The 57671-nt window shown below is 49.8% G+C and carries 53 protein-coding genes, 1 other RNA gene and 1 pseudogene (2 of these 55 cut by a window edge); 23 read left to right on the top strand and 32 right to left on the bottom strand.

What is annotated here, in order from left to right; translation table 11 throughout:
• Positions 1–625 carry the 3' portion of a carbamate kinase gene (gene arcC, locus A9180_RS17180; protein ID WP_064529810.1) on the top strand. The gene continues 308 nt to the left of window position 1, outside the view, so the window shows 625 of its 933 coding nt (coding positions 309–933); its start codon lies beyond the left edge, outside the window; its stop codon occupies positions 623–625.
• 157 nt (positions 626–782) lie between these two features.
• Here arcC and yqeB read toward each other — a convergent pair whose 3' ends face one another.
• Together yqeB and yqeC are read right to left on the bottom strand one after the other, a co-directional pair.
• The gene (gene yqeB / locus A9180_RS17175) at positions 783–2408 is read right to left on the bottom strand and encodes a selenium-dependent molybdenum cofactor biosynthesis protein YqeB (protein ID WP_064529809.1); all 1626 of its coding nucleotides are present in this window, start codon (positions 2406–2408) and stop codon (positions 783–785) included.
• Positions 2409–2455: 47 nt separating this feature from the next.
• Positions 2456–3226: a selenium cofactor biosynthesis protein YqeC gene (gene yqeC / locus A9180_RS17170; protein ID WP_064529808.1), complete on the bottom strand. Its 771-nt coding sequence runs from the start codon at positions 3224–3226 to the stop codon at positions 2456–2458.
• Positions 3227–3327: 101 nt separating this feature from the next.
• Between yqeC and mocA the strand changes: the two genes are divergently transcribed.
• The 8 genes from mocA to ghxQ all read left to right on the top strand — a co-directional run bounded on the left by mocA (position 3328) and on the right by ghxQ (position 16656).
• Positions 3328–3906, top strand: a complete 579-nt coding sequence (gene mocA / locus A9180_RS17165; RefSeq protein ID WP_064529807.1) for a molybdenum cofactor cytidylyltransferase — start codon at positions 3328–3330, stop codon at positions 3904–3906.
• Positions 3907–4227: 321 nt separating this feature from the next.
• Positions 4228–7326, top strand: coding sequence for a putative selenate reductase subunit YgfK (gene ygfK, locus A9180_RS17160; protein ID WP_064529806.1), 3099 nt, complete (start codon positions 4228–4230; stop codon positions 7324–7326).
• 2 nt (positions 7327–7328) lie between these two features.
• Positions 7329–8657 carry a putative aminohydrolase SsnA gene (gene ssnA / locus A9180_RS17155; RefSeq protein ID WP_064529805.1) on the top strand — a complete coding sequence of 443 codons (1329 nt, stop codon included), beginning with the start codon at positions 7329–7331 and terminating at the stop codon, positions 8655–8657.
• A gap of 50 nt (positions 8658–8707) precedes the next feature.
• Positions 8708–9487: a molybdopterin-dependent oxidoreductase FAD-binding subunit gene (ygfM, locus tag A9180_RS17150; protein WP_064529804.1), complete on the top strand. Its 780-nt coding sequence runs from the start codon at positions 8708–8710 to the stop codon at positions 9485–9487.
• Positions 9484–12354: a molybdopterin-dependent oxidoreductase Mo/Fe-S-binding subunit gene (locus tag A9180_RS17145; RefSeq protein ID WP_064529803.1), complete on the top strand. Its 2871-nt coding sequence runs from the start codon at positions 9484–9486 to the stop codon at positions 12352–12354. Before ygfM ends, A9180_RS17145 begins: the two co-directional genes overlap by 4 nt.
• A 164-nt stretch (positions 12355–12518) precedes the next feature.
• Complete coding sequence (xanQ, locus tag A9180_RS17140; protein WP_064529802.1) at positions 12519–13919, top strand: xanthine/proton symporter XanQ; 1401 nt, start codon at positions 12519–12521, stop codon at positions 13917–13919.
• 17 nt (positions 13920–13936) lie between these two features.
• On the top strand, positions 13937–15253 hold the full coding sequence (gene guaD, locus A9180_RS17135; RefSeq protein ID WP_064529801.1) for a guanine deaminase: 1317 nt from the start codon (positions 13937–13939) through the stop codon (positions 15251–15253).
• 35 nt (positions 15254–15288) lie between these two features.
• A complete protein-coding gene (ghxQ, locus tag A9180_RS17130; protein WP_064529800.1) occupies positions 15289–16656 on the top strand; it encodes a guanine/hypoxanthine transporter GhxQ in 1368 nt (455 codons plus the stop codon).
• A gap of 35 nt (positions 16657–16691) precedes the next feature.
• On the opposite strand, the gene A9180_RS17125 is transcribed toward ghxQ, so the two are convergent.
• Both A9180_RS17125 and ygfT read right to left on the bottom strand, forming a co-directional pair.
• Positions 16692–17180, bottom strand: a complete 489-nt coding sequence (locus tag A9180_RS17125) for a 4Fe-4S dicluster domain-containing protein (protein WP_064529799.1) — start codon at positions 17178–17180, stop codon at positions 16692–16694.
• A complete protein-coding gene (ygfT, locus tag A9180_RS17120) occupies positions 17180–19099 on the bottom strand; it encodes a formate-dependent uric acid utilization protein YgfT (RefSeq protein ID WP_064529798.1) in 1920 nt (639 codons plus the stop codon). Before ygfT ends, A9180_RS17125 begins: the two co-directional genes overlap by 1 nt.
• A 436-nt stretch (positions 19100–19535) precedes the next feature.
• Between ygfT and uacT the strand changes: the two genes are divergently transcribed.
• From uacT to idi, 3 genes are all read left to right on the top strand, one after another.
• Positions 19536–20984 carry a urate/proton symporter UacT gene (gene uacT / locus A9180_RS17110; RefSeq protein ID WP_064529797.1) on the top strand — a complete coding sequence of 483 codons (1449 nt, stop codon included), beginning with the start codon at positions 19536–19538 and terminating at the stop codon, positions 20982–20984.
• A gap of 1 nt (position 20985) precedes the next feature.
• Positions 20986–21111: a hypothetical protein gene (locus A9180_RS17105; RefSeq protein ID WP_064529875.1), complete on the top strand. Its 126-nt coding sequence runs from the start codon at positions 20986–20988 to the stop codon at positions 21109–21111.
• 122 nt (positions 21112–21233) lie between these two features.
• On the top strand, positions 21234–21782 hold the full coding sequence (idi, locus tag A9180_RS17100; protein WP_064529796.1) for an isopentenyl-diphosphate Delta-isomerase: 549 nt from the start codon (positions 21234–21236) through the stop codon (positions 21780–21782).
• Positions 21783–21825: 43 nt separating this feature from the next.
• Here idi and lysS read toward each other — a convergent pair whose 3' ends face one another.
• The 5 genes from lysS to xerD form a co-directional block, all read right to left on the bottom strand.
• A complete protein-coding gene (gene lysS / locus A9180_RS17095) occupies positions 21826–23343 on the bottom strand; it encodes a lysine--tRNA ligase (protein WP_064529795.1) in 1518 nt (505 codons plus the stop codon).
• 9 nt (positions 23344–23352) lie between these two features.
• Positions 23353–24451 (bottom strand): peptide chain release factor 2 gene (gene prfB, locus A9180_RS17090; protein WP_001701073.1). Its coding sequence is split into 2 segments (ribosomal slippage): positions 23353–24375 and positions 24377–24451, totalling 1098 coding nucleotides; the frame shifts between segments, so codons are not numbered across the junction.
• A 90-nt stretch (positions 24452–24541) separates the two neighbouring features.
• The gene (gene recJ / locus A9180_RS17085; RefSeq protein WP_064529794.1) at positions 24542–26275 is read right to left on the bottom strand and encodes a single-stranded-DNA-specific exonuclease RecJ; all 1734 of its coding nucleotides are present in this window, start codon (positions 26273–26275) and stop codon (positions 24542–24544) included.
• Between the two features lie 5 nt (positions 26276–26280).
• Positions 26281–26991, bottom strand: a complete 711-nt coding sequence (dsbC, locus tag A9180_RS17080) for a bifunctional protein-disulfide isomerase/oxidoreductase DsbC (protein WP_064529793.1) — start codon at positions 26989–26991, stop codon at positions 26281–26283.
• Positions 26992–27015: 24 nt separating this feature from the next.
• A complete protein-coding gene (gene xerD / locus A9180_RS17075; RefSeq protein ID WP_064529792.1) occupies positions 27016–27912 on the bottom strand; it encodes a site-specific tyrosine recombinase XerD in 897 nt (298 codons plus the stop codon).
• A gap of 111 nt (positions 27913–28023) precedes the next feature.
• Here xerD and fldB point away from each other — a divergent pair, with 111 nt between their 5' ends.
• A complete protein-coding gene (gene fldB / locus A9180_RS17070; RefSeq protein ID WP_064529791.1) occupies positions 28024–28545 on the top strand; it encodes a flavodoxin FldB in 522 nt (173 codons plus the stop codon).
• 39 nt (positions 28546–28584) lie between these two features.
• On the opposite strand, the gene A9180_RS17065 is transcribed toward fldB, so the two are convergent.
• Positions 28585–28992 (bottom strand): protein YgfX, encoded by a 408-nt coding sequence (locus A9180_RS17065; protein WP_064529790.1) that lies wholly within the window; start codon positions 28990–28992, stop codon positions 28585–28587.
• A complete protein-coding gene (gene sdhE, locus A9180_RS17060) occupies positions 28973–29239 on the bottom strand; it encodes an FAD assembly factor SdhE (RefSeq protein WP_000354046.1) in 267 nt (88 codons plus the stop codon). The genes A9180_RS17065 and sdhE overlap by 20 nt, the downstream gene beginning before the upstream one ends.
• A 251-nt stretch (positions 29240–29490) precedes the next feature.
• On the opposite strand from sdhE, the gene ygfZ reads away from it, so the two are divergent.
• Entirely contained in the window at positions 29491–30471 is a 981-nt protein-coding gene (ygfZ, locus tag A9180_RS17055; protein ID WP_064529789.1) for a tRNA-modifying protein YgfZ, read from the top strand.
• A gap of 418 nt (positions 30472–30889) precedes the next feature.
• Here ygfZ and trhA read toward each other — a convergent pair whose 3' ends face one another.
• Positions 30890–31549, bottom strand: a complete 660-nt coding sequence (trhA, locus tag A9180_RS17050) for a PAQR family membrane homeostasis protein TrhA (protein ID WP_064529788.1) — start codon at positions 31547–31549, stop codon at positions 30890–30892.
• 163 nt (positions 31550–31712) lie between these two features.
• On the bottom strand, positions 31713–32024 hold the full coding sequence (gene yqfB / locus A9180_RS17045; protein WP_064529787.1) for a N(4)-acetylcytidine aminohydrolase: 312 nt from the start codon (positions 32022–32024) through the stop codon (positions 31713–31715).
• A 44-nt stretch (positions 32025–32068) separates the two neighbouring features.
• Between yqfB and bglA the strand changes: the two genes are divergently transcribed.
• On the top strand, positions 32069–33502 hold the full coding sequence (gene bglA, locus A9180_RS17040; RefSeq protein ID WP_064529874.1) for a 6-phospho-beta-glucosidase BglA: 1434 nt from the start codon (positions 32069–32071) through the stop codon (positions 33500–33502).
• A gap of 47 nt (positions 33503–33549) precedes the next feature.
• Here the strand turns inward: bglA and A9180_RS17035 are convergent, their stop codons facing one another.
• From A9180_RS17035 to gcvT, 4 genes are all read right to left on the bottom strand, one after another.
• Complete coding sequence (locus tag A9180_RS17035) at positions 33550–34443, bottom strand: transporter (protein ID WP_064529786.1); 894 nt, start codon at positions 34441–34443, stop codon at positions 33550–33552.
• A gap of 458 nt (positions 34444–34901) precedes the next feature.
• Positions 34902–37775, bottom strand: a complete 2874-nt coding sequence (gene gcvP, locus A9180_RS17030) for an aminomethyl-transferring glycine dehydrogenase (RefSeq protein WP_064529785.1) — start codon at positions 37773–37775, stop codon at positions 34902–34904.
• 118 nt (positions 37776–37893) lie between these two features.
• The gene (gcvH, locus tag A9180_RS17025) at positions 37894–38283 is read right to left on the bottom strand and encodes a glycine cleavage system protein GcvH (protein ID WP_001295377.1); all 390 of its coding nucleotides are present in this window, start codon (positions 38281–38283) and stop codon (positions 37894–37896) included.
• A gap of 23 nt (positions 38284–38306) precedes the next feature.
• Positions 38307–39401, bottom strand: coding sequence for a glycine cleavage system aminomethyltransferase GcvT (gene gcvT / locus A9180_RS17020; protein ID WP_064529784.1), 1095 nt, complete (start codon positions 39399–39401; stop codon positions 38307–38309).
• 288 nt (positions 39402–39689) lie between these two features.
• On the opposite strand from gcvT, the gene A9180_RS24360 reads away from it, so the two are divergent.
• On the top strand, positions 39690–39773 hold the full coding sequence (locus A9180_RS24360) for a hypothetical protein (RefSeq protein ID WP_123057965.1): 84 nt from the start codon (positions 39690–39692) through the stop codon (positions 39771–39773).
• A 73-nt stretch (positions 39774–39846) separates the two neighbouring features.
• On the opposite strand, the gene ubiI is transcribed toward A9180_RS24360, so the two are convergent.
• The 4 genes from ubiI to ygfB are packed head-to-tail and all read right to left on the bottom strand — an operon-like array spanning position 39847 to position 44176.
• A complete protein-coding gene (gene ubiI / locus A9180_RS17015; RefSeq protein ID WP_064529783.1) occupies positions 39847–41049 on the bottom strand; it encodes an FAD-dependent 2-octaprenylphenol hydroxylase in 1203 nt (400 codons plus the stop codon).
• A 22-nt stretch (positions 41050–41071) separates the two neighbouring features.
• On the bottom strand, positions 41072–42250 hold the full coding sequence (gene ubiH / locus A9180_RS17010; RefSeq protein WP_064529782.1) for a 2-octaprenyl-6-methoxyphenyl hydroxylase: 1179 nt from the start codon (positions 42248–42250) through the stop codon (positions 41072–41074).
• Positions 42247–43572: a Xaa-Pro aminopeptidase gene (gene pepP, locus A9180_RS17005; RefSeq protein ID WP_064529781.1), complete on the bottom strand. Its 1326-nt coding sequence runs from the start codon at positions 43570–43572 to the stop codon at positions 42247–42249. The genes ubiH and pepP overlap by 4 nt, the downstream gene beginning before the upstream one ends.
• Positions 43573–43597: 25 nt before the next feature.
• The gene (gene ygfB, locus A9180_RS17000; RefSeq protein ID WP_074399612.1) at positions 43598–44176 is read right to left on the bottom strand and encodes a UPF0149 family protein YgfB; all 579 of its coding nucleotides are present in this window, start codon (positions 44174–44176) and stop codon (positions 43598–43600) included.
• A gap of 167 nt (positions 44177–44343) precedes the next feature.
• Between ygfB and zapA the strand changes: the two genes are divergently transcribed.
• The 3 genes from zapA (at position 44344) to A9180_RS16985 (ending at position 45521) form a co-directional block, all read left to right on the top strand.
• A complete protein-coding gene (zapA, locus tag A9180_RS16995; protein ID WP_001276008.1) occupies positions 44344–44673 on the top strand; it encodes a cell division protein ZapA in 330 nt (109 codons plus the stop codon).
• Positions 44674–44714: 41 nt separating this feature from the next.
• Positions 44715–44898, top strand: a non-coding RNA gene (ssrS, locus tag A9180_RS16990) — 6S RNA.
• 20 nt (positions 44899–44918) lie between these two features.
• Positions 44919–45521, top strand: coding sequence for a 5-formyltetrahydrofolate cyclo-ligase (locus tag A9180_RS16985; protein WP_064529779.1), 603 nt, complete (start codon positions 44919–44921; stop codon positions 45519–45521).
• 24 nt (positions 45522–45545) lie between these two features.
• Here the strand turns inward: A9180_RS16985 and fucO are convergent.
• The 11 genes and pseudogenes from fucO to A9180_RS23405 all read right to left on the bottom strand — a co-directional run bounded on the left by fucO (position 45546) and on the right by A9180_RS23405 (position 55738).
• A pseudogene (gene fucO, locus A9180_RS16980) lies at positions 45546–46692 on the bottom strand (lactaldehyde reductase).
• A 56-nt stretch (positions 46693–46748) separates the two neighbouring features.
• Positions 46749–47015, bottom strand: a complete 267-nt coding sequence (locus A9180_RS16975) for an HPr family phosphocarrier protein (protein WP_064529778.1) — start codon at positions 47013–47015, stop codon at positions 46749–46751.
• Between the two features lie 33 nt (positions 47016–47048).
• Positions 47049–47702 (bottom strand): class II aldolase/adducin family protein, encoded by a 654-nt coding sequence (locus tag A9180_RS16970; protein ID WP_064529777.1) that lies wholly within the window; start codon positions 47700–47702, stop codon positions 47049–47051.
• Positions 47703–47722: 20 nt separating this feature from the next.
• Entirely contained in the window at positions 47723–49780 is a 2058-nt protein-coding gene (locus A9180_RS16965; RefSeq protein ID WP_064529873.1) for a BglG family transcription antiterminator, read from the bottom strand.
• Positions 49781–49821: 41 nt separating this feature from the next.
• Entirely contained in the window at positions 49822–51189 is a 1368-nt protein-coding gene (locus A9180_RS16960) for a PTS galactitol transporter subunit IIC (protein WP_064529776.1), read from the bottom strand.
• A 31-nt stretch (positions 51190–51220) separates the two neighbouring features.
• Positions 51221–51499: a PTS sugar transporter subunit IIB gene (locus tag A9180_RS16955; RefSeq protein ID WP_064529775.1), complete on the bottom strand. Its 279-nt coding sequence runs from the start codon at positions 51497–51499 to the stop codon at positions 51221–51223.
• 20 nt (positions 51500–51519) lie between these two features.
• On the bottom strand, positions 51520–51810 hold the full coding sequence (locus tag A9180_RS24790; RefSeq protein ID WP_262364632.1) for a PTS sugar transporter subunit IIA: 291 nt from the start codon (positions 51808–51810) through the stop codon (positions 51520–51522).
• A gap of 531 nt (positions 51811–52341) precedes the next feature.
• A complete protein-coding gene (locus tag A9180_RS24355; RefSeq protein WP_100635201.1) occupies positions 52342–52401 on the bottom strand; it encodes a type I toxin-antitoxin system Ibs family toxin in 60 nt (19 codons plus the stop codon).
• A 238-nt stretch (positions 52402–52639) separates the two neighbouring features.
• Positions 52640–53872 (bottom strand): phosphoglycerate dehydrogenase, encoded by a 1233-nt coding sequence (gene serA, locus A9180_RS16945; protein ID WP_064529774.1) that lies wholly within the window; start codon positions 53870–53872, stop codon positions 52640–52642.
• 254 nt (positions 53873–54126) lie between these two features.
• Entirely contained in the window at positions 54127–54786 is a 660-nt protein-coding gene (gene rpiA / locus A9180_RS16940) for a ribose-5-phosphate isomerase RpiA (protein WP_024191163.1), read from the bottom strand.
• Between the two features lie 55 nt (positions 54787–54841).
• Entirely contained in the window at positions 54842–55738 is an 897-nt protein-coding gene (locus tag A9180_RS23405; protein WP_074399611.1) for a LysR family transcriptional regulator, read from the bottom strand.
• A gap of 100 nt (positions 55739–55838) precedes the next feature.
• Between A9180_RS23405 and A9180_RS16930 the strand changes: the two genes are divergently transcribed.
• From A9180_RS16930 to argP, 4 genes are all read left to right on the top strand, one after another.
• Complete coding sequence (locus tag A9180_RS16930) at positions 55839–56465, top strand: FMN-dependent NADH-azoreductase (RefSeq protein WP_064529773.1); 627 nt, start codon at positions 55839–55841, stop codon at positions 56463–56465.
• A gap of 16 nt (positions 56466–56481) precedes the next feature.
• Positions 56482–56742, top strand: a complete 261-nt coding sequence (locus tag A9180_RS16925; protein WP_064529772.1) for a DUF1471 domain-containing protein — start codon at positions 56482–56484, stop codon at positions 56740–56742.
• A gap of 215 nt (positions 56743–56957) precedes the next feature.
• On the top strand, positions 56958–57359 hold the full coding sequence (locus A9180_RS24020; protein WP_262364631.1) for a ferric reductase: 402 nt from the start codon (positions 56958–56960) through the stop codon (positions 57357–57359).
• Between the two features lie 69 nt (positions 57360–57428).
• Positions 57429–57671, top strand: partial view of a DNA-binding transcriptional regulator ArgP gene (gene argP / locus A9180_RS16915; RefSeq protein WP_000828349.1) — the beginning only. It continues 651 nt past the right edge of the window; only the first 243 of its 894 coding nucleotides appear in the window; its start codon is at positions 57429–57431; the stop codon falls past the right edge of the window.

Below are 57671 nucleotides of genomic sequence, written 5' to 3'. Positions count from 1 at the left end.
TAAACCCGTTGCAACGCTGGTTACTCAGGTCGAAGTCGACGCTAACGACCCGGCCTTCCTCAACCCAACCAAACCAATCGGTTCGTTCTTTACCGAGCAGGAAGCAGAACAACTGACAAAACAGGGCTATACCCTGAAAGAAGATGCAGGTCGCGGCTATCGTCGTGTCGTTGCTTCGCCTAAGCCGGTAGATATTGTTGAAAAAGAGACAGTTAAAGCGCTGGTAGATGCAGGCCAGGTTGTGATCACCGTTGGCGGTGGTGGTATTCCTGTGATTCGTGAAGGTAACCATCTGCGCGGCGCCAGTGCAGTTATCGATAAAGACTGGGCCAGCGCCCGTTTAGCAGAAATGATTGATGCCGATATGCTGATTATTCTTACTGCGGTAGAAAAAGTGGCGATTAACTTCGGTAAAGAGAATGAACAATGGCTTGACCGTCTGTCACTGGCCGATGCAGAACGCTTTATCGAAGAAGGGCATTTTGCGAAAGGTTCTATGCTACCGAAAGTTGAAGCCGCCGCCTCGTTTGCCCGCTCTCGCGCTGGTCGTGAAGCACTGATTACCGTACTGAGCAAAGCGAAAGAAGGGATTGAAGGCAAAACCGGAACGGTGATTTGCCAGTAATTTAAAGGCCGGATGTCGACACCATCCGGCCTACAAAATACCGAAAATTCAATAGATTGTAATGCACCTGTAGGCCTGATAAGCATAGCGCATCAGGCAATTTAGCGTTTGTCATCAGTCTCTGGCCGGATGGGTAATACCATCCGGCCGTTTTCATTTAAGCCACTTCCAGCACTTCTTCCGTCGCTTTAACGCCCTGATGCATCAACATCATTAACGCCTCAAGTACGCCACCACCTATCGCCCGGGCTTTATCAGAAACGCTGGTGAAATCAGCCGTTTCACCACGAGGATCGATATCACCGATTTTAAAACCACCGACCACCGCCAGCCCGTCGTTAAGTAAACCACGCACCATTCCCGTCAGCGGAGCTTTAATTTCATGCTCGCCAATCCAGGCAATCACATCGCCCTCTTTCACCAGAAAGCCTAATTTCACGTTGGAACGCATGATACCTGCCGCCGGAGCGCGAATAACTCGCCGGGTGGTATGCCCCATAATATTGCCAGGAACGCCAGTATTCTCCTGTGCACAACCGGAGTAAATAACCTGTCCCAACCAATGCCCACGATTTGTTTCAATCACCGCATGACAATCTTTACCTGCGGTAAAGCCCGGCCCAAGCGCGATCGTCACTGGAGCCATATCTGCACGCGTACCCAAATTCTGTTTCGCCAGAATCGCGTCCACCACGCAAAGTGGTTTCAGCTCATCAAGCAGTGAACAGTCGGGGTCCACCATCACGGGAATAAACCCGCGCTCAGTCAGTTTCATCGCCTCTACAGAGCTGGTTGCCAGTCGGGCTGTGACGCCCTCAACCGTCATTTCGCCGTCGAACACGGCCTGGGCAAACGCCACGGTACAGCGAATCACCGTCGGTTTTTCCACTTCCAGCATGATCACTTTGAACCCCGCATGATACAGACGCAGCGCCACACCACTGGCGATATCCCCCGCACCGCGAATCACCACCAGCTGGTGTCCGGAAGGATGAGAAGGTTTCATCATCAGCCCTCCCGGCGCGTTATTTTTCACCTGTAATATTTCTGCCAGCACGCTGATGGCGATTTCCTGCGGTGTTTCCGCACCAATGTTGTAGCCCACCGGCGCATGTAAACGGGCAATATGTTCTTCAGCCACGCCTTTCTCACGCAACTGACGCAGGAAAAGCTGAACTTTGCGGCGACTGGCCAGTAACCCCAGCCATGCAATGGGCTGTTCAATGAGTTTGTCGAGGGCTTCACGATCCTGATTATTCGTGGCGATCAGGACAAAATTATCAGGCCGAATATCCAGTGCTTCCACTGCCGCGCCAAACGAATCGGCATGAACAAGCGCAGTTGATGGTGGGAATAGTTCAGGATTGAGGCTTTCGCGATAAATATCGGCAACGGCGATATCAAATCCTAATAGCGCCGCACTCTGGGCTATCGCCCGGTTGACATGCCCCGCGCCAATCAACACCAGACGAGGACGCATACCATGGACGCTGATAAACACTGACATTGCGCCTCCGCAATCTGACCCGACAGCATCCGCGCCGTTACGAGCCATACGCCCATGGAATAAGCGCGGCTTACGTTCCTGCAATGCCTGAAGCGACTCTTCAATCACCTTCCGCTCAACCATTCCGCCACCAATTGTACCGACGATAGAACCATCGGCGCGCACTAACATTTGTGCAGAATGGCGGGGAGTTGAGCCTCTGCTATCAACAATTTGCGCCATTGCAAACGGACAATTTTGCTCTTCTAGTTTTGCAGCCTCTGTGAAAATATTCATACCAACCTCAATGGATATCCTTTCAGTACCCCGGAATACCCGGGCCGCTAATTCACAAATCTGCGCGCGATTGCAGGATGTTCTTGTATATCGCCCAGCCAGATTGCCTCTACGTCGTGTTGTTGCAGCGGTTGAAGGAGCTCGCTTTGCGCAATCGCATTCTCACATTGAGAAAAACGGTTAATGAACCAGACTCGCCGACAGCCTTGCGGTACGTTTTTAAACGCGCCCTGAGAGTGGCGAACCAGCGCAACGAGATCGCTCAGTTGCAAGGCCGTATCAGGTGTTACCCCGGTAATATCAGCAAACTGCGACCAGCGATGGACATTTTCCGTGCTCACTTTAGCGCCCAAAATATGCCCTCCCATCACAGCAATCACGCAGCAACTGCTTTTGGGTATGCAAGGTTCATGCTCACCAGGCGCTTTTAATGGCATTCCACGTGAGCCGTCTGCCTCAATGAGAATTACGTCACATTCTGGTCGTTGCGCCAGTGCATCAATCGCTTCTGCCGTAAATCCCTGCGCTTTTCCCTGGTTCGCTTTCCAGTTGTAAAAGCAAAATGAAATGGGGGAAGTAAGAGACGCATGAGGAAGCATGGCGGGATTACGACAGAAAACCACGGGCCAGTGAGAATCTGGCATAAACATGTGTGTGGTCGTAGTGATTAACACGCGCCTACCGATGGACTGAAATAACTGCGCCAGCCAAAAAAGCAGACTGGTTTTCCCCCCGGCGCCAACAACAGAAATCACTGAGGGACGTTTCTGTGCGCCTAAATCAATGAATAACGCCGATGGGTCAATTATACTTTTCACGCGTTTTTATGACCTCTCTGGGGTAAATTATCCCCCTACTTAATCCATCAGGGAGTAACGCATTTTCAGGCGTTATTAACCCATATAATAATGGAACCACTATGTCAGCCATCGACTGTATAATTACCGCGGCCGGATTGTCATCAAGAATGGGGCAATGGAAAATGATGTTACCCTGGCAGCAGGGAACAATTCTTGACGCGAGTATCAAAAATGCGTTGCAGTTTTGTAGCCGAATTATTTTGGTCACTGGTTATCGCGGCAATGAACTGCATAATCGCTATGCAAGCCATAGCAACATTACTATTATTTTCAATCCAGATTATGCGCTGGGGTTACTGACTTCGGTAAAGGCCGCAGCACCCGCGGTACAAACAGAACATTGTTTTCTCTCTCATGGTGACATGCCAACCCTCAACAGAGATATATTCCTAAAAATCTGGAAGTTACGAAACAACGGAGCCATACTCCCGCTCCATAACGGTACACCTGGGCACCCAATTTTAGTGTCAAAATCCTGCCTGATGCAGGCGGTCAAACAACCTAATGTTACCCATATGCGCCAGGCATTACTCATGGGGGAACATTATTTCGTCGAAATGGAAAATGAAGAAATAATTTTAGATATTGATACCCCAGATGACTTTATTAATGTGCAAAAAAAGCATGCTAAATTTTAGAAAATCCAGTTAAACGATTGCGTTCAAATATTAAATCCACGCAGTGCATCTTTATCATAATGATACAGAATCACTGATTTTGAGAAATGAGAAAAAGTGATAAAACTCCTGACAACAATAAAACCAGGGAGTGATTTTAATTCTCATTTAACACCTGTGAGATCATTCACAAAAAGCCATTAAGTTTCGAGCCGCCTCACATTTTTTTATATTGCCCGGCAAACCTGGTAAGAGTGGTGCGATTGTTGCTCTATCCCCTAAACCACCGGATTTCTCAATACCGGTCACTCAATGATATCTGTGTAAGCTAAGGAGAGGGTTATGGGGGATATTATGCGTCCCATTCCGTTTGAGGAACTTTTGACGCGCATATTTGATGAATACCAACAACAACGCTCAATCTTTGGTATTCCCGAGCAACAGTTTTACTCACCCGCAAAAGGTAAATCTGTCAGTGTTTTCGGTGAAACCTGTGCGACACCTGTCGGCCCCGCCGCAGGTCCGCATACGCAACTCGCACAAAACATCGTCACTTCCTGGCTGACTGGTGGACGCTTCATCGAACTAAAAACCGTCCAAATTCTTGACCGACTGGAGCTGGAAAAGCCCTGTATCGACGCCGAAGACGAGTGTTTTAACACCGAATGGTCCACCGAATTTACCCTGCTTAAAGCGTGGGATGAATACCTCAAAGCCTGGTTCGCCCTGCATCTTCTCGAAGCAATGTTCCAGCCTTCTGATTCTGGTAAATCGTTCATCTTTAATATGAGCGTCGGTTACAACCTCGAAGGCATAAAACAACCACCCATGCAGCAGTTCATCGATAATATGATGGATGCGTCTGCACATCCGAAGTTTGCACAATACCGCGATACTCTTCATAAACTACTCCAGAATGACGCATTTTTAGCCCGCCACGGTTTGCAGGAAAAACGTGAAAGTTTGCAGGCCTTATCGGCACGTATCCCCACCAGCATGGTACAAGGCGTAACTCTCTCCACGATGCACGGCTGCCCTCCACATGAAATCGAAGCCATTTGCCGTTACATGCTGGAAGAAAAAGAGCTGAATACCTTCGTGAAACTCAACCCGACTTTATTGGGTTACGCGCGAGTGCGCGAGATTCTCGATAGCTGTGGTTTCGATTACATTGGCTTAAAAGAAGAGTCATTTGATCACGACCTCAAGCTAACCCAGGCGCTGGAAATGCTGGAACGCCTGATGGCGCTGGCGAAAGAAAAATCACTCGGCTTTGGCGTCAAACTGACTAACACCCTCGGCACCATCAACAATAAAGGCGCACTGCCTGGCGAAGAGATGTATATGTCCGGGCGTGCGCTGTTCCCGCTCTCCATCAATGTCGCAGCCGTTCTTTCCCGCGCCTTTGACGGCAAACTGCCCATCTCTTATTCCGGTGGTGCCAGCCAGTTAACTATCCGCGATATTTTCGATACGGGTATTCGCCCCATCACCATGGCAACCGACCTGCTGAAACCTGGCGGCTATCTGCGCTTAAGTGCCTGCATGCGCGAGCTGGAAGACTCAGACGCCTGGGGGCTTAACCGTGTTGACGTCGAACGGCTGAACAGGCTGGCAGCAGATGCGCTAACCATGGAATACACCCAGAAACACTGGAAGCCAGAAGAGCGTATTGAAGTGGCGGAAGACCTGCCGCTGACCGACTGCTACGTTGCACCCTGTGTTACTGCCTGCGCCATCAAGCAAGATATTCCGGAATACATTCGTCTGCTTGGCGAACACCGCTATGCTGACGCACTGGAACTTATCTACCAACGCAACGCCCTGCCCGCTATTACCGGTCATATTTGCGATCACCAGTGCCAGTACAACTGTACTCGTCTGGATTACGACAGTGCGCTGAATATCCGCGAACTGAAAAAAGTCGCCCTGGAAAAAGGCTGGGATGAATATAAGCAACGCTGGCACAAACCAGCCGGCTCCGGTTCACGCCATCCGGTTGCTGTGATTGGTGCAGGCCCGGCGGGTCTGGCAGCAGGTTACTTTCTTGCCAGAGCAGGCCATCCGGTCACGCTGTTTGAACGCGAAGCTAACGCGGGCGGCGTGGTGAAAAATATCATTCCCCAGTTCCGTATCCCGGCTGAATTAATTCAGCACGATATCGATTTTGTTGCCGATCACGGCGTGAAATTTGAGTACGGTTGCTCGCCGGACCTGACCGTCGAACAGTTAAAAAATCAGGGCTTCCACTACGTTCTTATCGCCACCGGTACTGACAAAAACAGCGGTGTGAAACTGGCGGGCGATAACCAGAATGTCTGGAAGTCTCTCCCCTTCCTGCGCGAGTACAACAAAGGCGCGGCACTCAAGCTGGGTAAACATGTGGTGGTTGTCGGTGCGGGTAACACCGCAATGGACTGCGCCCGTGCGGCGTTACGCGTGCCTGGCGTTGAAAAATCGACTGTGGTTTACCGTCGTTCATTGCAAGAGATGCCTGCGTGGCGCGAAGAATATGAAGAAGCGTTGCACGACGGCGTGGAGTTCCGTTTCCTGAACAATCCGGAACGTTTCGATGCTGATGGCACCTTAACCTTACGCGTCATGTCACTTGGCGAACCTGATGAGAAAGGTCGTCGCCGTCCGGTTGAAACCAACGAAACAGTAACGCTGCACGTAGACAGTCTGATCACCGCCATTGGCGAACAGCAGGATACTGAAGCCCTGAATACGATGGGCGTGCCGCTGGACAAAAACGGCTGGCCAGACGTCGACCATAACGGTGAAACCCGCCTGACTGACGTCTTTATGATCGGCGACGTACAGCGCGGACCTTCCTCCATTGTTGCGGCTGTCGGAACCGCGCGTCGGGCTACCGATGCCATCCTTAGTCGGGAAAATATCCGTTCCCACCAAAGCGATAAATACTGGAACAACGTCAACCCTGCGGAAATCTACCAACGCAAAGGCGATATCTCTGTCACCCTGGTGAACAGCGATGATCGTGACGCGTTTGTCGCTCAGGAAGCCGCTCGTTGTCTTGAATGTAACTACGTTTGCAGCAAGTGTGTGGATGTCTGTCCGAACCGTGCCAACGTCTCGATTGCAGTCCCCGGATTCCAGAACCGTTTCCAGACGCTGCACCTGGACGCCTACTGCAACGAATGCGGCAACTGCGCCCAGTTCTGCCCGTGGAACGGAAAACCGTACAAAGACAAAATCACCGTCTTTAGCCTGTCGCAAGACTTTGATAACAGCAGCAACCCTGGCTTCCTGGTGGAAGATTGTCGGGTACGCGTGCGTCTGAATAACCAAAGCTGGGTGTTGAATATCGATAGCGAAGGCCAGTTCAACAACGTACCGCCAGAGCTGAACGATATGTGCCGCATCATTAGCCATGTCCACCAGCACCATCATTATCTGCTGGGCCGCGTGGAGGTGTAATCATGTTGATTCTGAAGAATGTCACCGCAGTTCAGTTGTACCCGGCAAAAGTGCAGGAAGGCGTCGATATTGCCATTGAAAATGATGTGATTATCGCTATCGGCGACGCCCTGACACACCGCTACCCTGAAGCCAGCTACAAAGAGATGCATGGTCGGATTGTAATGCCAGGGATCGTTTGCTCGCACAACCATTTTTACTCGGGGCTTTCCCGCGGGATCATGGCGAACATTGCCCCCTGTCCGGATTTCATCTCAACGCTGAAAAATCTCTGGTGGCGACTCGATCGCGCCCTTGATGAAGAATCGCTCTATTACAGCGGACTGATTTGTTCACTGGAAGCGATTAAGAGCGGATGTACGTCGGTTATCGATCACCACGCCTCTCCGGCGTATATCGGCGGGTCGCTCTCAACGCTGCGCAACGCATTTTTAAAAGTTGGCCTGCGCGCGATGACCTGTTTTGAAACCACTGACCGTAACAACGGCATTAAAGAGTTGCAGGAAGGGGTAGAAGAAAACATCCGCTTCGCCCGTCAAATTGATGAGGCGAAGAAAGCGGCAAGCGAGCCGTATCTGGTGGAAGCGCATATCGGCGCTCACGCCCCGTTTACAGTGCCGGATGCCGGGCTGGAAATGCTGCGCGAAGCCGTGAAAGCTACTGGGCGTGGTTTACACATTCACGCCGCTGAAGACCTTTATGACGTTTCTCACAGCCATCACTGGCACGGAAAAGACCTGCTGGTACGACTGGCGCAATTCGATCTCATCGACAGCAAAACGTTGGTTGCTCACGGGCTGTATTTGTCGAAAGAAGATATTGCTCTGCTCAATCAGCATGATGCGTTCCTGGTGCATAACGCCCGTTCAAACATGAACAACCATGTCGGCTACAACCATCATCTTAGCGACATCCGCAATCTGGCATTGGGAACGGATGGCATTGGTTCGGACATGTTTGAAGAGATGAAATTTGCCTTCTTTAAACATCGCGATGCGGGTGGTCCGCTATGGCCTGACAGTTTTGCCAAAGCCCTGGCTAATGGCAACGAACTGATGAGCCGCAACTTTGGCGCAAAATTTGGCCTGCTGGAAGCAGGTTATAAAGCCGATTTAACCATTTGCGATTACAACTCTCCGACGCCGCTGCTGGCAGACAATATCGCCGGGCATATCGCTTTCGGTATGGGTTCAGGCAGCGTTCACAGCGTGATGGTCAACGGCGTGATGGTCTATGAAGACCGTCAGTTTAACTTCAATTGCGATTCCATTTATGCGCAAGCCAGAAAAGCCGCCGCCAGTATGTGGCGTCGGATGGATGCGCTGGCATAAATGACAGATACCCTCTTTCTTCAGGGAAGAGGGGTAAATAAGGAAAGAAGATGATTGAACAATTTTTCAGGCCCGACTCTGTCGAACAGGCGCTGGAACTGAAGCGCCGCTACCAGGATGAAGCCGTCTGGTTTGCCGGGGGCAGCAAACTCAACGCCACACCAACTCGTACCGATAAAAAGATTGCCATTTCCTTACAGGATCTGGAACTGGACTGGGTTGACTGGGATAACGGCGCACTGCGTATTGGTGCAATGTCTCGCTTACAGCCACTACGTGATGCTCGCTTTATTCCTGCAGCACTGCGTGAAGCACTCGGTTTTGTTTACTCTCGCCATATTCGTAATCAGTCGACTATTGGTGGCGAAATCGCCGCCCAGCAGGAAGAATCGGTGTTGCTTCCGGTTCTGCTGGCTCTGGATGCTGAACTGGTTTTTGGCAATGGTGAAACACTATCGATTGAGAGCTATCTGGCCTGCCCATGCGATCGCCTGCTAACCGAAATTATCATTAAAGATCCGTACCGCACCTGTGCGACCCGTAAAATTAGCCGTTCCCAGGCGGGGTTAACGGTGGTTACTGCAGCCGTTGCGTTAACTGACCACGATGGTATACGAATTGCGCTGGATGGTGTAACCAGTAAAGCACTGCGTCTGCACGATGTCGAAAAACAAAATCTGGAAGGCAGCGCGCTGGAACAAGCCGTCGCCAACGTCATTTTCCCCCAGGAAGATTTGCGGGGTAGCGTAGCGTATAAACGCTATATCACGGGAGTTCTGGTAGCCGACCTGTATGCCGACTGCCAACAGGCTGGGGAGGAAGCCGTATGATCATCCACTTTACTTTAAATGGCGCGCCCCAGGAGCTAAAGGTCAATCCTGGTGAAAACGTGCAAAAGCTGTTGTTTGGCATGGGCATGCACTCTGTGCGCAACAGTGATGATGGTTTCGGTTTTGCCGGTTCTGACGCGATTCTTTTTAACGGTAATATCCTTAACGCCTCCTTGTTGATTGCAGCACAGTTAGAAAACGCAGACATTCTCACCGCTGAATCCTTAGGCAAATGGAACGAATTAAGTCTGGTTCAACAGGCAATGGTTGATGTTGGCGTGGTGCAGTCTGGTTATAACGATCCGGCTGCGGCTCTGATTATCACCGATCTTCTCGATCGCATCGCCGCACCAACCCGGGATGAGATCGACGATGCGCTTTCTGGCCTGTTCAGCCGCGATGCTGGCTGGCAGCAATACTACCAGGTCATTGAACTGGCTGTTGCACGTAAAAATAACCCACAGGCCACTATTGATATCGCCCCGACTTTCCGCGATGACCTTGAAGTTATTGGTAAGCACTATCCTAAAACCGACGCGGCCAAAATGGTGCAGGCGAAACCCTGCTATGTTGAAGACCGCGTAACGGCTGACGCCTGCGTCATTAAAATGTTACGTAGCCCACACGCTCACGCACTGATTACCCATCTGGATGTCAGCAAAGCTGAAGCTTTGCCGGGCGTCGTTCACGTTATTACGCACCTGAATTGCCCGGATATCTACTACACCCCTGGTGGTCAGAGCGCACCGGAACCGTCGCCGCTTGACCGACGCATGTTCGGCAAGAAAATGCGTCACGTCGGCGATCGCGTTGCTGCGATTGTTGCTGAAAGTGAAGAGATCGCGCTCGAAGCACTGAAGCTCATCGACGTCGAATATGAAGTGCTTAAGCCGGTAATGTCGATTGACGAAGCAATGGCGGAAGATGTACCTGTCGTGCACGATGAGCCGGTGGTGTATGTCGCTGGTGCGCCAGATACTCTGGAAGACGACAACAATCATGCAACCCAGCGCGGCGAGCATATGATCATCAACTTCCCTATCGGTTCTCGCCCACGTAAAAATATCGCCGCCAGTATTCATGGTCATATTGGCGATATGGATAAAGGCTTCGCCGATGCCGATGTGGTCATTGAGCGAACCTATAACTCAACTCAGGCGCAGCAATGCCCGACTGAAACACATATCTGCTTTACCCGTATGGACGGCGATCGTCTGGTGATCCACGCCTCCACCCAGGTACCATGGCACTTACGCCGCCAGGTTGCGCGCCTTGTGGGCATGAAACAACATAAAGTTCATGTCATTAAAGAACGCGTAGGCGGCGGTTTTGGATCTAAACAAGACATCCTGCTGGAAGAAGTGTGCGCCTGGGCGACCTGCGTAACCGGGCGTCCGGTACTTTTCCGCTACACCCGTGAAGAAGAGTTTATTGCCAACACCTCTCGTCACGTTGCGAAAGTCACCGTCAAACTGGGGGCCAAAAAAGATGGTCGCCTCACTGCAGTGAAGATGGATTTTCGCGCCAACACTGGCCCTTACGGCAACCACTCACTCACCGTACCGTGTAACGGACCGGCGCTGTCGCTGCCGTTATATCCGTGCGATAACGTCGATTTCCAGGTCACCACCTACTACAGCAACATTTGCCCAAATGGTGCTTATCAAGGTTATGGCGCACCGAAAGGTAACTTCGCTATCACCATGGCATTAGCGGAACTGGCTGAACAGTTGCAGATCGACCAGCTGGAAATTATCGAACGTAACCGGGTACACGAAGGGCAAGAGCTGAAGATACTCGGCGCAATTGGTGAAGGTAAAGCGCCAACCTCCGTTCCTTCTGCTGCCAGCTGCGCACTGGAAGAGATCCTGCGTCAGGGTCGTGAAATGATCCAATGGTCTTCGCCGAAATCACAAGAAGGCGACTGGCGCACAGGTCGTGGCGTCGCCATTATCATGCAGAAATCGGGGATCCCGGATATCGATCAGGCTAACTGCATGATCAAACTGGAATCGGACGGTACCTTTATCGTTCATTCCGGTGGTGCGGATATTGGTACCGGCCTGGATACTGTAGTGACGAAACTGGCAGCAGAAGTGCTGCACTGCCCACCGCAGGACGTGCATGTAATCTCCGGTGACACCGATCATGCGCTGTTTGATAAAGGCGCGTATGCCTCGTCCGGTACTTGTTTCTCGGGCAACGCGGCGCGGATGGCAGCGGAAAATCTGCGGGAGAAAATCCTGTTCCACGGTGCACAAATGTTGGGTGAGCCACTGGAAGATGTTCAACTGGCAACGCCGGGCGTCGTGCGCGGCAAGAAAGGCGAAGTGAGTTTCGGGGATATTGCCCATAAAGGCGAAACCGGTACCGGCTTTGGTTCACTGGTGGGAACCGCCAGTTACATCACACCTGATTTCGCCTTCCCGTATGGGGCAAACTTCGCTGAAGTGGCCGTCAATACACGTACCGGTGAAATCCGCCTGGATAAATTCTACGCCTTGCTGGATTGCGGTACTCCGGTCAACCCGGAGTTAGCGTTGGGGCAGATCTACGGCGCTACCCTCCGGGCTATCGGCCACAGCATGAGCGAAGAAATCATTTATGACGCCGAAGGTCACCCGTTAACGCGTGATTTGCGCAGTTACGGTGCACCGAAAATCGGTGATATTCCGCGTGATTTCCGCGCCGTGCTGGTGCCAAGCGACGATAAAGTCGGCCCATTTGGGGCGAAATCGATCTCGGAAATCGGTGTAAATGGCGCAGCTCCGGCGATTGCCACCGCAATTCACGATGCCTGCGGCATCTGGTTACGCGAATGGCATTTCACTCCGGAGAAAATACTCACTGCGCTGGAAAAAATATAAGTAATAAATGGCCGCTTCGGCGGCCTGTTTCTCTGTTTGAACGATAACTAAATAGTAACTGCGAAAATGAGATAGGCCGTTCTCAAGGCGTCCTGCGCCCCAAATTCGTGGGAATTTATTTTACTGATTCAGATGATCAAATTTACTTTAAAAGGAGTGAAGGGATGTCTGATATAAACCATGCAGGTTCTGACCTTATATTTGAACTGGAGGATCGCCCTCCCTTTCATCAGGCTCTCGTTGGTGCAATTACCCATCTGTTGGCAATTTTCGTTCCGATGGTAACTCCCGCGTTAATTGTGGGTGCGACCTTACAACTTTCCGCAGAAACCACTGCCTACCTGGTTTCCATGGCGATGATCGCTTCTGGTATTGGTACCTGGTTGCAGGTAAATCGCTATGGAATTATAGGTTCCGGTTTACTCTCTATTCAGTCAGTCAATTTTTCATTTGTGACAGTCATGATTGCGCTGGGTAGCAGCATGAAAAGCGACGGTTTTCACGAAGAGTTAATCATGTCGTCGCTCCTCGGCGTCTCCTTCGTTGGCGCATTTCTGGTTGTCGGCTCTTCTTTTATACTGCCCTATTTACGTCGGGTTATTACGCCTACCGTCAGCGGCATTGTGGTACTGATGATCGGCTTAAGTCTGATTAAAGTCGGCATTATCGATTTTGGCGGTGGATTTGCAGCCAAAAGCAGCGGCACGTTCGGCAATTACGAACATCTCGGCGTGGGTTTATTGGTTTTGATTGTGGTGATCGGCTTTAACTGCTGCCGCAGTCCGTTGCTTCGCATGGGAGGGATCGCCATTGGGCTATGCGTCGGTTATATCGCATCGTTATGCCTGGGCATGGTGGATTTCAGCAGTTTGCGCAATCTGCCGTTAATCACCATCCCGCATCCGTTCAAATACGGTTTTAGTTTCAGTTTCCATCAGTTCCTTGTCGTCGGCACTATCTACTTACTTAGCGTACTGGAAGCCGTGGGCGATATCACAGCCACGGCAATGGTTTCCCGCCGACCAATTCAGGGGGAAGAATATCAGTCACGCCTGAAAGGCGGCGTGCTGGCAGATGGCCTGGTTTCTGTTATCGCCTCCGCAGTCGGCTCATTACCATTAACTACCTTTGCGCAAAATAACGGTGTTATTCAGATGACCGGCGTCGCTTCGCGTTATATCGGACGAACCATTGCGGTTATGTTAGTGATCCTCGGGTTATTTCCGATGATCGGCGGCTTCTTCACCACCATTCCCTCGGCGGTTTTAGGCGGCGCCATGACGCTAATGTTTTCCATGATTGCCATTGCCGGTATCCGCATCATTATCACCAATGGCTTAAAACGCCGTGAAACACTTATCGTCGCCACCTCATTAGGTTTAGGTCTTGGTGTTTCCTACGACCCCGAAATTTTTAAAATATTGCCAGCCTCTATTTATGTATTAGTTGAAAACCCTATTTGTGCTGGCGGGTTAACTGCGATTTTATTAAATATTATCCTCCCTGGAGGCTACCGACAGGAAAACGTTCTGCCTGGTATTACCTCAGCGGAAGAGATGGATTAAAAGTAAAGGAGTCAATGATGTCAGGAGAACACACGTTAAAAGCGGTACGAGGCAGTTTTATTGATGTCACCCGTACAGTCGATAACCCAGAAGAAATTGCCTCTGCGCTGCGTTTTATTGAGGATGGTTTATTACTCATTAAACAAGGGAAAGTGGAATGGTTTGGCAAATGGGAAGACGGAAAACATCAAATTCCTGACACCATTCGCGTTCGTGACTATCGCGGCAAATTGATAGTACCGGGCTTTGTCGATACGCATATCCATTATCCGCAGAGTGAAATGGTCGGTGCCTATGGCGAGCAGTTGCTGGAATGGCTGAATAAACACACCTTCCCTACTGAGCGCCGTTATAAGGATTTAGAGTACGCCCGCGAAATGTCGGCGTTCTTCATCAAACAGCTTTTACGTAACGGCACTACCACGGCACTGGTATTTGGGACTGTTCATCCGCAATCTGTGGATGCGCTGTTTGAAGCCGCCAGCCATATCAATATGCGCATGATTGCCGGCAAGGTGATGATGGACCGCAATGCGCCAGATTATCTGCTCGACACCGCGGAAAGTAGCTATCAACAAAGCAAAGAACTGATCGAACGCTGGCATAAAAATGGCCGTCTGTTATATGCCATTACGCCTCGCTTCGCACCAACATCTTCACCTGAACAGATGGCGATGGCACAACGCCTGAAAGAAGAGTATCCAGACACGTGGGTACATACCCATCTCTGTGAAAACAAAGATGAAATTGCCTGGGTGAAATCACTCTATCCTGAACATGATGGTTATCTGGATGTTTACCACCAGTACGGCCTGACAGGTAAAAACTGCGTCTTTGCTCACTGCGTCCACCTCGAAGAAAAAGAGTGGGATCGTCTCAGCGAAACCAAATCCAGCATCGCGTTTTGTCCAACCTCCAACCTTTATCTCGGCAGCGGCTTATTCAACTTGAAAAAAGCATGGAATAAGAAAGTCAAAGTCGGCATGGGGACTGACATTGGTGCCGGAACCACCTTCAACATGCTGCAAACGCTGAACGAAGCCTACAAAGTATTGCAATTACAAGGCTATCGACTCTCCGCGTATGAAGCGTTTTACCTTGCCACCCTTGGTGGCGCGAAATCTCTGGGCCTTGACGACCTTATTGGCAACTTTTTACCGGGCAAAGAGGCTGATTTCGTGGTGATGGAACCCACCGCCACACCACTACAGCAGCTGCGCTATGACAACTCGGTTTCTTTAGTCGACAAATTGTTCGTGATGATGACGTTGGGCGATGACCGTTCGATCTACCGCACCTACGTTGATGGTCGTCTGGTGTACGAACGCAACTAATAATAAAACCTTAACATCCTCGTGAGGACATCATTATGTCTGGAGACATCCTACAAACACCGGTCGCACCAAAGCCACAGGGCGCGCTGGATAGTTATTTTAAAATAACCGCTCGTGGCAGTACCGTTCGCCAGGAAGTACTGGCGGGCTTAACTACCTTTCTGGCCATGGTTTATTCTGTAATCGTGGTTCCCGGTATGCTGGGCAAAGCTGGTTTTCCTCCTGCTGCGGTCTTTGTCGCAACTTGTCTGGTCGCAGGCTTCGGTTCGCTGCTAATGGGGCTGTGGGCCAATTTGCCAATGGCGATTGGCTGCGCCATCTCCTTGACGGCATTTACCGCATTCAGTCTGGTCCTCGGACAACAAATTAGCGTTCCTGTCGCACTGGGTGCGGTCTTCCTGATGGGCCTCATTTTCACCGCCATCTCCGTGACAGGTGTGCGAACCTGGATCTTGCGCAATTTACCGATGGGTATTGCCCACGGTACAGGTATCGGTATCGGCCTGTTCCTGCTGCTGATTGCGGCTAACGGCGTTGGTATGGTTATCAAAAACCCGATTGAAGGCTTACCCGTTGCACTCGGGGCATTTACCTCTTTCCCTGTGATGATGAGCTTACTGGGACTAGCGGTGATTTTCGGTCTGGAAAAGTGCCGCGTACCTGGCGGGATCTTGCTGGTAATTATCGCCATCTCAATAATCGGCTTAATCTTTGATCCCGCGGTGAAATACCACGGTCTGGTAGCGATGCCGAGCCTGACTGGCGAAGATGGTAAGTCTCTGATTTTCAGCCTCGATATTATGGGAGCTCTCCAGCCAACCGTTCTCCCAAGTGTACTGGCGCTGGTGATGACCGCCGTATTTGATGCCACCGGCACCATCCGCGCAGTCGCCGGTCAGGCGAATTTGTTGGATAAAGACAACCAGATCATCAACGGTGGCAAAGCCCTGACCAGTGACTCAGTAAGTTCAATATTCTCCGGTTTAGTGGGCGCTGCGCCTGCGGCGGTTTATATCGAATCCGCGGCAGGAACCGCAGCTGGTGGCAAAACAGGTCTGACAGCGACTATTGTTGGCTTACTGTTCCTGTTGATTCTGTTTTTATCACCGTTATCGTTTCTGATCCCCGGTTACGCCACAGCTCCCGCACTGATGTACGTGGGTCTGCTGATGTTAAGTAACGTCTCAAAACTGGACTTCAATGACTTTATTGATGCGATGGCGGGCCTGGTTTGCGCTGTCTTTATCGTCCTGACCTGCAATATCGTCACCGGCATTATGCTGGGCTTTGTGACTCTCGTAGTGGGTCGCGTTTTTGCTCGCGAATGGAGCAAACTCAATATTGGTACGGTGATCATTACTGCCGCACTGGTCGCGTTTTACGCGGGTGGTTGGGCAATCTAATAGATTCTCCGCGCCTTTCAGCGCGGCGATTTCTTTCAGAGAGGATTCTTGCCGCTGGCAGCAATACGCTGCTGGCGGACCCGCCTGAGTCCTCCTTCGGTTAACAACTGCAACGCCTGCGTCGGGCAAGATGCAACGCAAGCCGGTCCCTCTTCCCGCTGTTCGCAAAGGTCACATTTCACGATTTCTGGCCGAACCTTTCCCGGCAAAATTTGAACTGTGATCATCCCAAACGGACACGCACTGACGCAACTCTGGCAGCCGATACAACGGGCAGAATTTGCCTGCACCACCTGCTCGCCCATCGTCAGCGCCTGCACGGGGCATGCGCCAACACAAGGGGCGTTTTCGCACTGGTGGCACATCACCGGCGCACTGATGCTATCCAGTCGCTGTACCTTCAGCCGGGGTAAAAAGACATCTGCATTCAACTCCTGTTCTGACGGATGGGCGACAACACAGGCGACTTCACAAGTGCGACAGCCAATACAGTCAGCCGGATTAACGATAATTAACGATTTCATCACGATGCCTTCGTATCAAACATAGTTAACATATCGCGCGCCGCCTGCCGTCCAGCCGCCATTGCAGTGACAACCAAATCCGCACCATGAACCGCGTCACCGCCGGCAAAGACCTTTTTCAGATGCGTCTGAGTAGCGAAATATCCCTCGTCACCGGTTTTAATCAGTCCCCATTTATCGAGCTTAACGCCACTGCCCTGCAACCACGGCATCGCATGAGCCTGGAAGCCAAAGGCCATAATCAGAATATCGGCGGGCAGCTCAAACTCAGAGCCCGCCACCGGACGTGGACGACGGCGCCCATCTGGGCCCGGCTCGCCCATTGCGGTACGAATCAGGCCCACCGCTGTTAAACGTCCATCATCGTCACAAGCAATATATTGCGGCTGAACATTGAACTGAAACTCAACGCCTTCCTCGCGCGCGTTGACCACCTCTTTGCGCGAACCGGGCATACTGACTTCATCACGGCGATACGCGCAGGTCACGCTGGCGGCATTCAGGCGGATGGACGTGCGCAAACAATCCATTGTCGTATCGCCGCCGCCCAAAACCACAACTCGTTTACCTTCAACATCTGTCAGCGGATACTCTTCAGACTCCGGCAATCCCATAAGCTGGCGGGTATGGGCAGTCAGAAACGGTAGCGCCTGAATGACGCCAGGCGCATCTTCATGCGGCAGATCAGCACGCATCATGCCGTAAGTCCCCATGCCGAGGAAAACGGCATCATATTCCGCCGTTAACTCGTTGAACGAGATATCGCGGCCAACTTCACAGTTGAGATGGAAATCGATTCCCATTGCGGTGAATATCTCCCGCCGCTGACTTAATACCATTTTATCGAGCTTGAACGGAGGAATGCCAAAAGTCAGCATACCGCCGATTTCTGGATGGCGATCAAACACATCAACATGAACACCTGCCCTCGCCAGAATGTCGGCACATCCCAGCCCCGCGGGTCCTGCGCCAATCACCGCCACTTTTTCTATGCGGGGAACAACCTGGCTGACATCAGGACGCCAGCCCATCGCCAGTGCGGTATCTGTAATATAGCGTTCCAGATTACCGATAGAGACTGCGCCAGAGTGATCTTTTAACGTACATGCGCCTTCACAAAGCCTGTCCTGCGGACATACCCTGCCGCAAATTTCCGGTAAGGAGCTGGTCTGGTGGCAGAGTTCCGCCGCTTCAATAATCTTCCCTTCCTGCACCAGACGGACATAATCAGGGATGGCGTTATGCAGCGGGCAATGCCAGTTACAGTTGGCTTTTTCGGCGCAATAGACACAACGGTCGCTTTCATACGCCGCTTGTTTTTGATCAAGGCCGCAATAAATTTCGCCAAAGTGGGTCTTCCGCTCGCTCGCTGCAACTTTATCCGCCCCTTTGCGTGGAGTGACGGGGAGCAATGCCTCGCGACGAGATGATTGTGGTTTTTCTGATGCTTTTCCCTCCGCCGTCCTGCGCTGTCGTAGCATTTTTATCTGCTGCAAACCGTACTCATCCATCAGCCGCAACGCCTGGGTTGGGCAGACTTCAATACAGGCTTGTGCGCCGGAATTGCGCTGGTTACAAAGGTCACATTTCTGCGCAATAGCATCGACCATCTCAATTACCTCAAAGGGGCAAGCGATTGCGCATCTTTTACAACCAATGCATTTTTGTTCGTCCAGTTGTACGCTATCGGGCTGGAAAGTCAGAGCATTTACCGGGCAAGCCGTAACGCAGGGGGCATTGTTGCAATGATGGCAAGCCACTGGATTTGCAGCCAGACCTTTCCCAACAATGTGGATACGGGGTCGAAAATCACCGTGACTCTGCGGCCAGTTTTCTTGATTATGGACCACCGCACAGGCAATTTCACAGGCATGACAGCCTATACATTCCGCAGCATCAGCAGCGATAAACTTGTTCATTTGCATCCCTTTCATTTGATGAGTTATGTCTTCTCAAATGTCGCAATGCAATAAACGGGCATATATGAGCAAGCGAGTCAGTTTTAATTATAATTTTGTGACAGATATCAGATTATTACCCCTCAATCTGTGCCGCTTTCAATATTTAAACATCGCCGTTCAAAAGAGTGCCATCCAGATAAAAAGTATTAAATGCGAGAGTGCGACATGCCAGAATGATTAATGAAATATCAATATGAGAAAATTAAAGATAATTTCATTGTCAATTTTTATTCCCATTTTCTTGGTTTAATCACGATTATGTGATTGCCCCCGCATTTCCATCTTGTAACTTCCCCTTCTTGTGAAAACTGGCATCCCACGAGCATGTCATTAAAGAGTTTTAGTGAACGTAAACGGTTGCTTTTTACTCTGGCGAGCGAAAGGAGAAAGACTGATGAGCGCCATAGATTCTCAAATTTCCTCATCTTCAGGGCAAGACCGCCCAACGGATGAGGTGGACCGCATATTATCACCAGGAAAGCTGATCATACTCGGTCTGCAACACGTCCTTGTTATGTACGCAGGCGCAGTCGCCGTCCCACTTATGATTGGTGACAGACTCGGACTCTCGAAGGAAGCTATCGCAATGCTGATTAGCTCCGATCTCTTTTGCTGCGGTATCGTCACGCTATTGCAATGTATCGGCATTGGTCGCTTTATGGGGATTCGCCTGCCGGTGATTATGTCAGTGACTTTTGCGGCAGTAACGCCAATGATTGCCATTGGGATGAACCCGGATATCGGTCTGCTGGGGATTTTTGGCGCGACCATTGCAGCCGGCTTTATCACCACGCTATTAGCACCACTTATTGGTCGCTTAATGCCTTTATTCCCACCGTTAGTTACCGGTGTGGTTATTACCTCTATCGGCCTGAGTATTATTCAGGTCGGCATTGACTGGGCTGCTGGCGGTAAAGGCAATCCACAATATGGCAATCCGGTCTATTTAACCATTTCCTTCGCTGTCTTAATTTTCATCTTGCTTATCACCCGTTACGCCAAAGGATTTATGTCCAATGTCGCCGTATTGTTGGGGATTGTTTTTGGCTTCTTGCTGTCGTGGATGATGAATGAAGTGAATCTGTCTGGACTGAATGATGCTTCGTGGTTCGCCATTGTCACGCCAATGTCGTTTGGTACGCCAGTTTTCGATCCGGTTTCCATTCTGACCATGACCGCAGTGTTAATCATCGTATTTATTGAGTCGATGGGGATGTTCCTGGCATTGGGGGAAATTGTCGGTAGAAAACTTTCTTCACAAGACATTATTCGCGGGCTACGCGTAGATGGCATAGGGACAATGATCGGCGGTACGTTTAACAGCTTCCCACATACTTCCTTTTCGCAAAACGTTGGCCTGGTCAGCGTGACGCGCGTTCACAGCCGCTGGGTGTGTATCTCTTCCGGGATCATATTAATCCTGTTCGGGATGGTACCTAAAATGGCGGTGCTGGTGGCTTCCATTCCGCAATTTGTACTAGGCGGCGCAGGGTTAGTAATGTTCGGTATGGTGCTGGCGACGGGGATCCGTATTCTGTCGCGCTGTAACTACACCACCAACCGCTACAACCTGTATATCGTGGCTATTAGCCTTGGCGTGGGTATGACCCCGACGCTTTCTCATGATTTCTTTTCTAAGTTACCGGCTGTACTACAACCGTTGTTACATAGCGGCATTATGTTGGCAACTATCAGCGCGGTGGTGTTGAACGTCTTTTTCAATGGTTATCAGCATCATGCCGATCTGGTAAAGGAATCTGTCTCTGATAAAGATTTAAAAGTCAGGACAGTGCGCATGTGGCTTTTGATGCGCAAGCTAAAGAAAAATGAGCATGGTGAATGATATGAACCTATTAATGCGCACTATATTCAGTCTGTTATTGCTCTTAATGATCTCCATTCCTGTCATTTCTGACTGCGTGGCAATGGCTATTGAAAGTCGCTTCAAATATATGATGCTGCTTTTTTAAATAACCGTTCTCTGTCAGCATCCGCTCAAAACGGGCGGATGCCGATAAACACTCACTTGGTTAATCATTTTATTCTTCAGTTATCTATAATAACGAGTGATTAGAATTACATGTGAGAAATTATGCAAACGGAACACGTCATTTTACTGAATACACAGGGAGTCCCCTCGGGTACACTGGAAAAGTATGCCGCACACACGGCAGACACCCCCTTACATCTTGCGTTCTCCTGCTGGCTGTTTAATGCCAAGGGACAACTGCTGGTTACCCGGCGCGCACTAAGCAAAAAAGCATGGCCAGGTGTGTGGACTAACTCGGTGTGCGGTCACCCGCAACTGGGCGAAAGCAATGAAGAGGCGGTGATCCGCCGTTGCCGCTATGAACTGGGCGTGGAAATAACGCCACCCGAACCGGTTTATCCAGATTTCCATTATCGCGCCACTGACCCGAATGGCATTGTCGAAAATGAAATGTGTCCAGTCTTTGCCGCTCGAATTACCAGCGCGTTACAGCCCAACGGTGATGAAGTGATGGATTATCAATGGTGTGATTTATCAGATGTTTTACGCGCTATTGATGCCACGCCGTGGGCGTTTAGTCCGTGGATGGTGATGCAGGCAGCCAATAGCAAAGCCAGAAATGTATTATCTGTTTTCGCAAAGCGAGAATAAAAAACCCCGACAAATGCCGGGGTTATGTGCATACGCGTAACGCTTATTTTACCGGACGCATTGCCGGGAACAGAATAACGTCGCGGATGGTATGGCTGTTGGTGAACAGCATAACCATACGGTCGATACCAATCCCCAGACCGGCTGTCGGCGGCAAACCATGTTCCAGTGCGGTGACGTAATCTTCGTCGTAGAACATTGCTTCGTCGTCGCCTGCATCTTTCGCTGCAACCTGATCCAGGAAGCGCTGCGCCTGATCTTCTGCATCGTTCAGCTCGCTAAAGCCGTTACCGATTTCACGACCACCAATGAAGAATTCAAAGCGATCGGTGATTTCCGGGTTGACATCGTTACGACGCGCCAGCGGAGAAACTTCAGCCGGGTATTCAGTAATGAAGGTCGGCTGAATCAGATTAGCTTCTGCTACTTCGTCGAAAATCTCGGTGACGATACGGCCCAGGCCCCAGCTCTTCTCAACGTGAATGCCGAGAGATTCAGCAATCGCTTTCGCAGAGTCGAAGTTGTCCAGATCCGCCATGTCAGTTTCCGGGCGATATTTCTTGATAGCTTCACGCATGGTCAGTTTTTCGAACGGCTTGCCGAAATCCAGTACCACGTCACCGTAGGTCACTTCGGTCTTACCGAGAATATCCTGCGCCAGAGTACGGAACAGAGATTCGGTCAGTTCAATCAGATCTTTGTAATCCGCGTAAGCCATATAGAGTTCCATCATGGTGAACTCTGGGTTATGACGCACAGAAATACCTTCGTTACGGAAGTTACGGTTGATTTCGAACACACGCTCAAAGCCGCCAACCACCAGACGCTTGAGGTACAGTTCCGGCGCAATACGCAGGTACATGTCAAGATCCAGCGCGTTGTGATGGGTGATAAACGGACGTGCTGCTGCACCACCCGGGATCACCTGCATCATCGGGGTTTCAACTTCCATAAAGCCACGATTCACCATGAACTGGCGAATACCGGAAAGAATTTGCGAACGCACTTTAAAAGTGTTGCGGGATTCATCGTTAGAGATGAGATCCAAATAACGCTGACGATAGCGCGCTTCCTGATCCTGCAAACCGTGGAATTTGTCCGGCAGCGGACGCAGAGCTTTGGTCAGCAGACGCAGTTCGGTACAGTGGATAGACAGTTCGCCGGTTTTGGTTTTAAACAGCTTACCTTTTGCGCCGATAATATCGCCAAGATCCCATTTCTTGAATTGATCGTTATAAACGTCTTCCGGCAGATCATCACGAGCCACATACAGCTGAATGCGGCCACCGACGTCCTGCAAGGTAACGAAGGAGGCTTTACCCATGATACGGCGGGTCATCATGCGGCCAGCAACAGCCACTTCGATGTTCAGCTCTTCCAGCTCTTCGTTCTCTTTCGCGTCGAAGTCTGCATGCAGTTGGTCAGAAGTATGATCGCGACGGAAATCGTTCGGGAAGGCAATCCCCTGCTCACGCAGGTTCGCCAGCTTTTCGCGACGAGTTTTCAGTTCATTGTTAAGATCGGTTACCGCGTCAGTGCCTTGTACGTGTTGTTCAGACATGTTGGTTCCTTATAACCCAGCTTTCAAACTTGCTTCGATAAATTGATCCAGGCTGCCATCCAGCACCGCCTGCGTGTTGCGGGTTTCAACCCCGGTACGCAAATCTTTAATGCGGGAGTCATCAAGGACATAAGAACGAATCTGGCTGCCCCAGCCGATATCAGATTTGTTGTCTTCCATCGCCTGTTTCTCAGCATTCTTCTTCTGCATCTCCAGTTCATAAAGCTTCGCTTTCATCTGCTTCATGGCCTGGTCTTTATTCTTATGCTGGGAACGGTCGTTCTGGCACTGAGTCACAATCCCGGTCGGGATGTGAGTAATACGCACCGCAGATTCTGTACGGTTAACGTGCTGACCACCCGCGCCGGATGCACGGTAGACGTCGATGCGCAGATCAGCCGGGTTGATTTCGATATCGATATCGTCGTCCACTTCGGGGTAAACAAATGCTGAACTGAACGACGTATGGCGACGACCGCCGGAGTCAAACGGGCTCTTACGCACCAGGCGGTGAACGCCAGTTTCTGTGCGCAGCCAACCATAAGCATAATCGCCGGAAATCTTGATAGTCACGGATTTGATACCCGCCACTTCACCTTCCGACTCTTCGATAATTTCAGTTTTGAAACCGCGCGATTCTGCCCAGCGCAGATACATACGCTCAAGCATACTTGCCCAGTCCTGTGCTTCCGTACCGCCGGAACCAGCCTGGATATCAAGGTAGCAGTCGGCGCTGTCATATTCGCCGGAGAACATGCGGCGGAACTCAAGCTGCGCCAGTTTTTCTTCCAGGGCGTCGAGTTCAGCAACGGCTTCGTTAAAGGTTTCTTCGTCGTCAGCTTCTACAGCCAGTTCCAGCAGACCGGAAACATCTTCCAGCCCTTGTTTCATTTGGTCGAGGGTATCGACGACAGCCTCGAGGGAGGAACGCTCTTTACCCAGCGCCTGCGCACGTTCGGGTTCGTTCCAGACATCCGGCTGTTCCAGCTCGGCGTTTACTTCTTCCAGACGCTCTTTCTTGGCGTCATAGTCAAAGATACCCCCTAAGAACGTCGGAGCGTTCCGTGAGGTCCTGAATGCGATTATTTACCGGATTAATTTCAAACATGGTCTGATTTCTTTTATTGAGCTAGTCAAAATGCGGTGATAAGAGCGGGATTGTACCCAATCCACGCTCTTTTTTATAGAGAGGATGACGCTAAATTGGCCAGATATTATCGATGATAATCTGTAGATTGCGGTTGCCGCGAAACTCGTTGATATCCAGTTTATAGGCTAGCTGTACTTCACGCACGCCGTTATCGGGCCAAAGGGCCGTATCAACGTTAAACGCAATGCCATCCAGCAGCGGGCCGCCGCCGACCGGTTCGACCATCACTTTCAGATGACGCTCGCCCACCAGCCGCTGTTGCAGCAGGCGGAAATGACCATCAAACAGCGGTTCCGGGAACATTTGCCCCCACGGGCCAGCATCACGCAGCAGCTGCGCCACTTCCATGGTCATTTCTTCAGCGCTTAACGGGCCGTCGGAGACAACTTCACCCTGTAATAATGCGGGGTCCAGCCACTCGGTAACCAGTTCGCCAAAGCGTTGCTGAAAAAGTTCGAATTTATCCTCTTCCAGCGACAGGCCTGCCGCCATCGCATGGCCGCCAAACTTGAGCATCATGCCCGGATAGAGCGTGTCTAAGCGCTCCAGCGCATCGCGCATATGCAGCCCCTGAATGGAGCGTCCAGAACCTTTTAACGTACCGTCTCCTGCTGGCGCAAACGCGATAACCGGACGGTGAAAACGCTCTTTTATTCGCGAAGCCAGAATACCGACAACCCCCTGATGCCATTCAGGATGATACATTGCCAGCCCGCCGGGCAGCGTGTCGCGGCTGCGCTCTAGTTTCTCGCACAGAGTCAGTGCCTCAACCTGCATTCCCTGTTCAATCTCTTTGCGCGTCTGGTTTAGGGCGTCGAGTTCATTTGCCAGCACACGCGCTTCGCCGATGTTGTCGCACAGCAACAGCGCCACACCGACGGACATATCATCCAGTCGCCCGGCAGCATTGAGGCGTGGCCCCAGCGCAAAACCTAAATCGCTGGCGGCGAGTTTTTGTGGATCGCGGTTTGCCACTTCAAGCAGAGCTTTAATCCCCGGGCGGCACTTCCCGGCGCGGATGCGGCTCATGCCCTGCCAGGTCAGAATGCGGTTATTCGCATCCAGCGGCACCACGTCCGCCACCGTCCCGAGTGCCACCAGATCCAGCAACTCCGCCAGATTAGGGATTGCAATGCCACGGTCATCAAACCAGCCCTGATCGCGCAAAAAGGTGCGCAACGCCAGCATCAGATAAAATGCGACGCCTACGCCAGCCAGTGACTTCGATGGAAAATCGCAGTCACGCAAGTTAGGGTTAATAATGGCTTCCGCCGCGGGTAACGTATCGCCCGGCAAATGGTGATCGGTAACAATAACCGGAATGCCTAGCGTGCGAGCGTGTTCAACGCCCGCGTGAGAGGAAATGCCGTTATCCACCGTCACAATCAACTGCGCGCCACGAGCATGCGCTTGATCAACCACTTCCGGACTTAAGCCGTAACCGTCTTCAAAACGGTTCGGCACCAGGAAGTCGATGTTGGCGCAGCCAAGCGAACGCATCGCCAGCACGCTAAGGGCAGTGCTGGTGGCGCCGTCGGCGTCGAAATCTCCGACCACGATTATCCGCGTTCCTTCGCGAAAAGCGTTGTAAAGGATCTCAACGGCCTTTTCGACGCCGCTCAGTTGCTGCCAGGGCAACATGCCTTTAACACCGCGTTCCAGTTCCTGCGCACTACGCACGCCCCGACTGGCGTATAAACGACGCAGCAAGGGTGGCAGATCAGCAGGCAGGTCTGCCGTTTCATCGATTTCGCGGCGACGAAGTTTTATCTGTTGTTTCACGCGAATTATTTACCGCTGGTCATTTTTTGATGTTCGTCGAGGAATTCTTTCATCTCTTTGGGCGGCTGGTAGCCCGGAACAAGTGTGCCATTACTCAGAACAACTGCCGGAGTACCGCTAACGCCAAGCTGTACGCCAAGTGCGTAATGGTCGGCAATATCGATATCGCAACTTGCCGGGGTAACAGCTTTGCCTGCCATTACGTCATCGAAGGCTTTACTTTTATCTTTTGCACACCAGATGGCTTTCATTTGTTGCTCCGCCTGGCTTTCCAGCCCCTGACGCGGGAAAGCGAGATAACGCACGGTGATCCCCAGCGCGTTGTAGTCTGCCATCTGCTCATGCAGTTTGTGGCAGTAACCACAAGTAATATCGGTGAACACGGTAATGACGTGCTTTTCTTGCGGCGCTTTATAAACAATCATCTCTTTTTCAAGCGCGTTTAGTTGCTTTAACAGCATCTTATTGGTGACGTTGACCGGAGCCGTGCCGCTAACGTCATACATCGGCCCCTGAATGATATGCTTGCCGTCATCGGTGATATACAACACACCGCTGTTGGTCAGAACTGTCTTCATGCCAGCCACGGGCGCGGGCTGAATATCGCTGCTTTTGATGCCCATTTTGGCTAAGGTTTGTTGAATAGCCGCGTCATCCGCCTGAACAAAGCCTGAAAACGCCGCCAACAAAGTAAATAACATAAAACCTTTCTTCATAAATCTTCCTGTTCTTTTCAGACATCACGCCCGTGGGTGATGCTGTTGATGAAGTTGCCGCAGACGCTCGGTGGCGACATGCGTATAAATTTGGGTGGTGGAGAGATCGCTATGGCCCAACAACATCTGCACCACGCGTAAGTCCGCACCATGATTTAACAAATGAGTGGCAAAAGCATGACGCAACACATGCGGTGACAGCTTTTCGCTATCGATACCCGCCAGCACGGCATAATGTTTAATGCGGTGCCAGAAGGTCTGGCGCGTCATCTGCTGCGCACGCTGGCTGGGAAACAGCACGTCAATCGACACACCGTTCAATAGCCATGGCCGCCCGTGTTCCAGATAGTTTTCCAACCAGTAGACCGCCTCTTCACCTAACGGCACAAGGCGCTCTTTGTTGCCTTTACCAATGACTCGTACCACGCCCTGGCGCAGACTAATATCGCTCATTGTCAGCCCAACCAGTTCCGAGACACGCAGCCCGGTAGCATACAGCACTTCGAGCATCGCTTTATCGCGAAGCTCCAGAGGCTGATCGACTAAAGGTGCCTGTAATAATCTTTCAACCTGCGCTTCGCTTAAATCTTTCGGCAAACGCTGGGGCAATTTCGGCGAAGCCAGGTGCGCGCTGGGATCGTCTTCACGAAATTTTTCGCGATAAAGATACTGGAACAATCGGCGCACCGCACTCAGCAAACGCGCTGAACTGGTGGCTTTATACCCGCCCTCCAGCCGTTCTGCCAGTAATGCCTGCAAATCATCACTTTGCGCCGTTGCCAGCGTCAGCCCGCGATGATGCAACCACTCCACCATCATTGACAGATCGCGACGATATGCGTTCAAAGTATTTTCGGCGAGATTTTTTTCCAGCCACAGGGCATCCAGAAACTGCTCGATGCGTGCCAGATCTTGTTTCACTTGCGCCCCTTATCGTTACTCGTTTGATCCATTATGCCTTATTGTGCCGTGACTAAAACGATTCTGATACACTAGCCGTAAAAGCCACAGCAGAATCGAGAAGCTTACGTTATGAATATGGGTCTTTTTTACGGTTCCAGCACCTGTTACACCGAAATGGCGGCGGAAAAAATCCGCGATATTATCGGCCCAGAACTGGTGACCTTACATAACCTCAAGGACGACTCCCCAAAATTAATGGAGCAGTACGATGTGCTCATTATGGGTATCCCGACCTGGGATTTTGGCGAAATCCAGGAAGACTGGGAAGCCGTCTGGGATCAGCTCGACGACCTGAACCTCGAAGGTAAAATTGTTGCGTTATATGGGCTTGGCGATCAGCTGGGATACGGCGAGTGGTTTCTTGATGCGCTCGGCATGCTACATGACAAACTCTCGACCAAAGGCGTGAAGTTCGTCGGCTACTGGCCAACGGAAGGATATGAGTTTACCAGCCCGAAACCGGTAATTGCTGACGGACAGCTGTTCGTTGGTCTGGCACTGGATGAAACTAACCAGTATGACCTCAGCGACGAGCGTATTCAGAGCTGGTGTGAGCAAATCCTTAGCGAAATGGCAGAACATTACGCCTGACAGGACTGACGGCTTTGCGCATTAGCGTTGCCGTCATGTTTACCTTTGCGTCTCTTGTTGCAACAAAATTCGCCGTAAATCCCGCCATTCGGCTTCGTCCATGCTGTCTGCTGCCAGCCACAAATGCTGACGTTTGCCGCTATCAGCGCGTAAACGCAACATCATGCCACTTTTAATCATCCACGGCGCTTTGACGATGCTCCACTCCTGCCCTTGCCAACGCAATCGCCCGTCCATCAACAGGCGAATCTCCCCCTGGCGAGCATTAATGCGCCGCTGGCTGCGAACGCAATCAAATACCACCAGCGAAAGCAACACCATCCATAGCGGGGTGTAACTTAGCGGCCATGGCATGAGTAAAATAACAGCGGCAACCAGCCCATGAATCAGCAAGGAAAGCCACTGCGCGCGCCAGGAGACGCGCAGATCAGATTGCCACAGGACCACGTTCCCGATTCCGTGTCTGGATGAGTCGGACCATCATTTCCAGTTCTGCATCGGCCGGTTTACCGTGATTCATCAGCCAGTTGAACAGATCGGGATCGTCACATTCCAGCAGACGAATAAAGATGCGTTTTTCGTCATCGCTTAAGCTGTCGTACTCATGTTCGAAAAACGGCATGATTGAAATATCGAGTTCGCGCATACCACGGCGGCATGCCCAATGAATGCGGGCTTTGTTGTTAATGTCCATCTTCTTCCTGTCTCACGAAAATCCAGTACCTGGATATTGTAACGTGTTTTTCGACTTCTTTTGCGGGAATATCGGTAAACACAATCACGATCGCGAAATTAATCCGCAACAATTCAATGGCTTCATTTTTTTGGATGTCACCTCGCAAAGCATATCAGAAGGCACAGATCGCGTAGTGAAAGCACTTGCATTGCCTCATAGCTCTTTTACCATTAGTCATTAATACGCCGTTTGTTACACAGGACACCATTATGGCTTTTACACCTTTTCCTCCCCGTCAGCCTACGGCTTCTGCCCGTTTACCGCTGACGCTGATGACGCTTGATGACTGGGCGCTTGCTACCATTTCTGGCGCGGACAGCGAAAAATATATGCAGGGCCAGGTGACAGCAGATGTCAGCCAGATGTCAGAAGACCAGCATTTGCTCGCCGCCCATTGCGACGCCAAAGGTAAAATGTGGAGCAATTTGCGTCTGTTCCGCGATGGCGATGGCTTTGCGTGGATTGAACGCCGCAGCGTGCGTGATTCGCAGCTGACTGAACTGAAAAAATATGCGGTGTTTTCTAAAGTGACCATCGCGCCAGACGATGAGCGTGTGCTGCTCGGAGTAGCCGGTTTTCAGGCACGTGCCGCGCTGGCAAATCTCTTTAGCGAACTGCCTTCGAAGGAAAAGCAGGTCGTCAGAGAAGGCGCGACCACCCTGCTATGGTTTGAACACCCGGCAGAACGTTTTCTGATCGTAACCGATGAAGCTACCGCCAATACATTGACCGATAAACTGCGCGGTGAAGCGGAACTGAACAATAGCCAACAGTGGCTGGCATTAAACATTGAAGCGGGTTTTCCGGTGATTGATGCCGCTAACAGCGGGCAGTTTATCCCGCAAGCAACCAATCTTCAGGCGCTGGGCGGCATCAGCTTTAAAAAAGGCTGCTATACCGGGCAAGAGATGGTGGCACGAGCAAAATTCCGTGGTGCCAACAAACGCGCGCTCTGGTTGCTGGCAGGTAGCGCCAGTCGACTGCCGGAAGCAGGTGAAGACATTGAGCTGAAAATGGGCGAAAACTGGCGCCGTACCGGTACGGTGCTGGCTGCGGTAAAACTGGAAGATGGTCAGGTCGTGGTTCAGGTGGTGATGAATAACGATATGGAACCGGACAGCATCTTCCGCGTGCGCGATGATGTAAATACCCTGCGTATCGAGCCGCTGCCGTATTCGCTGGAAGAGTAAATCTCTGTATCGATCCGCTCCGGGCATCCATTGCCTGATGCGACGCTGACGCGTCTTGTCAGGCCTACAACTCGGTGCCTTTTTCACAAAAGGGAAACGACCCGTAGACTAGATAAAGCGTTCACGCCGCATCCGGCAGTCGGCGCACGATGCCTGATGCGATGCTGGCGCATCTTATCAGGCCTACAAATGTGCCGGACCTGTAGGCCGGATAAAGCGTTCACGCCGCATCCGGCGGTTGTGCTCCAATGCCTGATGCGACGCTGACGCGTCTTATCAGGCCTACGATATGATACCTTTATCACAACAGGGACGCGGCCCGTAGGCCGGATAAGGCATTCACGCCGCATCCGGCAATTGTGCTCCGATGCCTGAAGCGACACTGGTGTGTCTTTTCAGGCCTACAAATGCACCGCAATTACGGCTGCCCAATATACAAATAGATCGCCAGAAAGTGGCACACACTGCCACCGAGCACAAAGCCGTGCCAGATGGCGTGGTTATATGGGATGCGTTTGCAGACGTAGAAAATCACCCCAAGCGAGTAAACCACGCCGCCTACTGCCAGTAAAGTAACGCTGCCCGCCGCGAGCTTAACAGCCATTTCATAAATCACTACCAGCGACAGCCAGCCCATCGCCAGATAGGTCACCAGAGATAAGGCTTTAAATCGGTGCGCGATGGTCAGTTTGAACAGAATCCCCAGCAATGCCAGGCTCCAGATAACAATCATCAACCCGTGCGCTAGTGGAGAATCCAGCCCCACCAGCAAAAATGGCGTGTAGGTTCCGGCAATCAACAGATAAATAGCGCAGTGGTCAAATTTCTTCAGCCACATTTTTGCCCGTTGATGGGGGATTGCGTGATAGAGCGTCGAAGCGAGGAACAGCAGGATCATACTGCCGCCATAGAGGCTGTAACTGGTTATCGCCGTGGCGCTGGCATTAAGATCCACCGCCTGAACCAGTAGCAACACCAACCCGACGATACCAAGCACCAGCCCAATGCCGTGACTGATGCTGTTGGCAATTTCCTCTGCCAGCGAATATCCCTGCTTAATGAGAGGCTTCTGAACCATAACTTACTCCGGAGAAACGTACACGCACGTGTATACCTCTCCAGCGTAACTGAGAATAGTTCCAGTGAACACCTGTTAGCTAAAATAAATTCTGATTTGGGACTAATCTCCGAAAGATCATGAAATTAAATGCGAAATTTCAACTAACAGGCGTGAGTTCAATTTAAAGGCATTTAAATTCAATTACATAAAACTGTGTCTGACCAGGATAGATATCGGTAATGACCTTTTTCAGTTCAGCCAGAGTCATATTTTCCTGTTGTGCATGTTTTTCTGTGAGAGTATCCAGCGTTACGGTTGAAGTTGCGGTGACTTCAATGGTGCAAAAATAGCCGTCATCTTCAAAGCGCCCAACGCGGAGCACATCGCCCGATTTAAAGTGCGATTCAGACTCGTCGCGAATAGTGATGGTTTTACGCCCAGCCAGAATGTCATCCTGGAAACGTTGAAAAAAAGTGATGTCGTTTGGCTGCATGGTACTATTTCCTGTAAGAATTGATTCATTTGGAGCCTATGATAGTGAAAAAACTCACCTTACCGAAAGATTTCTTATGGGGTGGCGCAGTTGCCGCTCATCAGGTCGAAGGCGGCTGGAACAAAGGCGGCAAAGGGCCGAGTATTTGTGACGTGCTAACCGGTGGCGCACACGGCGTACCGCGCGAAATCACCAAAGAGGTTTTGCCTGGCAAATACTATCCGAACCATGAAGCCGTTGATTTTTATGGTCACTACAAAGAAGACATCAAGCTATTTGCTGAAATGGGCTTCAAATGTTTTCGTACTTCCATCGCCTGGACGCGCATTTTCCCTAAAGGCGATGAAGCACAACCTAATGAAGAAGGGCTGAAGTTCTACGACGATATGTTCGATGAACTGCTGAAACACAACATCGAACCGGTGATCACTCTCTCCCACTTTGAAATGCCGTTGCATCTGGTGCAACAATACGGTAGCTGGACCAACCGTAAAGTGGTTGATTTCTTTGTGCATTTCGCGGAAGTGGTATTCGAACGCTATAAGCACAAAGTCAAATACTGGATGACCTTCAACGAAATTAACAATCAGCGTAACTGGCGTGCGCCGCTGTTCGGTTACTGCTGCTCCGGCGTGGTTTATACCGAGCATGAAAACCCGGAAGAAACCATGTACCAGGTGCTGCATCACCAGTTTGTCGCCAGCGCCCTGGCGGTGAAAGCCGCGCGTCGCATTAACCCGGAGATGAAAGTCGGCTGTATGCTGGCAATGGTGCCGCTCTATCCTTACTCCTGTAACCCGGATGACGTAATGTTCGCCCAGGAGTCAATGCGCGAACGCTACGTCTTTACCGATGTGCAGCTGCGCGGCTATTACCCGTCCTATGTGCTGAACGAGTGGGAGCGTCGCGGATTTAACATCAAAATGGAAGACGGCGATCTGGATGTGCTGCGTGAAGGTACCTGCGATTATCTTGGTTTTAGCTATTACATGACCAACGCAGTGAAGGCTGAAGGCGGCACCGGCGATGCGATCTCTGGTTTTGAAGGCAGCGTACCAAACCCGTATGTTAAAGCATCTGACTGGGGCTGGCAGATTGATCCTGTGGGTCTGCGTTACGCGCTTTGCGAGCTGTATGAGCGTTATCAGAAGCCTCTGTTTATTGTCGAAAACGGTTTTGGCGCTTACGACAAAGTGGAAGAAGACGGTAGCATCAACGACGACTATCGCATTGATTACCTACGCGCCCATATTGAAGAGATGAAAAAAGCGGTGACTTACGATGGCGTGGAGCTGATGGGCTACACACCGTGGGGCTGCATCGATTGCGTGTCGTTCACCACCGGGCAGTACAGCAAACGCTACGGCTTTATCTATGTGAATAAGCATGACGACGGTACTGGCGATATGTCGCGTTCACGTAAGAAGAGCTTTAACTGGTACAAAGAGGTGATAGCCAGCAACGGCGAGAAGCTGTAATTCCCGCATGTTACCCGCCAGCAGGCGGGTAACATTCTGCACCGGATTTACCAGGTCTTACCGATTTTAAATTCCCAGCGAACATCTTCCATCTTAGCTGGCGACTTCGCTTCCTGCATTACCGGAAAGAAAGCCCCGGCACCAAACCATAATTTCAATGGTTCAACGGCAACGTTAAATGACGGGCCAACAACCCATTCGGTAGTACCTGAGTGGTTATTAATGGTGCTGCCATTAGGCAATTTTTTCGTACCTGAAGCGTTATTGCTGTAGGCACTTTCCAGACCAATATCCAGCGGAAAATCACTGAACATATACCGCACCTGGGTATTCCACTGGAATTCATTGCCTCGTTTCACGTCCTGGTTACCGCGCTCAAATGGTCCCTGATATACAAAATCCATATCCCCTTTAAAGTTAGGAGTGAATGATTTTGTTAAAGAGAGTGATACTCTTCCCCCCCAGGCGCTGTTCCCAGGCAAATGATTATCTCCATTTTGCCCGGTGGGTAGTAATAACGCCCCACCTACCGTAACCCAAAACGGATCACCTCTTCGCTGGCTCATTAAAGCATAAGTTGCGCCAACAGATTGATCGCCCATACCTTCAATATGTTCTGGCGATAAGTTATCTCGCTGGTTGTTGATATAAGAACCTACTGTGGAGAGTTCCAGCCTGTCGGTCAGACCATAACGAATCTTCAATAACCATATCTGAGAGTAAACATCCGGACTCCCGTGTCCCTCAATTTGATGGTCTTTATCACGAAATGAACTATTCACAGCAGTTAATAACATTCCTTCTGGCAATACTGAACCTCCAGAAATAGCGGTATTAACTGGCGCGCCTAACAGATTGCTGGGTTTGTTTTCTCCTTCAGCTGCCGCTGCATTCATTGATAAAAAACATGTTATTAATGGTAGAAATATAAATCGTTTCATCATTCCCTCCAGGTATGAAAAACAAAGCGCTAAGGTGTGAATTATTCTCGTTATTTATGTTTGTTTTATTTTTATTATTTAGGCGAATAATTTAACAGAATTAATATACGAAAATTTTTGTAATTATATTGAGAGATAAATAACGATTTCGGAGAGAAAGTATTTGTGATTACGTGTAAACATATAGTGTTATTTCTATTAAATAACGGCTCAATAAAAATAACTCTCGACAAATAACCAATCAGAAAAGTAACAAAAACAGGGAAATTAAATTCTGACTAACAGACTGATGACAAGCGAAAAGTTGCCTGATGCGTTACGATTATCAGACATGTTTTTACAGCAATATATTTAATTTCGAAATGTTGTGGGGCGGATAAAGCGTTCACCTCGCATCCGGCATAAACAAAGCACAAAAAGGCGCCGAAGCGCCTTTAGAAGATAGTCGAATCAGTGAATTACTGGTATTCGCTAATCGGTACGCAGGAGCAGAACAGGTTACGGTCGCCGTACACATCATCCAGGCGTTTCACCGTCGGCCAGTATTTGTTTGCTACGCCTGCCGGGAATACCGCAACTTCACGGCTGTACGGATGCGCCCACTCTGCAACCAGTTCGTTCTGGATGTGTGGCGCGTTCACCAGCGGGTTATCTTCCAGCGGCCAGACGCCGGCTTTCACCTGATCGATTTCCGCGCGGATAGCCAGCATCGCGTCGATAAAGCGATCCAGTTCTACTTTGCTTTCGGATTCAGTCGGTTCCACCATCAGCGTACCCGCTACCGGGAACGACATGGTCGGCGCGTGGAAACCGTAGTCGATCAGACGCTTGGCAATATCCAGCTCGCTGATGCCAGTTTCTTCTTTCAGCGGACGAATATCGAGAATACATTCGTGCGCCACGCGACCATCACGACCGGTATACAGCACCGGAAACGCTTCTTGCAGGCGGCTGGCAATATAGTTGGCGTTGAGGATTGCCACCTGGCTTGCTTTTTTCAGCCCTTCTGCGCCCATCATGCGGATGTACATCCAGCTGATTGGCAGGATAGAGGCGCTACCGAACGGCGCCGCAGAAACCGCGCCCTGACGGGTTAACATGCCTTCGATTTGCACCACGCTATGACCCGGCACAAACGGCGCCAGATGCGCTTTCACGCCGATCGGTCCCATACCCGGACCGCCACCGCCGTGTGGAATGCAGAAAGTTTTATGCAGGTTGAGATGCGAAACATCTGCGCCAATAAAGCCCGGCGAGGTAATGCCAACCTGGGCGTTCATATTCGCGCCATCAAGGTAAACCTGGCCGCCGAACTGATGCACGATTTCACACACTTCACGGATCGTTTCTTCGTACACGCCGTGGGTGGAAGGATAGGTCACCATGATGCAGGAGAGATTTTCGCCCGCCTGTTCCGCTTTCGCACGCAGGTCAGCCAGATCGATGTTGCCATTTTTATCACACGCCACAACTACCACCTGCATTCCTGCCATATGCGCGGAAGCCGGGTTAGTCCCGTGTGCAGAGGCCGGGATCAGGCAGATATCACGATGCCCTTCGTTGCGGCTTTCGTGATAATGACGAATCGCCAACAGGCCCGCGTATTCGCCCTGTGCGCCAGAGTTCGGCTGCATACAGACGGCGTCGTAACCGGTCAGTTTCACCAGCCAGTCAGCCAGCTGCGCGATCATCTGCTGATAACCTTCGGCCTGCTCCGGTGGGCAGAACGGGTGCAGTTCGGCAAATTCCGGCCAGGTGATCGGGATCATCTCGGCGGCGGCGTTCAATTTCATGGTGCAGGAACCCAGCGGGATCATCGCCTGATTCAGCGCCAGATCTTTACGCTCCAGCGAATGCATATAGCGCATCATTTCGGTTTCGCTGTGATAGCGATTAAACACCGGGTGGGTGAGGATTTCGTCGTCGCGCAGCATTGCAGGCTGAATAGAGCGGCTGTCGTGCGCCACGTCTTTGTCCAGCGTGTCGATGTCCAGCCCGTGGTTATCGCCCAGCAGTACGCTGAAAAGCTGCATCACGTTTTCACGCGTGGTGGTTTCATCAAGGGTTACCCCAACCGCGTTCAGAATATCGCTACGCAGGTTGATTTCAGCCGCTTCGGCACGCGCCAGTACGCTCGCTTTGTCTGCTACTTCCACACACAAAGTGTCGAAATAGTGCGCATGGCGCAGCTTCAGACCTTTTTGTTGCAGGCCCGCCGCCAGGATATCAGTCAGACGGTGGATGCGGTTAGCGATACGTTTCAGGCCAACCGGACCGTGATAAACGGCGTACAGGCTGGCAATGTTTGCCAGCAGTACCTGCGAAGTACAAATGTTGGAGTTCGCTTTCTCACGGCGAATATGTTGTTCGCGAGTCTGCATCGCCATGCGCAGCGCAGTATTACCCGCGGCATCTTTCGATACGCCAATAATACGGCCCGGCATCGAGCGTTTGTATTCATCTTTCGCTGCAAAGAATGCCGCGTGTGGGCCGCCGTAGCCCATCGGCACGCCAAAGCGTTGTGCCGAACCAAAGACAATATCCGCGCCCTGTTTGCCCGGCGCAGTCAGCAGCACCAGCGCCATAATGTCGGCAGCGACGCTTACCACAATTTTGCGTGATTTCAGTTCGCTGATAAGCGTGGTGTAGTCGTGGATTTCACCGGTAGTGCCGACTTGCTGTAACAGCACGCCGAACACGTCCTGATGATCGAGCACTTTTTGCGCGTCATCGACAATCACTTCAAAACCAAAGGTTTCTGCGCGGGTACGTACGACATCCAGCGTTTGCGGATGAACGTCAGAAGCGACGAAGAAGCGGTTGGCATTTTTCAGTTTACTGACGCGTTTCGCCATCGCCATCGCTTCGGCAGCAGCAGTGGCTTCGTCCAGCAGAGACGCCGAAGCCATATCCAGGCCAGTCAAATCCAGCGTTACCTGCTGGAAGTTGAGCAGTGCTTCAAGGCGGCCCTGAGAAACTTCAGGTTGATACGGAGTATACGCGGTATACCAGCCAGGATTTTCCAGCATGTTACGCAGGATAACCGGCGGCAGCTGCACGGCGGTGTAACCCATGCCAATGTAAGACGTGAAGCGCTTATTGCGACTGGCAATAGCCTTGAGTTCCGCCAACGCGGCAAATTCGGTCGCCGGTGCGCCAACCTGCGGCGGGGTCGCAAGCTGAATATCTTTCGGCACAATCTGGCCGGTCAGCGCGTTTAACGATTGTGCGCCAACGGCATTCAGCATTTCTTGCTGTTGCGCGGCGTCCGGTCCGATATGGCGTTCAATAAAAGCGCCGCTGTTTTCAAGCTGGCTTAACGTCTGTGTCATGAGCGATGGTTCCTGAAACGTGCAGTGAATGGTGATCCTCTCTCCTTGCGAAGAGAGTGAGGGTGAGGCGTAAATGTTCCTCACCCTGATCCTCTCCCGAAGAAGAGGGATAAAGCCGTTACTCGTCTTCTAACAATGCTTCGTATGCTGTCGCATCCAGCAGTGATTCCAGTTCGCTTTCATCGCTGGCTTTGATTTTAAAGATCCAACCGCCTGCATACGGTTCGCTGTTCACCAGTTCCGGGGAATCGCTCAGTGCGTCGTTTACCGCCACGATTTCACCGCTTACTGGCGCATAAATGTCTGACGCCGCTTTTACTGATTCGGCAACCGCGCAGTCATCGCCCGCGCTTACCGTTGCGCCCACTTCTGGCAAATCAACAAACACCATATCGCCTAACAGTTCCTGAGCGTGTTCGGTGATGCCAACGGTATAAGTGCCATCTGCTTCTTTGCGCAGCCATTCGTGTTCTTTGCTGTATTTCAGTTCTGCTGGTACGTTGCTCATCAATCAATCTCCAAAAAAGTAAATCACGCGACGGCTTTGCCGTTACGCACAAAAACAGGTTTAGTCACTTTTACCGGCATTTCACGGTTGCGAATTTGCACAATCGCCGTTTCGCCAATGCCTTCAGGCACACGCGCCAGCGCAATGCTGTAACCCAGCGTCGGGGAGAAAGTACCGCTGGTGATAATGCCTTCTTGTTGGTTGCCCTGCGCGTCGGTAAAACGTACCGGCAGTTCATTACGCAGCACGCCTTTTTCGGTCATCACCAGGCCAACTAATTTTTCTGTGCCATGCTCACGCTGCATTTCCAGGGCTTCACGACCGATAAAGTCACGACCTGCCGGTTCCCAGGCGATGGTCCAGCCCATGTTGGCGGCTAAAGGAGAGATGGTTTCGTCCATCTCCTGGCTATACAGATTCATACCCGCTTCCAGACGCAGCGTGTCACGCGCCCCCAGACCGCAAGGTTTAACGCCCGCGTCCACCAGCGCTCGCCAGAAATCGGCCGCTTTTTCATTTGGCAGCGCAATTTCATAGCCCGCTTCACCGGTATAACCGGTAGTGGCAATAAACAGATCGCCTGCCTGAACGCCAAAGAACGGTTTCATCCCTTCCACCGCCTGACGTTGAGCGTCATTAAACAGGGTAGCTGCTTTTGCCTGAGCATTCGGCCCTTGTACGGCAATCATGGAAAGGTCATCACGAACGGTTATTTCGATGCCGAAAGGTTCAGCGTGTTGGGTAATCCAGGAGAGGTCTTTTTCGCGGGTGGCGGAGTTGACAACGAGGCGGAAGAAATCTTCAGTGAAGTAGTAGACAATCAGGTCATCTATCACCCCGCCAGAGGCATTCAACATCCCCGAGTAAAGGGCTTTGCCGCTTTTGGTGAGCTTCGCCACATCGTTCGCCAGCAGATAACGCAGAAACTCCCGGGTACGGCTGCCGCGAAGATCGACGATGGTCATATGTGACACATCAAACATTCCGGCATCGGTACGTACCGCATGGTGTTCGTCGATTTGCGAACCGTAATGCAGCGGCATCATCCAGCCGTGGAAATCCACCATGCGGGCGCCGCAAAGCGTGTGTTGTTCGTACAAAGGAGTCTGTTGTGCCATCTTGTCCTCATTGAATAAGCGGGGCTGACAACTTTTCGTGGTGAAATTGTCACCACGAAACCCAGCATCGGAGCCACTCCCGGTCCCCAACGCAATCGTTCTCTTTTCCCTGAACTTACCACCGAAACAGACGGTTAACCATAAGGAAAAATTGATCATCACATTAGCTTATGGCTAAAAATCGCCAGAATCGCGATAGAATAAAAAACTAAAAAACATGATGATTTTGAACAGATATCACGTATTAATAAAGCAGTTTTGAATAAACAAAAATTAAGAACTAAAAAATTGTCTAAAATCACTAAATCAAAAATTAACGACATTAGAAAATATAATGCGAAATTGCGTGTGAAATTAGTTTATTTCAAATGAGGAAAATCCCCCGGTTAAAAAACCGGGAGACGAAAGTGTGATGGGTATCAAATAAACAAAAGAGGAGAAATTTTTAACGCAGCCATTCAGGCAAATCGTTTAATCCCATTGCCTGACGAATGAGTTGCGGTTTAACGCCAGGAAGCGTGTCAGCCAGTTTCAGGCCAATATCGCGCAGCAGTTTTTTCGCCGGATTAGCACCGGAAAACAGATCGCGGAAGCCCTGCATACCTGCCAGCATCAGTGCTGCACTGTGCTTGCGGCTACGTTCATAGCGACGCAGGTAAATGTACTGCCCGATGTCTTTACCCTGACGATGCAACCGTTTCAGTTCAGCAATCAGCTCTGCGGCATCCATAAAGCCGAGATTTACCCCCTGCCCCGCCAGCGGATGAATGGTATGCGCAGCGTCGCCCACCAGCGCCAGACGGTGCGCAGCAAACTGGCGTGCATAACGCCCCGTCAGCGGGAACACCTGTCGCTCGCTCTCAACCTTGCATAAGCCCAGACGGTTATCAAAAGCGATATTTAACGCGCGATTAAATTCGTCTTCACCTGCCTGCTGCATCCGCTGCGCTTCCTCTGGCGACAGGGACCAGACAATTGAGCAAAGATGCGGATCGCTAAATGGCAAAAAAGCCAGAATGCCTTCGCTATGGAAAACCTGGCGTGCCACCGCATCATGCGGTTCTTCTGTGCGAATAGTTGCCACCAGCGCGTGGTGCTGATAATCCCAGAAAGTCAGCGGGATATCGGCTTTGTTGCGCAACCAGGAATTAGCGCCGTCCGCACCAATCACCAGACGCGCCGTTAACATGCTGCCGTCTTTCAGCGTTAGAAAGGTTTCATTTTCTCCCCAGGCAACCTGCTGTAATTCTGCGGGGGCCAGCAGCGTGATATCTGACGACTGTTGCGCTTTGTTCCACAACGCGTAGTGAATCACTGAGTTTTCAACGATATGCCCAAGATGGCTATAGCCCATGCTTTGGTCGTCAAAAGAGATGTGACCAAAACTGTCTTTGTCCCACACTTCCATACCGTGATAGCAACTGGCTCTACGGGAGAGAATGTCCTGCCAGACGCCAAGACGGGTGAGCAATTTTTCGCTGGCGGCATTTATAGCCGAAACGCGCAGTTGTGGTGGTGCATCCGCCGCCAGAGGTTCCGGTAAGCGCTGCTCAAGTACGGCGACGCGTAAACCGCTACCCTGTAAGCCGCAGGCAACCGCCAGCCCCACCATGCCGCCGCCAACAATGGCTACATCAACACTTTGCATTGTTTATTCCTTAAAACCGCCTTCAACGCGCGACCCAACCGAGGGTGCGCTGCGCCAGCACATCGCGTGCCGGAGTGAATAATTCCATCGCCATCAGCCCGATGTTGCGCCCGACAACCAGCGGCGCCCAGCGATTGGCAAAAAGATGCACCAGACTGTCCGTGACGCCGACGGTCGCTTCGCGATCGCGCTGTCGACGCTGCTGATAGCGGCACAATACGCCGTAATCTCCAATATCCTCTCCGCGTTCCTTCGCCTGAGTCAGGGTTTCGGCAAGACTCATGACATCACGCATACCGAGGTTAAATCCTTGCCCGGCGATCGGGTGCAGAGTTTGCGCCGCATTACCCACCAGCACGGTGCGATGGGTAATCGGTTTGGCTGCGCGGGTTAACGCCAGCGGATAAGCACTGCGTTTTCCGGCGTGGGTAATTTTCCCAAGTCGCCAGCCAAAGGCAGATTGGAGTTCACAGCAAAACTTCTCGTCGTTCCACGCCAGCACATCTTCACGTCGTTCCAGTGGATGACACCAGACCAGCGAACAGCGTCCGTCAGACATCGGTAACATCGCCAGTGGGCCATATTGCGTAAAGCGTTCAAAAGCGCGGCCTTCGTGCGCAACGGAAGTTGCAACGTTGGCAATCACTGCCAGTTGCTCGTAAGGCTCCTGCTGCCAGTCAACGCCGCACGCGGTTGCTAACGCTGAATGGGTGCCGTCAGCGGCTACCAGCACGCGGCCCGTCAGCGTCTCGCCACTCTCCAGCGTCACATCAACGTTACTTGAGGTACGGACAACATTAGCTACGCGATCCGGGCAGTGAAGCGTGACACCGGGTACTTTGCGCAGTTGCGCAAACAGTCGTTGCCCGACATTGTGCAATTCGACAACCTGCCCTAGCGCCGCGAGTTGATAATCTTCTGCGGCAAGGGTGACGAATCCGGCATGGCCGCGATCGCTGACATGAACGGTAGTGATGGCGGTTGCGCAATCAGCCAGAGATTGCCAGACACCGATGCGCTCCAGCTGCTGACAGGTACCCGCCGCCAGCGCAATAGCCCGGCCATCAAAACCTGGATGGGCATGTGACTCTGGTGCAGTCGCTTCAATCAGATGTACCGGCAGCGCCCCGTGACTTAGTCGGGAAATAGCCAGCGCCAGCGTCGCGCCCGCCATGCCGCCACCGACGATGATTACGCTCATTGCTTTCTCGCAGCTGCCATCAACGCTTCGATCTCTTCCGGCTTTTTCACCACGCTGGCAGTGAGGTTTTCGTTGCCGGTTTCGGTAATCACAATGTCGTCTTCAATACGAATGCCGATACCGCGATATTGTTCTGGCACATCCGCATCCGGCGCAATATACAGCCCTGGCTCTACGGTCAGTACCATGCCGGGTTCAAGAATGCGCGAGCGATCCTGGCCATAAACGCCAACGTCATGAACATCCAGACCTAACCAGTGGCTAAGGCCATGCATAAAGAAAGGACGATGGGCATTCTGGGTGATGAGTTCATCAACATCACCTTTCAGTATCCCCAGTTTTACCAGGCCGCTAATCATGATACGCACTACTTCACCGGTAACTTCCTGAATAGAGGTTCCCGGACGATACAGGCGCAAGCTGGTTTCGAGAGATTCCAGCACAATGTCGTAGATTTCACGCTGGGCCTGGGTGAATTTGCCATTGACCGGGAAGGTGCGGGTGATATCACCAGCGTAACCTTTATATTCACAACCAGCATCAATCAGCACCAGGTCGCCGTCGCGCATTTCACACTCGTTTTCGGTGTAATGCAAAATGCAGCCGTTTTCACCGCTGCCAACAATGGTGTTATAGGAAGGGTAACGTGCGCCGTGGCGGTTAAATTCGTGGTGTATTTCGCCTTCCAGATGGTACTCAAACATCCCCGGACGGCATTTTTCCATCGCCCGTGTATGCGCCAGTGCGGTGATTTCCCCCGCGCGGCGAAGTACGGCGATCTCTTCCGGCGATTTGAACAGGCGCATTTCATGAACGATGGGACGCCAGTCGATCATCGTTGCTGGCGCGGTGAGATTTTGCCGCGAGCCTTTACGCAGTTTTTCCAGCGCACTATTCACGATTTCATCAGCATACGCATATTCGCCCTGAGCGTGGTAAATCACATCCAGGCCATTAAGGAGTTGATACAGTTGCTGATTGATTTCGCTGAACGCCAGAGCGCGATCAACGCCCAGTTTCTCTGGCGCGGCATCCTGACCTAAACGACGACCAAACCAGATCTCCGCCGTCAGGTCACGCACGCGGTTAAACAAAACGCTGTGGTTATGAGTGTCATCGCTTTTAATCAGCACCAGCACCGCTTCCGGTTCATTAAAGCCGGTGAAGTACCAGAAGTCGCTGTTCTGACGATAGGGGTATTCGCTGTCGGCGCTACGGGTCACTTCTGGTGCTGCAAAAATCAGCGCGGCGCTGCCGGGTTGCATTTGCTCCACCAGGGCCTGACGGCGGCGCTGAAATTCCTGCTGAGATATCTCACTCATAACACTCTCCTTACGTTTTTTGTTTTTAGTGTAGAGTTGGTTTTTGTACTTCTGGCGCGGTCGGTTGCGGATGAGTAAAGGTGTCGTGGCATAACAGTGCAGCAACACGGACGTACTCGATGATCTCTTCAAGCGACATTTCCAGCTCTTCTTGATCTTCGTCTTCGTCGTAGCCCAGCTGCGCGATGTTACGCAGATCGTCAATGGCTTCACCGGTTTCGCCAGTCACTTTATCCAGCTTCGGCTGAGTGACGCCAAGACCGAGCAGGAAGTGATTTACCCAGCCTGCCAACGCATCAGCGCGATCGAAAACGCTAACTTCATCGCCATCAGGCAGATAAAGCTGAAAAAGGAAGCCGTCATCTTGCAAGGCATCACTGGTGGCAGAGTGCATTTTGCGCAGTGCCTGGGCAAGTTCATGCCCGAAAGCCATACCTTCGTTCGTCAGGTCGTGAAGCAGCGGCAGCCAAGAGCTGTCATCATTACCGCCACATATCATCCCGCTGATTAAACCATGCATTTCAGCAGGGGTCAGACCTGTCCCTTGTTGGTTCAGATACTGGTTCATTTCTTTGTAACCAGGCATTTCGTTCTGTATTGACATAAGCATTCGGCATCAAAGGGAGGAAGATTCATGATATGCTATCACTTTGGACCCTGGTGGACCAGAAAAGGGCTTGTCTCATTGCACCAGGGTAGCTATAGTTTCGCCCCTTCGCAGACCAAAGGTCTGAAGGCGAAGGCAGCGCAGTCAATCAGCAGGAAGGTGGCATGTCTGCACAACCCGTCGATATCCAAATTTTTGGCCGTTCACTGCGTGTGAACTGCCCGCCTGACCAAAGGGATGCGTTGAATCAGGCTGCGGACGATCTGAACCAACGGTTGCAAGATCTGAAAGAACGCACTAGAGTCACAAATACTGAACAGTTGGTCTTCATTGCCGCATTGAATATCAGCTACGAGTTAGCGCAAGAAAAAGCGAAGACTCGTGACTACGCGGCAAGTATGGAACAGCGTATTCGGATGCTGCAACAGACCATAGAACAAGCGTTACTTGAACAAGGTCGCATCACCGAAAAAACGAACCAAAACTTTGAATGACACTTTTCGGTTTACTGTGGTAAAGTAACCGTGAAGACAAAATTTCTCTGAGATGTTCGCAAGCGGGCCAGTCCCCTGAGCCGATATTTCATACCACAAGAATGTGGCGCTCCGTGGTTGGTGAGCATGCTCGGTCCGTCCGAGAAGCCTTAAAACTGCGACGACACATTCACCTTGAACCAAGGGTTCAAGGGTTACAGCCTGCGGCGGCATCTCGGAGATTCCCTTCTTATCTGGCACCAGCCATGACACAACTACCAGAACTCCCACTGACATTATCCCGACAAGAAATCCGTAAAATGATTCGGCTGCGTCGTCGTGCGTTAACGCCGGAGCAACAACTCGAAATGGGTCAACAAGCCGCCACGCGGATGATGAGTTATCCCCCTGTAGTGATGGCGCATACGGTCGCTGTATTCCTCTCTTTTGATGGCGAACTCGACACTCAACCGCTCATTGAGCAACTCTGGCGCGCGGGTAAGCGCGTGTATCTTCCCGTTTTACATCCCTTCAGTGTCGGTAATTTACTCTTCCTGAATTACCATCCACAAAGTGAACTGGTGATGAACAGGTTGAAGATCCACGAGCCAAAACTGGACGTACGCGATGTGCTTCCCCTTTCCCGGTTGGATGTGCTGATCACGCCGCTGGTCGCCTTTGATGAGTACGGTCAACGCCTCGGAATGGGCGGTGGATTTTATGATCGGACATTGCAAAACTGGCAGCACTACAACATGCAGCCAGTAGGTTACGCCCATGATTGCCAGTTAGTGGAAAAACTCCCCGTAGAAGAATGGGACGTCCCGCTGCCTGCGGTGGTTACGCCATCGAAAATCTGGGAGTGGTGAGAGCGAGTCACTCCCAGTGCGTAATTAATACAGTCGGCGATAAAGCTGCAGGGTATCCGTCAAGGTCACAGGCCGAGGATTGCCCCCAGTACAGATGTCAGCCAGAGCAGCAGTCGCTAAAGCCATTGCATCCTCTTCTTTCATCCCAATGTCACGTAAGCGTGATGGTATCCCGATATCCTGATTAAGCCTTCGAACTGCGTCCACCGCCTCGCTACGCGCTTCGGATAACGGCATGGTATACGCTTGCGGTATATCAAACGCTGCCGCAATACTGCGATATTTTCCCTCGGTAAACGCCGCATTCCATGATATGCGGGAGCAGAACAGCATTCGCCAGGCCGTGAGGCGTACCGTAAAATGCACTTAATGGATGCGCCATGCCGTGCACCAGCCCCAAACCAACATTTGAAAATCCCATCCCGGCAATATATTGCCCCAGCGCCATATCTTCACTTGCCTGGACATCTCCTGCCACGGAAGCCCTCAGCGCAGCGGCGATGAGCTCAATCGCTTGTAAATGGAACATATCAGTTAATGTCCACGCCCCGAGAGTAATGTAACCTTCAATTGCATGCGTGAGGGCATCAATCCCGGTCGCCGCTTTTAATGATGGAGGCATAGAAGACATCATGCCTGCATCAATAATTGGAACCACCGGCACGGAATGTGGATCGTAACAAACAAATTTACGCCTATTTTCTACATCCGTGATGACATAGTTAATGGTCACTTCTGCCGCTGTGCCTGCTGTAGTTGGTACTGCAATGGTCGGTATGGCTGGGTTATCTGTAGCTGCAGCGCCTTCCAGTGAACGCACATCGGTGAAGCCAGGATTAGCAATAATGATTCCGATTGCTTTAGCCGTATCTATTGAAGATCCGCCCCCTACCGCAATCAAATAATCTGCATCGCTGCACTCAAAAGCGCTGACGCCAGCCTGTACATTATCAATTGTTGGGTTAGCTTCAACACCATCAAATACTGTGTAAGCCAGATTATTTTTTTCTAATAAGCGGGTTATTTTTTCGCTTACGCCGCATCTAACAATCTGTGAATCAGTTACAACAAATGCTTTAGATAATTTTCGTGTTTGCACTTCATCTATAATATGTTTTACCGCCCCATTACCAAAATAGGCAATAGGATTAAATACGTTTCTATTTATCACAATAGCTTCCTTATTAAACGGATATTGTGTTATCAATGCATTAATAAGCTTTTTTCTTAATCATGCCCAAACCCTATTGCAAATAACCTTTTCAATTCCGCAATTGCTTGCTTTTCATCAACACCATCACAAATCAATTCGATTTGAGTGTTAGCTTTAATTCCTGCCGTCAATAAGGCCATGGCACTATATGGCTTTATTGCTTTCCCCTTATAATTTAAAGTTATGACACAGTGAAATTGTTTGACGGCTTTAGCCAGCACACTTGCTGGTCGGGCATGAAGCCCTGTTTTGTTTGTCACCCTCACTATTTCCTTAATCATAAACCACCTTATCTCCTTGTGATTAATAATGGATTATCTAATCACCTGTGGGTACGACCAGCGTGCAAGATCCTCGCCGCTAAATACTTTCGGTTCCTGCAACCCATTGACGAGTAGCATGTGATAATAAATTTCAGCCAGTTCTTCCAGATAAGCTGATTTTAAAACAGCATCATAAGATGACACATCAACGGTCATCGCGCCATGACGCCCCAATAAAATGGCGTCAGATTGTTGCAGGGGCTCAATAATACTTAATGCCAGTTCTTGAGTCCCTGGTAGTGCAAATGGTGCAACGGGTACAATCCCTTGCTGTAGATTCAAAATTGCACATTCATAAATAACCGCCGGAATACTTTTTTCCAGTGCCGCGAAAATAGAAGCAAAGCGCGAATGCGTATGACAAATAGCGTGGATGTCCGGCCGTGTCCGGTAAGCCTGTAAGTGCATCATACATTCACTGGTGGGCCGAAGCCCGGAAAGGTTTTCGACAATATCACCCTGTGGAGAAAGTACAACAATATCCCGAACGGTTAATTCATTTTTATCAACAGTGGTCGGTGTAACACAAATAAGTCCTGTTTCTGGGTCGCGGACACTAGTATTCCCGGCTTTGTGTTTACACATTCCCCATAGTTGGGTTGTTTTTGCCATTTCTACAACTTGCTGCTTTAATATTTCTAACATAATAATGCTCCTTCTGTTGATTACGAATAGTACTGTAACGCACGTACGATCTCTTCTTTATCTACCGCGTCACGGATGGATTTTGCACCATTGCACTCTTCAAGGTAATTATTTAACTGTGATAAAGCTTTCAAATGACCTTGCGTATTATGGGTTGCGCAGGTAATGATAATGTCTGCATATATATAATCATTTATCAGCACCGGATGCGGCAACCGACACAATGAAAAACCAATTTTATTTACGCCTTCATCAACTCCGGCATGAGCAATTACCACACCTTCCCCTAACATAATATAGGGTCGCTCGTTCATTATTTTATTTATAATCGCAGATATATAACATGGCTCGATTACTTTATTTTTCAGTAATGGCGACGCGGCCAGATGGATCACTTCTTGCCATGTCTCCGGGATATCCATCTCAAGAGTGATAAAATCTTTCTGCAACAAACTGGCCAAAGAGGGTAAAGGATGGGATGTCACTAAATTACTAACGGGTCTTGAATGGCTATAGAGGTAATCTTCCAGAGCAGTCCGAAGATCCTTTCGTTGTTGGATAGAGCCATACCGTTCAACAATTGCCAGGACATTCTCAACCTGCACAGAGTCATTATCCTGATACCCCAATAACGAAAGAGTCTGACAGCGCAGCGTATTTTTTTGTCCATTATCAAAAGGTAAATTAATTAGTAGTAAAGGACGATGAGTAGAAAAAAGACTGGTGCTAAAAATAACATCATGCTCTTTGGTATATTTTTCATACTCACGAAATGACAAGGTATCCTGAAAGTAGATTTCTGGCAGCAGTGATTGTAACGTTAAGAAAATCCATGTAGAAACAGTGGCATTACCTGAACTCACCACAACTCCAGACTTTTTCACTTTAACCTTGTACAGCAATCCCTCACGTGTTAACCATCCCCCCAATATGACTGTCAATGAGGCAACTTCCTCTTCCGGTAGTGCTTGCTGCAGCAAACTCTCCAGCGGGCTAATGGAACGAATGACAAGCTGATGAAGATAGTTAAACTCCTGAGCAATTAATTCATAAACCCCAGAATCATAAGTGAAGTTATAAATAATGCGATAATAAGCTGGCTTCCAGTGTTGATAAATTTTGTTAATCAACTCATCTTTGTCACGAAAGGCAATGCAACATAATTTTTCAAAGTTATTGACAACAGCCACTATCCCTTCTAACAACAATGGTTCCAGATTAAAATAACGATCTGAAATTGTCTGGATATTTGCACTACGGATTATTGCTGTCAAAAATAATTGTTCAGAAACTTGATTAATACCCGCCTTATTTAAAATATCACCAATAATTAAAAATTCACGTGTCCGACAGACTTCATGAATATGTTCTGGCAAAACATGGAGAATTTTTCCAGCACTAATTCTTAGAGCAACCAGACTCATGTATAAAGTAAGTTGCTGGACTTTCTCATCAGTCAGAAATATTTTGAATTCTCGCTCAATTAAGGTCAGCGCATCAGCAAACACTTTCCGGTGCTGTTCAATATTTTTAGTTGTCTCCACAGTGAAGTCCTCAAAAAATGGACTAGACAGGCAATAAGTCACGACTTCCAGTAATAGATATCTTTTTTGGATTTCACTGCCTTCAATAAAATAACCTTGCCTCCTTTCGTAAACGACCTGAACATCATAGCGATCAGTTATTGAATTAACTTTCTTAATATCATTAAGAATAGTATTCTGGCTTACATGCAATGTTTGAGTGAAGTGAAAAAGTTTGATTTTCTCGCTACGGCACAATAGTAAAAACAATATAATATAATGTCTTTCTTTTTCACTATAGACATAACGCTCGTTAAGCTGATATTCAACATCGCTGTAAAAAAGTGATAATACATTCGAATCAACACTGAAGCCACCGTGGCGCTGGCGAGAAACAGGCAAAAGTTCTTTCGTCGCCAGATAGTCATTTAGTTTATGTAATGTATAACTGAGTTGTTTTCTGGTTAATTCAAATTTCTTACACAACTCTCCACTGGTAATAAGAGGTTCACGTACTATGGCATTCAGCACAGCATAAATACGGTTATCAATCATAGTAGTAACCTCTTTATTATAAGCATTGCGAGTCAGGATTTTCACTCTACACGTTTTGAGTCCTGTGATAGCTCTCGACAATAAAAGTAAAAACAAATACTCCAGATTATCGCCATCACTAATGGAACAAAATTTCCTTGCATAAATTGAAATAGATGAGAAAACGAATAGGTAAATACAGGCGCATCAATACTGCTATTGGAAATAAGTTCACCGGGGGGAATACTTATTGCTTTGGTCGCATTCCCTAACTCAGTAATTATTGGTGCAAACTCAGTACCTACAAATAAAAAGAACGGAATACCAATAAAACTAAGAATGACCATGCGCAAAGTGTTACCCTGCGTTAACAGATAAGCCGGAACCACTAACACTATATTGATAATGCCAGCAAAAGGCAGGATTTTATTACCCGGTAAAACTATAGCCCAAAACAAGGTGAGAGGAATCGCAACAATGATAACGAACCAAATTTCACTAGCACCGCCAAGAAATGGCCAGTCAATACCGACAAAAAGCTTACGCCCTGAAAATCGCTTATTCATGTAATCGCTAATAGCTTCAGAGAGTGGCGATAATGCCTGCATAAAAAACTTAGAAATGACAGGAAATAGATGTAACGCCGTAGCCGCCTGTATTCCCAACATCAGTGTTTTTGCTACATCGTAACCCGCGACTATGCCAAACAGTATCCCAAGGATAAATCCAATAACATGGTTTTCAGCAAAGATCCCAACTTTCTTACGTAGAGCTGCAGCATCCATCGGTTTATTCAGTAAAGAAATTTTACGTAGCAGTACATCAAAAGGATAGTAAATGGCACCAAGAAACATCATCCTGTGAGTACAGGTAATTCCCGGGATCCCTGTCATTTTTTCAATGCGATACTGGTGCAGGTCACCAGACTTCAGTTCGAGGATTATTTGCAAAGAGGAAATAATAAATGCCATCACCAATGCCCATGTTGAGCCAAATAATGGTGTTACCGAACCCACAACAATAAATGCGGTAAATATTTTTCCCCAGACATTCCATAAATCGGCATTGAAAGTATCGGTTTTTTTCAGTACCAACATCAAAATATTAATACCAATCTGCAATGGAAACATTAAAAAAGCATAAGGCCAGGCCCAGGAGATATTTGCCATAGTGGTCCAGCCACCATCAATGATGCTAAGTTCAATTCCTGTTCGCTTCATCATTGCTTCAGCAGCAACGCCAATTGCCCCAACCATAAAGCCAATGAGCATACTCATGCCCACAAAAGCCACACCAAGTGTTATTGCTGCTGAACTGGCTTCTTTAAAACGCATTTTCACACATAGCCCAGCCAACAACATGATAAATGGTACAAAAACCGGCGCGCCCAGGTTCAGGATGTAATTAATAATTTGCGCAAGAAAATCCATAATATTGATTCCTTGTAGATGGGATTATTATCTATTGGCAAAGATTAATAATTTTTTGTAATTCTTGTTCCATACCTATCCCTGTTAGAAATGCAATGCCATTTATAACAGGTACAGGGTACTCTTTATCTATTTTTGTAATCGCCACATAAGCCACCGAGTCACGCAGATGGCTATCCAGTGATTTTAGATCGACTACCTCAATTCTAATATCTTCAAAGCCTTTTTCTTTTAACAGGCGTCCTACTTTACTTGCTACTGTTTGAGACGTTGCAACGCCACTGCCACAGGCCACGACAATCTTTTTCATGATGATTCCTTATAGTTTAATTAAATATACTTATTAAGGTAATTAGTAGCATCATGGCTACTTTGGGTTTCGCTTAACCAATAAGCATGATTTTCAGTTGAAAATAATGTGATCAGATTTTGCAGAAAATCAATATGACTGGAAGTATCTACCAGACCTAACAATATAATAAACTTTACTTTTATTTTATTTTCGTCTGCGCCCATTTCATTCCAGCACATCTCATCGGCAAGTTGATAAAAAGCGATAAATGGTTCTTTTACAAATTCAGTATCAGTATGAGGTATAGCAATTGAAAATGGATTCAGCACCAACCCGGTAGGATATTATCTCTCACGCAAAGCAATGCTATGAGGAAAGTTGCTCGTTACTAAATTCTCAGTCAGAAATTTTTCGCTTGCTTTAAGAAAGAAATCATCAGAATCAGTGAAGTATTGATTCAAAAAAACCAACTCCTCGGTAAACTTTATGATATTTGTCGAACTCTTATTAATTACCTTCATAATAATACCCCACCAGTTCTTAATAACTGGATAATAAAATCACCCCCAAAAATCACAAGATTATTTGATCACAAATTTTCGGCACCGCGTTGTGCATCATTGTGATGAAAGGCGCGATTAAAATCACATATTTACGAATATGAAATTTCAGCTACATTCATAATGTGAATAATATGCTGGCGAACGAAATATGACTTATAAAATTTTGAATGTGGTTTCTGTACAAAAAGATTAGTTCAGAGCGACACACTTGCATCGCCCTGATTGACATCGTTGATTCTTTAACCTAATTTAGTGAGTAAGGGTAAGGGAGGATTACTCCTCCCCTGAGACTGACTGTTAATAAGCTGGCAAACTTATCAGTAACAGTACAATCAGTATGATGACAAGTCGCATCATAACCCTTCTCCTTTAAGCCCTCGCTTCGGTGAGGGCTTTACCGTTACAGCCCTGTGCTGCCCCGCCATCGTAAATCCTCTTCGAATAAACACAACGTATTGATCTGGCTTTAATTTATTTCTTCGAGCAGGCTCGCAAAGGCGATTACACGGCGGTGCAAATGCAGTAATTAGCGCAGTAAAAGGGATAAAAAACGGGCAAGTCAGTGACCTGCCCGTTGATTGTCAGAGAAGGGGAGTTAGTACAGTAGACGGGCGCGAATAGTACCCGGAATAGCTTTCATGGCCTGTAACGCTTTTTCAGCAACGTCCTCGTCAGCTTCAATATCAATAACTACGTAACCCATCTGGGCAGAAGTTTGCAGATATTGCGCGGCAATGTTGACGCCCTGCTCGGCAAATATTTTGTTCAGCGCAGTCAGCACGCCCGGACGATTTTCGTGAATGTGCATCAGACGGCGACCACCATGTAGCGGCAGCGAGACTTCCGGGAAGTTCACCGCAGAGAGTGTGGAGCCATTGTCAGAGTACTTGATCAATTTACCCGCAACTTCCAGGCCGATATTCTCCTGCGCTTCCTGAGTCGAACCGCCAATATGTGGCGTCAGCAGAACATTGTCGAATTCGCACAGCGGAGAGGTAAACGGATCGCTGTTGGTCGCCGGTTCTGTCGGGAACACGTCAATTGCTGCCCCTGCCAGATGTTTGCTCGCCAGGGCGTCACACAGCGCCGGAATATCGACCACCGTTCCGCGCGAAGCGTTAATCAGCAGCGAGCCGGGCTTCATCAGCGAGATCTCTTTCGCGCCCATCATGTTTTTGGTAGACGCATTCTCTGGCACATGCAGACTTACTACATCGCTCATATTCAGCAGGTCGGAAAGATGTTGCACCTGAGTGGCGTTGCCCAGCGGCAGTTTGTTTTCAATATCATAGAAGTAAACATACATCCCCAGCGATTCCGCCAGAATGCCCAACTGCGTACCAATATGACCATAACCAATAATGCCCAGCTTTTTACCGCGCGCTTCAAAAGAACCTGCGGCCAGTTTGTTCCACACGCCACGGTGCGCTTTGGCGTTGGCTTCCGGTACTCCGCGCAATAGCAGCAGAAGTTCGCCAATCACCAACTCAGCAACGGAACGCGTATTTGAGAACGGGGCATTAAATACCGGGATCCCGCGTTTTGCCGCTGCATTTAAATCGACCTGGTTTGTCCCGATGCAGAAACAGCCAATAGCGACCAGTTTTTCTGCGGCGTTGATCACGTCTTCGGTCAGATGGGTACGGGATCGCAGGCCGATGAAGTGGGCATCGCGGATGGATTCTTTTAATTGTTCATCATCCAACGCGCCTTTGTGAAATTCGATGTTGGTGTAACCTGCTGCACGAAGGCTTTCGAGTGCCTTTTGATGCACGCCTTCTACCAACAGAAACTTAATCTTGTCTTTCTCCAGCGATACCTTTGCCATTTACCCAATCCTGTCTTTGAAATGTTGTGTGCGGATTTGCATCCGCCTTTCAACATATCAAAAAATAATATTGCGGCAATATGAACGTTTGCGTCGCGAAGATGACGAAATATCAGATGACAATGATTATTAGAGCAAAATGCTGGAAATCAGACTTTATTTAGCAAGTTCGGCAACGGTCAGGCAAAAACGTGACACATGTCACCAAATTTAACGAAGAGAATTTTTTTAACGGGGGAGGTTCCCCCGTCAGATCATTTCACAATAGTTTTGACGCCGTCAGGCGTGCCGATCAGCGCAACATCCGCACCACGGTTAGCAAACAGACCAACAGTAACCACGCCAGGAATGGCGTTAATCGCGTTTTCCATCGCTACCGGGTCAAGAATTTCCATTCCATGGACGTCGAGGATAACGTTGCCGTTATCGGTCACAACGCCCTGACGGTATTCAGGGCGGCCACCCAGTTTCACCAGTTGACGAGCTACCGCACTACGCGCCATCGGGATAACTTCTACTGGCAGCGGGAATTTACCCAAAATATCGACCTGCTTGGAGGCGTCCGCGATGCAGATAAATTTTTCTGCGACCGAGGCAATGATTTTTTCACGGGTCAGCGCCGCACCGCCGCCTTTGATCATCTGCATGTGGCCGTTGATTTCATCTGCGCCATCAACGTAGATGCCGAGGCTGTCTACCTCGTTGAGATCAAAAACGTGAATGCCGAGGCTTTTCAGTTTTTCAGTGGATGCATCAGAACTGGAAACCGCCCCCTCAATCTGGCCTTTCATTGTGCCGAGCGCATCAATAAAGTGTGCGGCGGTGGAACCTGTACCTACGCCCACAATGGTACCGGGCTGAACATACTGAAGTGCCGCCCATCCTACTGCTTTTTTCAATTCATCCTGCGTCATGATCGTTTCGCCTGTGGTATGAAATTTCACTCGCATTATATACAAAAAAAGCCAATCAGACCCCGTTGGCAAGTCGCGCGGTTAACTCATCCATAAAATATCGCGCAATGGCGGGCATCCCCTTTCGCCCCGCAAATAAAGCATACAACGGTCTGGGTATGCCGCTCCACGGTGCAAACAGGCGCACCAGCTCCCCGTTCGCAAGCCCCTGTTTACAGGCAAACTGAGGCAATAACGCCACGCCATTCCCGCCAAGCACGGCCTGCAACATGACGCGAAGGTTATTTGACTGCAAACGCGCCTCGGGATGCAGCGTAATTTCCTGTTCGCCATTAATTAACTGCCACTGGCTCCCGCCATTGTTTGCCAGGCGAAGGATCCCGTCGACGTGGTTAAGATCGTCAATGGCCTTCACCTGCGGATGGCGGGCTAGCCACTGCGAACTGGCAACTAAAATATCAGTCTGGGTATGTAATTTTTTATAATGCAGCGTCGAGTCCGCAAGCGCGCCGGAAGCCGTAACCAGCGCGATATCAATGCCTTCAGCGACCATATCCACTGGGCGATTAATTGCCAGCAGTTGCACCTTCGTCAGGGGCCAGCGGGCAATAAACTCACTGACAAACTCACCAAACCATGTTTCAGCCATAAATACCGGTGCGCTGACGCGCAGCATTCCCTGTGGGCTTTCCTGGGCGGCCATCACCACCGCTCTGGCCCGTTCCCCCTGCGCCACCAGCGCCCGACACTCGACGGCAAACTGTTCTCCTGCTGCAGTCAGGGCCAGACGCCGCGTGGTTCGCTGGATCAGCCGCACGCCAAGGCGCTCTTCCAGCGCTGTCATTCGTCGACTTAATACCGATTTCGACACGCCCGCACGCAGCGCTGCCTGGCTGTAACTGCCTTCATCGGCAATCAGGGCAAAGTAGTAGTAATCATTCCAGTCGATCATGATTGTTCTATTTTCACAACAATGAAGTTCAATTTTGTCTATTTAATTACCATATCAACAACAGTTAAACTTCTCTCATCGCAAAAATGAGAGCAACCCCATGAAAATTCTCCATATCGACAGCAGCCCAATGCTTAAACATTCAAGTTCGCGGAAATTAAGCCAGGCGTTGGTTGAAGCGCTTTCCCAACGCTTCCCGCAAGCCTCAATTATTCATCGCGACGTTGGCCTGACACCGCCGCCCCATTTGCGTGAAGAAACCTTTCTGGCGCTTTGCGGTAAAGCAGAGTGCAGGAACACACAAATTCAGCAAGAGGTGAATGATATTCACGCCGCTATTGAAGAGCTGGCATCGTGCGATGTGCTCATTATTGGCGCGCCGATGATTAATCACAGCGTTTCATCCGGCCTCAAAACCTGGATAGATCAGGTCTGTCAGGCTGGTTTAACGTTTCGTTTTACCCCGGCAGGCGCCGTTGGGTTACTGACGGATAAACCCACATTTATTGTCTCGACGCGCGGCGGTATCTATTGCGACGAGGCACATCTGGCACTGGATCATCAGGAAAGCTATCTGCAAACCACGCTGAAATTAATGGGAATTAGCAGCACGTCTATTTTGCGCGCCGAAGGCGTCGACAAAACCCAGCCGGGGCGCGAACTTGCTGAGAGAAATGCATTAGCGCAAATCCCTGATCTCATTACACAAGTATTTAATCATCTTTAATATAAAAGGAGTTATTATGTCTATTAAGCAAAATTTATTTGCTGCGCTGTTTCTTTGCACTCTCACTGGACACGCATTTGCAGCAACCGAGATACAAAAACCGGACAATAACCTTGAACAGCTATCAAAAGTGAGCATGTCTACACACAATAGCAATCCAGCGGGTGTTGAAAGTCAAATCAAAGAAAAGGCGGAAGAGTTACAAGCCAGCAATTATTACATCAGTTCTTTCTCCGGTAAAAATTATATCCACGCCACTGTGATTTTCTATAAATAATCACCCTATTTAACGGGAGCATAGAATTATTCTATGCCCCGCTACCAAAACGAAATCAAAAATGAAAAAGCTAATCTTACAGGTACGTTGATTTGCTTTGTCGCATGCCTTATTTTTTTTCGTCCGTGGCTATTTTTCGTGAAAAGCCAATCACGCCAGTATGGTTCTTACGGCAAAATATGTTCTTTTTTACGGGGACCATTGCATGGTGTTTGATGACGCTGACGATGTGTTTATCGTTGCGTTCATCATGGCTTAACAAGGTGCCGGGCATCGGCATTACCCTCTTTATAGCCCAGCTTGAGTATCTGAGCCAGCATGGTGCGTCCCCTGTTCCTGTAGATCTCTGGTATTGCATCAGCCGAGGCGAGGATGCCTGGTATGTTGATAAACTTACCTCACTTTGTATCCTTGCTGGTGTCACACTGCATCTGCTTGATGCGCATAAAGGTGAGTACCTACAGGTGCAAAATCTGACTGATAAAATAGCAGATAGATGCGATACCCATTTCTGGTTTTGCGGCCCACAGAGTGTTGCCAAAGCGCTCGGCAAAGGATTACGTGAAAATGGTATTGCCAACCAAAATTTCCACTATGACCGCTTTTGTATGCGTTAAATACTCTGTACCCAAAGCAAAATTATGTCATAGTTCGGCATGAGAATATTTGAGGAGCAGGTTAGAGAAATGAAACGCCCGGACTACAGGACATTACAGGCACTGGATGCGGTGATACGTGAACGAGGATTTGAGCGCGCGGCACAAAAGTTGTGCATTACGCAATCAGCCGTCTCACAACGCATTAAGCAGCTGGAAAATATGTTCGGGCAGCCGCTGTTGGTGCGTACTGTTCCCCCACGCCCGACAGAACAAGGGCAAAAATTACTGGCACTGCTTCGCCAGGTCGAGCTGCTGGAAGAAGAGTGGCTG

It is taken from the genome of Escherichia sp. B1147, from assembly GCF_001660175.1.
GTDB lineage: Bacteria > Pseudomonadota > Gammaproteobacteria > Enterobacterales > Enterobacteriaceae > Escherichia > Escherichia whittamii.
This window is presented reverse-complemented; position numbering and strand designations above follow the sequence as displayed.

What these genes read in the sequence shown, in the direction of transcription:
- yqeB (WP_064529809.1), bottom strand. Translation starts at nt 2,408, where the DNA reads ATGAATATTTTCACAGAGGCTGCAAAACTAGAAGAGCAAAATTGTCCG.
- mocA (WP_064529807.1), top strand. Translation starts at nt 3,328, where the DNA reads ATGTCAGCCATCGACTGTATAATTACCGCGGCCGGATTGTCATCAAGA.
- ygfK (WP_064529806.1), top strand. Translation starts at nt 4,228, where the DNA reads ATGGGGGATATTATGCGTCCCATTCCGTTTGAGGAACTTTTGACGCGC.
- ssnA (WP_064529805.1), top strand. Translation starts at nt 7,329, where the DNA reads ATGTTGATTCTGAAGAATGTCACCGCAGTTCAGTTGTACCCGGCAAAA.
- ygfM (WP_064529804.1), top strand. Translation starts at nt 8,708, where the DNA reads ATGATTGAACAATTTTTCAGGCCCGACTCTGTCGAACAGGCGCTGGAA.
- A9180_RS17145 (WP_064529803.1), top strand. Translation starts at nt 9,484, where the DNA reads ATGATCATCCACTTTACTTTAAATGGCGCGCCCCAGGAGCTAAAGGTC.
- xanQ (WP_064529802.1), top strand. Translation starts at nt 12,519, where the DNA reads ATGTCTGATATAAACCATGCAGGTTCTGACCTTATATTTGAACTGGAG.
- guaD (WP_064529801.1), top strand. Translation starts at nt 13,937, where the DNA reads ATGTCAGGAGAACACACGTTAAAAGCGGTACGAGGCAGTTTTATTGAT.
- ghxQ (WP_064529800.1), top strand. Translation starts at nt 15,289, where the DNA reads ATGTCTGGAGACATCCTACAAACACCGGTCGCACCAAAGCCACAGGGC.
- A9180_RS17125 (WP_064529799.1), bottom strand. Translation starts at nt 17,180, where the DNA reads ATGAAATCGTTAATTATCGTTAATCCGGCTGACTGTATTGGCTGTCGC.
- ygfT (WP_064529798.1), bottom strand. Translation starts at nt 19,099, where the DNA reads ATGAACAAGTTTATCGCTGCTGATGCTGCGGAATGTATAGGCTGTCAT.
- uacT (WP_064529797.1), top strand. Translation starts at nt 19,536, where the DNA reads ATGAGCGCCATAGATTCTCAAATTTCCTCATCTTCAGGGCAAGACCGC.
- A9180_RS17105 (WP_064529875.1), top strand. Translation starts at nt 20,986, where the DNA reads ATGAACCTATTAATGCGCACTATATTCAGTCTGTTATTGCTCTTAATG.
- idi (WP_064529796.1), top strand. Translation starts at nt 21,234, where the DNA reads ATGCAAACGGAACACGTCATTTTACTGAATACACAGGGAGTCCCCTCG.
- lysS (WP_064529795.1), bottom strand. Translation starts at nt 23,343, where the DNA reads ATGTCTGAACAACACGTACAAGGCACTGACGCGGTAACCGATCTTAAC.
- dsbC (WP_064529793.1), bottom strand. Translation starts at nt 26,991, where the DNA reads ATGAAGAAAGGTTTTATGTTATTTACTTTGTTGGCGGCGTTTTCAGGC.
- fldB (WP_064529791.1), top strand. Translation starts at nt 28,024, where the DNA reads ATGAATATGGGTCTTTTTTACGGTTCCAGCACCTGTTACACCGAAATG.
- sdhE (WP_000354046.1), bottom strand. Translation starts at nt 29,239, where the DNA reads ATGGACATTAACAACAAAGCCCGCATTCATTGGGCATGCCGCCGTGGT.
- ygfZ (WP_064529789.1), top strand. Translation starts at nt 29,491, where the DNA reads ATGGCTTTTACACCTTTTCCTCCCCGTCAGCCTACGGCTTCTGCCCGT.
- trhA (WP_064529788.1), bottom strand. Translation starts at nt 31,549, where the DNA reads ATGGTTCAGAAGCCTCTCATTAAGCAGGGATATTCGCTGGCAGAGGAA.
- yqfB (WP_064529787.1), bottom strand. Translation starts at nt 32,024, where the DNA reads ATGCAGCCAAACGACATCACTTTTTTTCAACGTTTCCAGGATGACATT.
- A9180_RS17035 (WP_064529786.1), bottom strand. Translation starts at nt 34,443, where the DNA reads ATGAAACGATTTATATTTCTACCATTAATAACATGTTTTTTATCAATG.
- gcvP (WP_064529785.1), bottom strand. Translation starts at nt 37,775, where the DNA reads ATGACACAGACGTTAAGCCAGCTTGAAAACAGCGGCGCTTTTATTGAA.
- gcvH (WP_001295377.1), bottom strand. Translation starts at nt 38,283, where the DNA reads ATGAGCAACGTACCAGCAGAACTGAAATACAGCAAAGAACACGAATGG.
- gcvT (WP_064529784.1), bottom strand. Translation starts at nt 39,401, where the DNA reads ATGGCACAACAGACTCCTTTGTACGAACAACACACGCTTTGCGGCGCC.
- ubiI (WP_064529783.1), bottom strand. Translation starts at nt 41,049, where the DNA reads ATGCAAAGTGTTGATGTAGCCATTGTTGGCGGCGGCATGGTGGGGCTG.
- ubiH (WP_064529782.1), bottom strand. Translation starts at nt 42,250, where the DNA reads ATGAGCGTAATCATCGTCGGTGGCGGCATGGCGGGCGCGACGCTGGCG.
- pepP (WP_064529781.1), bottom strand. Translation starts at nt 43,572, where the DNA reads ATGAGTGAGATATCTCAGCAGGAATTTCAGCGCCGCCGTCAGGCCCTG.
- ygfB (WP_074399612.1), bottom strand. Translation starts at nt 44,176, where the DNA reads ATGTCAATACAGAACGAAATGCCTGGTTACAAAGAAATGAACCAGTAT.
- zapA (WP_001276008.1), top strand. Translation starts at nt 44,344, where the DNA reads ATGTCTGCACAACCCGTCGATATCCAAATTTTTGGCCGTTCACTGCGT.
- A9180_RS16985 (WP_064529779.1), top strand. Translation starts at nt 44,919, where the DNA reads ATGACACAACTACCAGAACTCCCACTGACATTATCCCGACAAGAAATC.
- A9180_RS16975 (WP_064529778.1), bottom strand. Translation starts at nt 47,015, where the DNA reads ATGATTAAGGAAATAGTGAGGGTGACAAACAAAACAGGGCTTCATGCC.
- A9180_RS16970 (WP_064529777.1), bottom strand. Translation starts at nt 47,702, where the DNA reads ATGTTAGAAATATTAAAGCAGCAAGTTGTAGAAATGGCAAAAACAACC.
- A9180_RS16965 (WP_064529873.1), bottom strand. Translation starts at nt 49,780, where the DNA reads ATGATTGATAACCGTATTTATGCTGTGCTGAATGCCATAGTACGTGAA.
- A9180_RS16960 (WP_064529776.1), bottom strand. Translation starts at nt 51,189, where the DNA reads ATGGATTTTCTTGCGCAAATTATTAATTACATCCTGAACCTGGGCGCG.
- A9180_RS16955 (WP_064529775.1), bottom strand. Translation starts at nt 51,499, where the DNA reads ATGAAAAAGATTGTCGTGGCCTGTGGCAGTGGCGTTGCAACGTCTCAA.
- serA (WP_064529774.1), bottom strand. Translation starts at nt 53,872, where the DNA reads ATGGCAAAGGTATCGCTGGAGAAAGACAAGATTAAGTTTCTGTTGGTA.
- rpiA (WP_024191163.1), bottom strand. Translation starts at nt 54,786, where the DNA reads ATGACGCAGGATGAATTGAAAAAAGCAGTAGGATGGGCGGCACTTCAG.
- A9180_RS23405 (WP_074399611.1), bottom strand. Translation starts at nt 55,738, where the DNA reads ATGATCGACTGGAATGATTACTACTACTTTGCCCTGATTGCCGATGAA.
- A9180_RS16930 (WP_064529773.1), top strand. Translation starts at nt 55,839, where the DNA reads ATGAAAATTCTCCATATCGACAGCAGCCCAATGCTTAAACATTCAAGT.
- A9180_RS16925 (WP_064529772.1), top strand. Translation starts at nt 56,482, where the DNA reads ATGTCTATTAAGCAAAATTTATTTGCTGCGCTGTTTCTTTGCACTCTC.
- A9180_RS24020 (WP_262364631.1), top strand. Translation starts at nt 56,958, where the DNA reads ATGACGCTGACGATGTGTTTATCGTTGCGTTCATCATGGCTTAACAAG.